Below are 57,671 nucleotides of genomic sequence, written 5' to 3' on the forward strand. Positions count from 1 at the left end.
TTACGGGGTCTATAGATTATGAGCAGACGGCCCGTGATTTACAGTCTACGGTAAAGACAAAGAAAACAGAGCTGCTATTCTTGGCGCTGTTTTTGCGGTTGCTTAAGCCAGGCGGCCGGGCGGCAGCGATTGTGCCGGATGGTGTACTGTTTGGCTCATCAACGGCGCATAAGAAGCTGCGGAAGATGCTGGTTGAGGATCAGAAGCTGGATGCGGTGGTGAGTCTTCCGTCGGGCGTATTTAAGCCGTATGCGGGTGTCTCTACGGCGATTTTGTTTTTCACAAAAACGAATTCGGGCGGCACGGATGATGTGTGGTTTTATGATGTGCAGGCTGACGGGTTTAGCCTGGATGATAAACGTGCACCAGTAAAAGCAAATGACCTTCCTGATGTCTTGAAGCGGTGGACTGCACTACGTGGGGACGATGAGCAGGCAGCTAAGGCTGAGCATGAGCGTGCACGCACCGAGCAGTCATTCTGCGTGCCGAAGAGTGAAATCGCGGAGCAAGGTTATGACCTGTCGCTGAACCGGTACAAGGAGATACAGTACGAAGAGGTGGAGTACCGCTCCCCCACCGAAATCATTGCCGAACTGGAGAACCTGGACGAGCAGATTCGTGTTTCTATGGCGGAGCTAAAGGAGTTGCTTAAGTAATGCGTCTAGGGGATCTTGTAAAGCTCTACAAAGGGCGTAAACCTCTTGAAATTGTTAATGAACCAATCGAAGGTTACCGTCGCTCTCTGCAGATTAGTGATTTACGTCCTGGGGCCAAACCTCGTTATTGCCCAGCTGATAAAAAAGAATTATTAGCTGTTCCTAATGACGTTATCATCGCCTGGGACGGAGCAAATGCTGGTACTACATCGCATGGTTTAAAAGGTTCTGTTGGTAGTACCCTTATGGTGTTACGAATACAGCAGGAAGAACTCATTGATACAGCATATCTAGGTCACTTTATAGCCTCCAAGCAAAGTTATCTCCGTGCTAAAACTAAAGGGGCAACAATTCCTCACCTAGACCGTGTAATTCTAGAGTCACTAGATGTTCCTCTTCCCCCGCTAGAAGAGCAAAAGCGCATTGTTTCTACTCTAGATAAGGCAAAATCGCTCCAAGAGGCATGTGAACGCCAGCTCGCCGCCCTTGACAAACTTCTAATATCAATTTTTAAAGACAGTTTCCACGCAGAAGATTATCCACATAAACCATTAAAAGAAATAGCTACAGTTTTATCGGGTGGTACCCCTAGCAGCTCTGTTCAAGAGTATTGGAACGGAAATATTGAATGGGTAACCCCCGCTGATCTCGGTCAACATGAAGGTATTTATTTTAGCTCTTCGTCACGTAAAATAACTGATGCTGGGTTAAAAAATAGTTCGGCAGTCCTTCTGCCGACCGGATCTGTTATGATGAGTTCTCGCGCGCCAATTGGCCATTTGGCAATAAATACAGTCCCCATGGCGACTAACCAGGGTTTCAAGAGTATTGTTCCAGGAGAAGAAATAACAAACCTCTATCTTCTCTTCTGGCTCAAATCCCACATGAGATACATACAAAGCTTAGGAGTTGGTGCAACTTTCAAAGAGATATCCAAAAGGGGTGTTGAAAAAATAAAAGTTCCCGTCCCTCCAATCACGGAACAGAACAGGTTTTCTCAGAAGGTTTCAAAAATAATTTCCCAACAAGCTCTCATCCATAAATCTTTAGAAAATGATAAATCTCTATTTTTATCTATCCAATCCAGGTTCTTTAACTATTAAGGAAATATGCCTACAGCAGGAACCCCAATCCAGAATTAGCATGGCGAGATGCTCAAGCAACCATTGAGAGGATGTTTGTTAAAACAGTTTCAAAAGATAAAAACGGGCAATGGAGCAAAGCTCTGGGTAATTTTAAAAACGCGGTTTCCACTGGGAAGTGGAAGTCAGGCTTTCCAACCGATCATCGTGAAGACTCATCTCAGGAATATGCAGCCAATCAATTCGTAAAGTTTTTAGATCTAATTTATTACAGCCCGCAGAGACATCTTAACGACCATGATCCAGCAGATATATTGGAAGCCAAAGCAATGGTAAGCCTAGTAATAGCATTGTGTCAGATGCTTCACGATGGAGTTATCTATAAAGTTGATTCAGATGAGAAATAGTTTTTAAATATATTTCTCATGGAAGTAAGTATAGTTATTGACCAGAAAGTTTAATAAATAAGAAAAATATCTATATTGAATTCATACTTCACTCAGAGCAGGTGTATACTACCGTTGATCATTCGCTCAACTTTTGGAGTTTACTTTGGGCTTTCTGCGTGCTCTTTTCAACCTCATCAAGAATATTCAAAGATCCTTGACGGGCTCTCACCCTGTATCACAGCTAAATCTTTCTCACGGGTCAACTAGTTTTGCGACTGAGCCTGAAACCATCATAGAAAACACCTGGGTAATACCCACGTATCAAGGACGGGCTATTTGCGATTACACAGAAGATATAGCCCGTTACAAACGTGAAGGTAACCTCAACGAAGCTCTGACTCTAGCTCTAGGGTGTTTAAACTCTATGCGAGGTGCCGCACTTTCCAATCATGACTATGTTATGGAATACTACGTTGTGCAGGCTGCCATTTTGCAGCATAAGATGAAAAAATATGCCGATGAAGTCGCTCTCATCAAAGGTTGGCTAGATGAAGGTATCCCTCCCGCTCGGGAGGACCATCGCCTCGACCTGCTCAAACGGCTCGCTAAAGCTCAAGAGCTTCTTGCCAAGCAACAGAGTCAAGACCCCACACCGTACAACAGAGAGTGGAAAGAACTGCGCGCACAAGAAGTAGAGCTTAAAGAACGCATCAAGGCAGGTTATTCCCCCTACACAACAGCTCGTCACGCAGAGCTAAAACTAAACAGCGGATCTTCATATTCATCAGGAATCAAATGGACGAAACCCACTAAGATTCGAAAACGTACTAGCTCTTCGTACATTCCCACGCCAGAATTATTAGCAGCTTCTACCTACATTGCAGTAGATTTCGAAACCGCTAATAGCATCAGTGGCGCTTCGGCATGCCAGATTGCACTTATCAAAGTTCAGAATGGTCTTGTAGTAGACCGTCTGGTGAGCTACCTTAAACCACCCGCCGAATTACGAAGATTCGAATTCACACACCTGCATGGAATTTCTGCTCGCACTGTGCGAGTAGCACCCACATGGGTCGAAGTCCTGCCAGCTATCACTGCGTTTATAGGGTCGTTCCCCGTATATGCCCACAACGCTAGCTTTGACTCAAAGGTATGGCAAGAACTCGATGATTATTACAACGTACATACCGTGCCCACGCATTTCTTCTGTACGTACCGTATGGCGAAGAAAGCACTTCCTCACTTGGAAAACCATAAGCTTCCGACCGTCATTAAAGCCTGTGCGCCTAAATTCAAGCTGAAACATCACAAAGCCGACTCTGACGCTGAAGCCTGTGCTTATATTGTGCTGTTCTTCCAGACCTACGGGTTCGAAGCCTAGTCTCAAGTCAGGTACTAGAAACATCCTCACTTCTACTGATCTGTATAACAGTTAGACGCGCATACTCAGTCATCGCGGGGTACACTTGAAATATATCGTCAACTCACCGCACACGAGGTACGCACGCCGATGAGCAACTTCGACTTCCTGAGACAGAGCATCCCAGAGGTGCATCAGAATGCTCTCAAAACTGAGAGTGCCCTGCGTATAGATGCTTCTATGGTCGCTATCTACGCTCGAATTACCCTCGAACAGCTTGTCGATTATCTCTATCGCGCGCGCAACCTCCAGAACCCTTACGGCAAGAGCACGCCCACCCTAGTAGACCGCCTGCGCAACCCCGAGTTTCAGAACATCGTTCGTCATCCTGCCCTCCACGACAAAATGCGCCTGATTAGGCTCGCCGGAAACAAAGCCGCACACGGCAACCGTATTAGCGGTGACGTCGCTATGCAAACCGTGCGAGACCTACACCATCTGCTCGTCTGGGCAGCACGCTACCACTCCCCCTACGGCTCAGCAATAGACCCACGTGTCGCCTTCGAAGTATCCAAAGTACCGCAATTACCCGGAACGGCTCCACAGCAAAAAGTACCGCAAAAAGAACTTATCAAGCTCGCCGAAGAACTCGAACAGGCAAGAGAAATTCATCAAGCGCAGCTTGCCGCCAAAGAAGCCGAAAATAAAGCTCTCCAAGAGCGACTAGCCGAGCTCGAAGCTCAGCTCAAGAACACCTTCACCGAGACTACGTCCCAGGATATTCGCGACTACAACGAGGCTGAAACTCGCACCGCTCTTATTGATGTCGAGCTTGAACTCGCAGGTTGGGATACCTCGGCTGAAAACCTGCGAGAGGTTTCCATACCGAATATCCCCATTCGTAAAGACGGTTCACTTGGCACCGGAAAAGCCGATTATGTCCTCTGGGGTATCGACGGCAAGCCGCTCGCCGTTATCGAAGCAAAACGTGCCAGTCGAGACTCTCATGAAGGGGAACGACAGGCTGAGCTCTATGCGCAGGGGCTCTACCGAATGTACGGGGTTTATCCGGTTATCATCACAACCAACGGAACCCAGCATAAGCTCTGGGATCAGTGGAAGGACAGCCCTACAGGAAAACCTGGCTATCAGGTACGTAGTATTCTGGCGTTCCCCACCCGTGACGACCTTGAACGTCTGCATGCCCGCAGACGTGCGCAGCCTCTCAATAATGCGCCCATTAGCCAAGACCTAGTCGACCGCAAGTATCAAATCAATGCTGTGCGTTCCGTCGGTACTGCATTCGACGCTGAAAATCGCCGCCGCGCTCTTCTTGTCATGGCCACAGGGGCCGGTAAAACACGTATCTCTATGGCAATCGTCAAGATGCTCTCTGACGCTGGCTGGGTAAAAAATACGCTCTTTCTGGCTGATCGTGTCTCTCTGGTTAACCAGGCGGTGAATGCGTTTCGCTCCCACTTTAAAACCGAAATGAGCATCGTCAATTTGCTCACCGATAAAGACACTAGCGGTCGTGTTTACGGCTGTACCTATCCCACCATCATGAACCTGGTTGAACAACGCAAGTTTTCGCCCGGGTTCTTCGATCTAATCGTAATTGATGAGGCACACCGATCTGTTTACGCCAAGTATAAACAGATTTTTGAGTATTTCGATGCCCTTCTTGTTGGGCTGACCGCCACCCCGAAAGACGATGTAGACCACGATACTTATGAGCTCTTCGGGCTTAATCAAGGCGAGCCAACCGACTACTATTCGCTTGAACAGGCAGTTGATGATGGATATTTGGTACCACCACGGGGAATATCTCTGAGCACTGATTTTCTGAGCGATGGCATTCACTATGACGAGCTCTCTGACGACGATAAGGCGAAATGGGACTTAATTGAGTGGGATGAAGAAACTCACGAGAAGCCCAACCACATTCCTTCACATCTACTCAACGATTACCTTTTTAACAAGCAAACTGTAGACCATGTACTCAGCGAGCTAATGACCCAGGGTTATCGTGTGGAAAACGGCAACAAACTGGGAAAAACTATTATCTTCGCTCATAATCAGAACCACGCCAACTACATAAGACAGCGGTTCGATGCCCTGTACCCTCATTATGGCGGCACATTTGCTCGCGTGATTACCCATAGTACTGAACGAGCTCAATCGTTAATCGACGATTTTTCCGACCCCGAAAAAATGCCACAAATCGCGGTCAGCGTCGATATGCTCGATACCGGTATAGACGTACCCGAAGTTCTCAATTTGGTTTTCTTCAAACCCGTGCGTTCCTACGCTAAATACTGGCAGATGCTTGGGCGTGGAACTCGCCTATGCTCTGATGTCTTTGGTCCCGGCACAGAAAAGACCGACTTTAAAGTTTTCGATTGCTGCGGAAATCTTGAGTTCTTCAGGAGCGATTTCAAAGCACCTAACGGAACTCCACAGAAACCGCAAGCAACACGCACTTTCGAGACCACCTTAGCTTTGCTGGTGGAACTGGATTCTCACGCTGGTGAGCTTAGCTCTGCCGACTACGAGTCTCTGCGCCCTGCGCTTGTTGGGCAGCTGCGTACATTTATTAACTCGCTCAACACCGACAGCCCATTCGTACGTAAACACCTACATGCGGTACAGCGCATGCAGGATGAAAGTATCTGGTCTTCCGCGCTCAATGCTGAAGCCCAAGAACAATTACTCTCACTTGCTGAGCTAGGCGGCAATATTGGTGAAGGCGCTCCCGTTGCGCTTTCCTTCGACCTCACGATACGTAAGCTACAATTAGATCTGCTGGACGGCAATATTGCGGCGGCAAAACCGCGGTTGGAACGCATCCGGAAAATCGCTCTGGGTCTTAACAAACTTGTTGATACTATCCCTGATGTCGAACGGCAGAAAGCGCATTTTGATTATGTACTTTCGGAAGCCTGGGGACCGCAAGTTTCTCTCGCATACCTTGAGTCTATTCGCCAAGATGTACGCGGTCTTCTATCTTTACTCTCAAAGAGCGAGCGCAAGCCTTTCTATACCGATTTCGCCGATCATGCGCACGAGAGCGTTGAAACAGAGATTCTGCTCAATACAACCGGTACCGTGAGTCCGCAGGAGTTTGAGGCTAAAATCCAGTACCGTATGCGTGAGCTGCTGGATAACCCTGCCGTGCAGAAAGCTCGTAAAGGCTACGCGCTCAATGACGCTGATATGCAGGAACTCGATGCCGCTTTTGTAGCATCCGGCGAATTCACGGTTGATGATATTCTGACTGTTCGGCAGGACCACCCGAACCTAGGGCTTTATGTGCGTTCTATGGTGGGCATGGATCGTAAGGCTGTGCAGAAACATCTCAAAGAGTTTATTCGAGAGGACACCACGCAAGCTCAGCTTGACCTTCTGAAGATGCTCACTGATGCGCTTGTTGACGATGGTACGGTAGAGCCGAAAGCCCTCTACGGCATCCCATATTCTGATGAATACACAATCGACTACGTATGGACGAGTCGAGTTGCTCAAACCGTGAAGAATATTAATGATGGACTACCCCAGAGCGTGCAGGGTTCTTAATTCTTATTATCTGCCCATGTAAAAAAGGCTCTTTATCCAAATCAAGCGGTGAAAAATACGCTTTATATGGATAAAGAGCCTTTTTTACTTTTTCGCGTGGGGTCCGGATGGTGTGAGATTACCGCAACGCTCTATGAGCCTGGTCGAAGAAGTCACGTTCATATAGGCATGCGCTCATATATGCCTGAGCGGCGGCAACACGCTGACTGGGGGAAGCCTGCTCAAATGCTTCCTCAACAACCGCCACGCAGCGGCGCACATCTGCAGCAAACTCTTCGCCGCCATACACCGAAATCCAGGAATTATACGGATGTTCCTCGTGGGTTTTCTCCAAAAGCCGGTAACCGATCTCAAGGTACAGCCAGTAGCATGGAAGCGCCGCAGCTGCGCCCACCACATAATCCTCACCAGCAGCAGTAGCACGTAAAAAGTTCGTGTACCCCATTGTCACTGCCGAAGGCGCACCACGCCGAATACCACCCTGCTCCGCAGGAATAGCGGGATGCGCCGCCAACCATTCATCGTGCAAAAGCGATTCCTCAACAATTGCCGCCTGGGCACCCGCAGCCCAATGCACCTGACCTTGCGATGAGGTGGCACGTGCCGCAAGAGTAGCTAAGGCGCGAGAATACTGGGCAAGGTACTGCGCATCTTGGTCAAGGTAGAAGCCGAATAAATCTTCGTCAAGCGTGCCGTCGCCCAGCCCGCGAATAAAGGGCAAATCGAGAATGTCACGCCAGATATCACCGGTAGCTTGCCACAGGGCGGCAGTCCACGGACCCGCCGGGGCTACCTTCGGCTCTGGGGATTTCCGCTGCGCAGGTTTCACCAAATTCTTGGGACTCTCGCCCGTAAGATTTTTATCAGCGTATAAGTGCTCCCACGGCTTCGTATCGGCTGCATGCTCCAAACGGCGAGCACGTGCCTGATGATCAACCGGTCCGTGACCCTGCCCGCTGCCCACGTGCAGTTCCTCACCAGCGATAATAGCTTCGTTGAGCCACCGGGTGCTCCATGCCAGCGCGTTCGTGAGTACTCGTACACTCAGCTCATTATTGCCATTCACAAGAGCAAGTCCAAGGCGGGTAGCAAGACTTGATGAGAGTGAGCACCCGGTACCGTGGGTATTCTTCGTTTGGACGCGAGCAGTAGCCACATGTGTATGAGTTCCATCAGGAAAAACAGCCGAGTTTCCGGCGTCCTCCCCCGTCAGGTGACCGCCCTTAACAATCACGATCGTGCCAGTGCTCCCCGCGAGCTGAGCCGCCTGGTTATGCGCCTCCTTCAAAGTCTGGGCAGGGTTGCTCTCACAGAGCACCGCGAGTTCGGCGATATTCGGAGTGATAACATCTGCCTGCGCCACCAATTCGCGCAGTGCCTGCTCGGCGTCTTGACTAATCAGGCGATCGCCACTGGAGGCAACCATCACCGGATCAAGTACCACCACTGGTACCGGATGTTCTGCAAGCCAGGTCTTGACGGTAGTGATAGTTTCAACATCGCCGAGCATACCAATTTTAACGGCATCCACAGTCACATCGTCGAAAACTGCCGCAAGCTGTTCTTGTAAAAACTCGGTGGGTGGAGCAAAAATGCTGCGAACCCCTTGTGTATTCTGTGCGACAAGCACGGTTGTGGCGCACATACCGTAACCACCGCTTGCGGCAATAGACTTGAGATCGGCCTGGATTCCAGCACCGCCTGTAGGGTCGGTTCCGGCAATGGAAAGCACACGAGGCGTAGATGTGTTTAATAGCGTCATAGCTATAAGTCTCCTTGGGATGGGCGTGGCATCGCTGCAAACGCACCACGCTATCTAGATAATGATGAATCGGGTGTTTCAGAAAGAAGGTTAAGGCTGCTCTGCCACGGTTCGATATCCCTTCGCTAGTTCTAACTAGAGCAGGTTCAATGGGTATATCTCAGCTCCAGATCACAGCGCCGTGCTGTGTATCCGTTACAAAATGGAGCACCCCATATCGCGTTTTCACTGTAGCATATACCGTTGGGCCCAATAGGTTCACGGACTTTATGTGTCATTGCCGTGCACATATCTCTAAGTTTTGGTAATTTTCAAACTCTTATAAAGTAATATTTCTTATTCTTTACATGTAACAGTACTGTTGAAAAGGGTCGCGCTCCCCTGCGGCCTGCTGTATATTCACCCAACCACGAAAGTTCACTGATGAGCATTCCTGCCCTTAGGCACAACAGTGTGCCTCAAAAAGTCCTCAACCGTCGTGCCCTGATAGCCTTCGCATCGGGGATCTGCGTTACTGAGTTCCTGACCGCTTGCGGAGAGCAAGCACATGAGACGGCACCTGCTCGTGCCGAAACATCCAACACCACAGACGGTAGCTCCAGCCCACATGGTACCGAATCTGCCTCACCTGAGGCCCAGGCGCATCCGACCTTCACTAAGGGTTATTCTGGTGGCTCTGAAGCGCCCAAAGGTGAGTACCGTCCTGCAGACGAAAAAGGACCCGCGCAGAATGTCCCCAAGCCCAAAAAGCCCGAAGACATTGGGATTGAGACACCGGAGGCGCTTTTTCACTTTATTCAGTATTGGAACGACCTGCGGAATTACGCTATACAGACTGGAGACGTACAACCATATGCTGACTATACGTCTGAAGGTTATAAAGAAGAGGAAGAGATTGCCAACTATGTCTATAGGCTCTACCAAAAGGGAGGATGGGCAGTTGGTGGTACTAGAAAACTCACCTTTGACCCGTCCACTCTGATATCGCCAAGCGATCACGTTTACCTCATCATCGGAAATATTATCGCTAACGACGTCGTCTACTTAGATAACGAAGACTATAAGACCCATACCTATCCCTTGTCCGAACAAAATAAGAACACTATCGAGTTCGGTATCGTTTTCAAATCAACTGGTCACTGGGCATTTGCTGGGATGGAAAAAGTTGAGCTCAAATAAGAAACGCGTTTTTTGCGCTATAACAGTAATTTTCTTCTGTACAGTGTCATACTCTTCTTCTGCTGCAAACGACTATTCAGGCAATATCCACGGAGGTAAACTCACGGTTAAGGGAACCTCGTCTTCCAGCAATTCACAACAGCCTAACGAACCTCATACGGTACCTCAACAAAGTAATGGATATCGAGATACTGACGCGAAGCAAGGTATCGCCGATACAGGCTCTAACGCTCCCGCAACCGTGAGTAGTGTAGGAAATACCTTCGATGTCTACAATGGCAATGCTTCTAAAGATGCGCCCTGTCTCTACCAAGGGAAACCCGGTAAAGTAGCCCGTGTTCCCCTACCCATTGACGATTCAGGCAACTATAAACAATACGGTGTCGTTCAGTCAGGAAACGGCGGTATAACGTGCGTTCCCAACGATCCTGCAGACCAAAACACACCTGAAAACGAACCTACTGCCGATAACGCCCAAGTTCGCACCCAAAAGATAGAGCACCAGGTTCGGGAGCAACTCGCCGAACTTACCACCACAAAACCCGCACTACATTTCGACGGGCATGAGCCCCACGTCAATACCGGGATCAACACAAACTTCTATGTGACCGGTGTTAAAACCGAAGCACGTGATACTACTATCCTCGATGAAGAAGTCACGATAGAAGCTGTTCCCGTTGCCTATACCTATGAGTACGGTGCCGGCGACCCTGTGTACACAACGCGGGATTCAGGAACCGCGCAAGGCTCTGTCTGGGACAAGAGCAAACGTAACTTTAAACCCACCGACACCAGCTATGCTTTCAAAGAATCCGGCAACTATCATGCTTACGTTACTGTCACCTATCAGGGTCGGTACCGTCTCAAAGGTGGAGATTGGAATATTGTTGGCTCGCTTACGGTTCGCAGTGATCCCACTCTAGTACGCGTGTGGGATACCGAGGTGCATTCTGTAGGTAAAACCTGCCACGAAGACCCTGGTGCTCGAGGATGCCCAGCACATCCGGATGAGCCCGATCGTAATAACCCGAATCCAAAGTTAACGCAGCCTGACCCGGTGACAGGGCAGCATTGGCATCGCGATGACTCGGGAGCAGGCGATACCGAATGGCGGCTCCATAAGAAAAAATAAATCCCAACTAACTCTATAACCTGTCCGAGCGTCGTACACTTTTCTTCTCTATCGTGCCGTTGTGCCCATCTACGAGAGGGGCAGAGAGTGTACGGCTTTTGACTATCATCTTCTAGGTCAGAGCGAAAATCTCAGCGGGCGTGCCCTCAGCAGTAATCATGCCTTCCTGAAGCAAAACGGCGCGGTCTGCCAGAGAGGCGATACGCGCATCGTGCGAAATAATCAACACAGCACGATTCGCGAGCACGGCCTGTAATGATTCGGTCGCGTTCACAAGCTCAAGCTGGGTGGTTGATTCATCAAGAATCACCGCGTGAGGGTTTGCCGCGACGATGCGCGCTAAAGCAAGCTGCTGAATCTGGTCACGGGTGAGTTCGTGCTCTCCCGTACCGATGCGCGTCTTCAACCCTTGGGGAAGCTCACGCCACCAACGAGCGCTAACAGCATCCAGAGCTTCACCGATCTGTTTCTCGGTGGCTTCTGGTACTACAGCGGTGAAATTATCAATAACGGTACCAAAGAAAATATGCGCTTCTTGGGTACAAACCAGTAGTCGCGGCCTACCATCTTCGTACTTGTCGGTTGGAAATTCCCCATTGCCAACTGGTTTTCCCAGCACACGGATTGTACCGTCAAGCGCGCTCAAGGAACCACCAATGAGCCTTGCAAGCGTGGTTTTTCCAGAGCCAGAACGCCCAACTAACGCTAAGCACTCCCCAGGCGCAATCTTTAGATTAATATCAGTCAGTACAAGCGCATCTGAAGAATAACCGTACGACACATGGGAGCATTCGATTACATGTGTGGTATTCCCCAAAGTTTCATGATGTTGTGCTCTACGAATATCTTTGCGCCGAGCACGCTGCGCTTGCGCCAGATTAATAATCCCGAACACGCGCCCCATATTAACCAGCATTATGCGTATATTGCCCACGTGATGCCCCAAAATATCCGCCATAGTTCTCAGGCTGAAAACCATAATGGATGCAGTCGCCAAGGCACCCCAGGTTGCCCACCCTTGCATGACGCAGAAGGACCCCCAGAGCAAGCAGATAACGGTAGGGAACCACGCATTCAGAGCATCAAGCGTGTAATAATTCTGGCGTATACGCACCATCTTGAGTGTAGCCCGATAACGCCGATCGTTATCAGCCTCGAATGTTTCGTTGCGGGCATCATGCACCCCAAGTTCACGAATGGTGGATGCGCCCCGGACGTTCTCGGTCAGCACGCTATTAAGCTCGCTCGTAATCTCCTGCACGCTCTGATTTTCACGGGCAAGACGCGGCAGAAAATATCCCATCAGCAAGCCCAAGCCGATAATCATAGGCAGGAAGATAACGCTCAGAGGTATGCTGAGTGCGGCAAGTGAAACCATAGAAACTACGAAATACAGAATCACAAAAAGAATTTCGAGCAGGTCAAAGCTGACGGCGTTCGAGGCTGAAGACAGGTCATCAGTTACTCGTGTGAGCAGGTCGCCGCTGCCGGATTCCTCGACGGTTCGCGCATCAAGATTTAGAGTTGCATCGATGGTATCTATACTTGCTTGGCGTGTTACGAGGGCGCCAAGACGGGCGGCGCTGTACATAGCCAAAAGCATCACGATGGCTTGAGCAACAGTAGCGGCAAGAATGATCAATACAGGTTTCCACGGAAATTGCGCATACTTACCAGCCACAACGTCGTCAACAGTTGCACCAATCTGCAGAGGCACTACCGCGCCCATGACGCTGCTCAACACATAAACCATAAAAGTGAAGAATGCACGCCCTCTATAACGCACAATATAAGAACCCATTTTCTGCACAACCACACGGGGCGGTTCGGTTGGTAACTTAGACATGATTTACCCTCTGGGTTTCGATATTGTTATCTCGCGCAATACGCCGAGATACTTCTGCAGTTGTCGAAATAATGTAAATAGTCTCAAAGCCCGCAAGCAGCCCAGGATAGAGCTCTGGTGCTGCAGGCGTGCCCACACATTCCTCAAGTCTGTCGTAAATATATTTCTGGCTTGGCTCATCCACAGAATTAAGGGGCTCAGTCAAAATGAGTATTTGGGTGTCCTGAGCGAGAGCACGCGCAAGAGCTAAACGTTGGCGTTGTCCGCCCGAAAGGTTAGCCCCTTCGCTAGTGATCAGCGCTTCAAAATATTCATCTGGATTTCGCCCACCCAAACGGTAAGCAATTTCGCTAGAGTCGGTTATCTGAAGGAGAGCTTCATCTTTCGCTTGCGCAGCTATAGTATCTTCGGGCGGTACGGTGCCCAGACGTAGGTGATTCCGCAAAGTTCCGGCGAAAATCATAGGGTTAGGCTCACTTAGTAGGATTCGCTGTTTATCCGGCAGTTTTTCGGCAGCGAGCGCACGCACATGTTCGACAAGCGATTCTGCATACTCTTGAGCAGTCAGCTGCCAATGTCGAGGATTGATGTATACAATGCGCGCGTTGCGTGCCTTTGCGGGAACCTGCGGGATATCGACGACCGGCATATCGTGTTCTTTCTCATGGCTCACATATGCTTCAAGTTCGGTATCTGTTCGCGGTTCTTTAAGCACACCTTTACGTACCCCGGCGTACCCTTCAAGCCGAGCGACTTTAGCCAGCCCCACCTTGGCGTAACGCCATTCGGTGAGAAAGTTTTGTGAAATCCAGACGGGCCCACCCATCATGGCGATAATAGAAGCAACCGTTACTAGGGAAGCAGCTGGAACATCAGGTACCCAGCGTCCGTTCTCAACGTGTCCCGTCAGCGCGAAACCAATACCAAGCAGGGTGACTGTTCCGCTGAGGAATACGCGGATAAGGAACATCCAGCGATGAGTTTTCTCATACTCCATGAGAGCATCGAAAACATCATCTGCTCCCTGGTGATAGCGCTCGCGCATTTGCTGTTCAGCGCCCAGTCCTGTGATGGTGCGTAGTCCTGTTGCTATATCTGAGGCACGCGAAGAATTTTCACCATCTTTCGCGCGGTAGACGCCCACTTTACTTTCCATGAAGGTGGAGTATTTCGCCAGAACCCATATCACTAAGGCTGTTCCGGTAAGAGTCACCGCCGCAGTGAGCGGACTAATGAGCCACAACTGTATAGCGCCTAAAGTTGCGATAATCATGGCGTTAGTGAAGAGAGGGATTGAGAAGAATACTGCGCTGATACGGCGCACGTCTTTGCTCATAACGGTAACCATCTCACCCGCATTGTTCTTATGCGCTGCGCGGTTGAGCAGGGCGTTAATATAGGTGCGCCAGTCGCGGTCTAGCTCGGCACCAAATTTCATGGATGCGCCCCACCCAAAATATTCGTTGAGCGCGATAAACCCGATGGAGACGACAACGACCCAAAACAGCAGCCAAGCATCAGCCGTGTGTCCTGCGATTTGGTGATTGATAAAAGTGCCCACGACAACAGGAATGCCGATAGCGCCGACACCCGCAGTAGTTTCTCCAAGCATGGGGATAACCCAACGGTACCAGGGATATTTATACCCGGGGGCACTCACGCGTAAAGATACCCGATTTTTCAGGTCATCGTCAGAAATACCTACCTTGGGGGTTTGTGAGGACTGTGTATGATTTTTCTGCTGGTTCTGCGTCGTCTTTGTACTAGTGGGAGCTTCTTCTGTACTTCTTTGGTGATACTGCTCGTCCGCATTCGCCATATGTGCCTCGCTTATACCCTCTATTTCATTAAATATTGAGGCTAACACATTTACCTTATATATGTGACATGTTGCATTGCAGATTTTATAGTTTTCTGCTGTAGCGCTTATTTTCACGAGGGCCTAAGAAAACTAGCTACGATAGTTTTGTAGACAATCTAGATGAAACATACTCAGCAGGGGATGTCACGCAGTAATTTTTGGTGCGAAGATTCAAGATGCTGATTCAATACGTTCATGTGCCGCGGTAGAGTACATTCTCCACTCCACGGTTCGATAGTTCTTGCGCGAGCGCCACAATTTTCTCCGGGGTGACATCGTGAATATCCGATGAGGTTTCAAGAAGTATTCCCTGATGCAGGGGTTTTCCTAAGTCGCTGATTAGTTCGCATACTGCTGGTTCGCTGAAATAGGTTTTCCATCCTAGAGATGGTGTATACGCTTCTCTCTTCGGTACAGCACGTAACCAAGTGGTTGTTGTCCATGTCGCTAAGTGCGGTGACCAACAACGAATAATTGTTTCAAGCAGTTGGTGACTGGCTTCAAGAGTGAGTTCTCCCTGTGAAGATTCTGGCACTTCGGGGTCTCGCCAAAATTTGATCAGGACAAAGTTTTTAAAATTCTTATTGTCGGTTTGTATTCCCACGCATCCTTGGACAATTATTGGGAGCGGCCCCAGATATTCAAGGTTAAAGTAGTACCCAAATGAGGCATCTGCATCTGGAGTTTTTGCGCCCTCTAACTGGCCCAATAGCAGATCAGTCAGTCCGGGAGTAGAATTTTCAACATTGGCCCCTAGCCGCTGAGGAGCTTCACGCATGATACGCTAGTGTCCACCCGGGTACAATGACTCAAACGAGGTCATAAAATGGTGAAGTTCTGACACACAATCATCAAGAGTATTTTTCCTTGCGGTCGCCCAGTATCCCGCTATTTGTGTGTCCTTTAAGGATATTCTCATGCTATATTGCGTACTCCTTATCAGAAGGGAAACTAACCGCACTTCGCTATACGCAAGTCTAACAGTCAGAGGGGTTTCTGCTAGCGTAAAAAATGACCATAACCTAAGTTTCCTGCGGCGTGTATATCTTGCGCAACGCAATAGTCACCCAATATTGTGCGCATCGCTGATTTTGACGGATTCTGCTAATTCTCTGCCTCTAGACTCGGTAAAATTGAAGCACCATGAGCATTCTTGAATACCTTTCCCCCAAACTCGCGGAGAATCCCGGAGATTACAACCGGCGCGACTACACCGGCAATCCACTCACCCCGGATGAAATCTATGAGGCGTTCACCGGGTGGATCTCCAGCCGAGGCATGACGCTTTACCCGGCTCAAGATGAAGCTGTCTTGGAAATTGCGGCGGGGCATAATGTGGTGCTGGCTACCCCCACCGGTTCTGGTAAATCTACAGTGGCGGTGGCGGCGCATTTTACCGGTTTGGCAACTGGGCAGCGTTCCTACTACACCGCACCCATTAAAGCGCTTGTTTCCGAGAAGTTCTTTGATCTTATCGAGATTTTTGGTGCCGAAAATGTCGGTATGATTACCGGGGATTCGGCTATTAACGCGGATGCCCCCATTATCTGTTGTACCGCCGAAATCCTGGCGAATATTACTCTGCGCGAGGGTAAGACTGCGGATGTCTGCCAGGTTATTATGGATGAGTTCCATTTCTACTCCGATCCGCAACGCGGCTGGGCATGGCAGCTGCCGCTTTTAGAGCTTCCGCAGGCGCAATTCTTGCTCATGAGCGCGACCCTAGGCGACACCACGCGCTTCCAGGAAGAGATGACGACGCTCACCGGCCGCGAAAGCGTGCTGGTTGCCAGTAGTGAACGTCCAATTCCGCTTCATTTCTACTACTCAACCGACCCCATTCAGGAAACGGTTCAGGAGCTTGTGCAGACTAAGCAAGCCCCTGTCTATATTGTTCATTTCTCACAGAAGGCCGCCCTGGAACAGGCAAACGCGCTGCTGCCAGTAGCTATTGCTTCGAAGGAAGAGAAAGAGCGGATCGCGCAGCTTATTGCGAAGTTCAGGTTCGGTCCGGGTTTCGGCAAGGCGCTGAATAAACTGGTGCGGGCTGGTATCGGTATTCACCATGCGGGAATGCTCCCTAAATATCGTCGCCTTGTGGAGAGGCTTGCGCAGGCTGGGTTGTTAAAGGTGATTTGCGGTACCGATACCTTGGGCGTAGGCATTAACGTGCCTATTCGCACCGTACTTATCACGGCCCTGTCGAAGTTTGATGGGTCGAAGAATCGCCGTCTGCGCGCACGTGAATTTCACCAAATCGCGGGACGTGCCGGTCGAGCTGGTTTTGATACCGCTGGTACCGTAGTGGTGCAGGCGCCCGAACACGATATAGAAAATGCGCGCCTATTGGCCAAAGCACAGGCGAAGTTCGGTGACGATACAAAGAAGATTAATCAGTCACTGTCGTCTAAACGCAAGAAAGCGCCGGAAGGTTTTGTGGGTTGGTCAGAGAAGACCTTCGATCAACTGGTCGCGGCAGAGCCTGAGCCGCTGACCTCTTCGTTCGATATTACCCACTCAATGCTTTTGAACCTGATGCAACGCCCGCAGAACCCGGTGGTCGCAGCCTATCGCATTCTTCAGGTGAATCATGAGCCGCCGCAACGTCGCCGGGAACTTTTGCGTAAAGCAGTCAGTATCTATAAGGAACTACTGACCGGCGGGGTTATTGAGCGCACAGATACCCCGGATGAGCACGGCTCATACCTGCGGCTTACCGAGGATTTACAGGATAACTTTGCTTTAAATCAGCCGCTTTCGGCGTTCGCGGTGGCAGCCATTGAACTCTTGGATCCTGATTCTCCCAACTATGCTTTAGATGTTCTTTCGCTGATTGAGGCAACTTTGGAGCCGCCTCACCTGGTGCTATATGCACAGGAGCGTAAGGCTAAGAACGAGCTTTCAGCGCAGCTGAAGGCAGACGGTGTGGAGTATAACGAGCGTATGTATGAGCTCGATCAGGTAACCTACCCTCAGCCTCTCACTGAGTTAATCGAGCAGGCATACACTACGTATCAGCAGTCGGCACCCTGGGTGGCACGCTTTGAGCCGCATCCAAAATCTGTGGTGCGTGATATGTACGAGCGCGCTATGGGCTTCAATGACTTTGTGCAGTACTATGCGTTAGAACGTGGTGAGGGCGTACTGTTGCGTTACCTTTCGGATGCGTATAAGGCGCTGCGGCAAACGGTACCCGAGTCGGCCGTCAACGATGATCTTGCGGAGGTTATCGAGTGGCTGGGTGAACTAGTGCGCCAAACTGACTCATCGCTGGTGGACGAGTGGGAGAAACTTGCTGCTGGCGAGGATGCTGCATCTTTGGCAGCTGATCGTGCCGCCGCCGAGATTGAGGATGATACTCCCCCAGCCGTCACGAAGAATGTACGCGCGTTCCGGGTGATGGTACGCAATGCTCTCTTCCGCCGTGTGGAGCTTTTCGCCGATGAGCGAGAGAACATACTTGGGGAACTAGATGAGGTTTCAGGATGGGATGCTGACGCTTGGGCAGATGCGATGGATGACTATTTTGATGCCTACGACGATATCTATACGGATGCTGAGGCTCGCTCCCCTAAGCTCGTTCAGATTGACGATGATGTGCGGGAACATCCTGGCGTATGGAAAGTACAGCAGACCTTTGCTGATCCTGAGGACAACTTCGACTGGGGTATTCGGGCGGAGGTAAATCTTGCTGCCTCCGATGATGCTGGTTACCCAGTTCTGAAGATCCTAAGTGTGGGTGAATTCTAAAATATGTGCGATCAGCTGCGTACTTTCAATGCATTGTTTAAACATTTCATAGTCCACATACCGCGTTTATCGAACACGCTCATTTTCCAAATATTAAGAATAGTTTCTTTATTTAGAATAAGTATGTTACAAATCACAAACTTCCGCCAAAATTCCTAGATTTTTAGAATATTTAGTATCTTACATCACAAAAACTTCTATAAATCCTAAATTTTTTGTGATCTGAAACAAATTTTATGGAAGTGCACTACCAAAATCTCTCTACACTTCCGACCACTACAACCTTCAACCACGTAAACTATAGATACAGTTACGATTCAAAACACACAGATAACAAGAATCTAACCTTAATATCAGCATATATTCTGTCAAGTATATACTTGTACCTGAAATATACTGTTGATTACATATTAAGGCTCGCCTATGTAATTCTTTGTGTCTGTTGTGCTCAGTAACGCATCCCGGAATTTGCTCTGATAGGCAAACAGGGAAAGACAGTTATCACTACATCTCAGACATTTAGGATTATCATACGTGGCAAGCTCAATTTCTAGACGTCGTGTTATTCAGGGCACCACATGGGCAACCCCCATTGTTATCGCCAGCTCCGCTGTCCCTGTGTACGCATCCTCCCGCGAAAAATGCGTTCCCGACATTTCTGTCCCGGTTAACCAGAACCTCACTAATGATGGGTCATCTACCCTAGAAGCTTTCACCATTCCTGCTGGTGTTGAAACCGTTACTTTCCGCATTACTGGCGGTGTGGGCGGCTCTTACCGTGGTCTTGCAATGCATGGTTCCGGCGGCCGAGGCGCACTCATTACTGGGACTCTTGCGGTCAAGGAGAATGACGTTCTCAAGTTTGTTCTTGCTGGGGGCGGCGCCTATAACCGCGATAAGCCAACGGAACCAGGTAAAGGCTGGGCTAATGGCGGTTCACACGGGCCATCCTACAAAACGACCGACGCACGCACCGTCAAATTCTTTGAAGGCCCCAACACTGCCGAGGAATACTACGGCCCTACAGGCGGTGGCGCATCTGCGGTATTCCTCAATGACAAACTCATTGCTGTCGCCGGTGGAGGTGGCGGAGCGGGAACTAGGTTCTACTCCTACACCGTATGGAACGATATGCAGTCCGGCCCCCAACCCAAAGAGTTTCTCCCTCTCGTTCTTGAAACAACCGAAGCTGCCCAAGGCGGCAGCGGCGGTGCTGGAAACGGCGCAAATGGCAGCTCATTCTCTGAGATCTACAAGTTCTTCCCCGGTCCCAGCATAAGAGCAAACGGTGGTTTTGCGGGAGAAAATGGCAAAGGCGGCGCTGGCGCAACGACAGGTGGTCTGCGCAATATGGATTCCAATGCTTCCATTATTTTTGCCACTAACGATGAAAACGACGTATTTTATGAGGATGTAGCTGGCAAATCGGGTGAAGACGCTACCCTTGACGGAAATAGCCTCGGCAATAACGGCGGCACAGGCGGTGGCAGCGTAGTTGGTCGAGCCTTTGTCGATAACCGTCAGTTTACCCACAAATATCTGCACCAGGGCGCGATTGTGCATTCCTCAACCGGTGGCGGGGGTTACGGCGGGGGCGGTTCTGGCTCCGTAACAACCGCAAGTGCTTATGCTTCTGATCAGCGCTGGGTTAAATACGACCGAGGCGGCTGGGCTCCTGTTGGTGCTGCCGCTGTGTCTGGCGGCGCGGGTGCGGGCGGTTCATACCTAACCCATGACGATGCTCTCCTTGAAGGGCAGATCCTACCGGATCTGGCCACCCGTCCGGCTACTGCTTTGAGCCGTATTAACGCAGTAGCAGAACTTTCTTGGTGCCGCCTCCCCAACAACGAGGACCCCAAGAAAGAAAACTCGGATAATAAAGACAATAAAGGTGAGTAAGTAAATACAACGCCGAGTAGCACATGATGATGCTTACGCGTTACGGTGCTCTCTAGAGATAAGGCTTTGCATGGGTAGATATTCGACCATGCAAAGCCTTATCCCATATACCTCAAGTAAGTAAAAAGTTGACATCAATACTATTTCGAATCCAACTTCATACGTGTATCGCAACCCTTAAATTTTATCAAAAATAACTTTACCAATAAATTATTTCTAGCTACCCCTACACCCAAAATCTCCTCTTATGTATTTCATCATATTCCCTCAATCATTACATGACACATTTTAATGTTTTTACTCGAAATCACTCCGTGAGAGGTTGAGGGATTTATAAATATCACATCAATATTGACGTAAAATAGTGAATTTTATAATATTCCCAACTTCGGAAATACATTTCACGGAGAAAATACTCTATAATTCTTAAATAATCTATGCGCTTCAAGTAATCGCACTATATCCATCCCCGAAAGGCACCGTCACATAAAAATGATTTAGAATTTTCTTGTCTCCGTAGAGTCGCTTCATATCAGAGGTTTAACGTTCTGACTGATAAATCTACAGAGATACCAAGGAAATGACACCTATCGCCTACTAATAACATTGGCGATAATGCCATCATTCGATAGTGCGTCAAAAATAGCGCTAAGATTTTCATATCACTCATACATCAAACATTGGAAGGATGCAATGAAGAACTCCGTATCTCGCCGCAATGTTGTGAAAGGTGCTGCGTGGGCTACTCCTATAGTCGTAGCAAGCGCTTCAGTACCAGCTTTCGCATCATCACTGTGCACCCCGGATATTACTCTGGATGTACCCACTAACACTACGACAAACGGTGATTCTGTAACCCACACCTTCACCGCTGGCAATATTGAAGTCATGACCTTCACCCTTTTGGGTGGAGCTGGTGGTACTTATCAAGGCAATGCCCGCGATGGCCACGGTGGTTCTGGTGCTCTTGTTACCGGAACCCTCGATCTTAACCCAACCGATGAGGTAACCTTCATCATTGCTGGCGGCGGAGGCCCATATAATAATACCCCGTCTACACCGGGTAAAGGCTGGGCTGACGGTGGCTCTCATAGTGAAGCGATCATGGATGAAAATGAGTACACAAAGCGCTACAAGGAGCATTCTAGCAAGAGCCTAATAAACGAGCTATATGGTCCTACTGGCGGCGGTGCATCAGCAATTCTCTTGAATGGTACTCCTATTGCTATTGCTGGCGGCGGCGGCGGTGCAGGGGCTCGCCAGATTTCGCGTACTTCTTGGAATAAGGAGTTTTACGGTCCGCAGCCTGAAAGCTTTAAAGGTCTCAAATTCAATACAGGCGATATGGCAAGCGGCGGTTCTGGCGGACGTGTGGGTGAACGCGGCGGCAGCTACCAAGAAACCTACTTGTTCTTCCCAGGACCTGCCCTCAACATGAACGGTGGTCTTGGCGGCGGTAATGGGCAGGGCGGAGCAGGTGCACCTGCAGGTTCTTTGTCTGATCCGAAGAGCAACAGCGCTATTTCCTTTGAGGGTTCACAAGAGCGCTACTTATTCAGCCAAAACGTTGCCGGTAACGCAGGTGCCGATGCTACCCTCACAAAAAATTCCCAAGGAAATAATGGAGGTCAAGGCGGTGCAGGCGTGGTTGGTATCGGTATGGCTATTACCTGGTACCGCACAAGTGATCTGAACCAGTGTTCCATTCTCCACGGCTCAACCGGCGGCGGTGGATACGGCGGCGGCGGTAGCGCGTCAGTGACTACTGCTGCCGGTTATGGCGCGGATCAATCCTACGCCTCTGTCACAGGTTGGGTTGATGGGAACTACATCGAGGGGGGATACTGGTCACCAGTTGGCTCAGCGGCGTTCTCCGGCGCAGGTGGCGGTGGAGGGTCCTACGTCGATACCTCTCGCGTCTATGACTCCAATATAACTATTGGTAGCAACATTGGTAAGCCCGGTATGCGTGTGAATGGCGCGGCAACCGCTGTTGTATGCCGTAATTTCACAGCAGACAAGAAGACCAAGTAAATAAAGTACGGTGCGAAATACTTGTACGTATTTCGCACCGTATTTCTTTCCCTATAATACGTGTAACTAGGAATCTACACCTTATACGTTGATTGTTCCGTCCTCCTTACTGCACTTTGCAAATCTTTATATCAGCTTCTTAATGCCTTACCTTAATCCTATGAAAGCAAAATCCCCTTCTTATCTCGTCGAACTTCTTGTACAGGGGTCGGCATGGCATGTCCGCCTCGTGACAGCAAGCACTACCATTCCCAGCTCACGCATCATCAGTGGAATGTGAATATGGCGGCTAAGAACAAGTCTTTGCAAATACCTCATTCGATGGTACGTCACGTACATGTACAGTGACGGTAGATAAGAAGGATATGACATTTTCTATTACCAGTAGCTGTAGAAGGTCGTATCAGGTCTCTGCTCAAGGCGGCGGCGCAGGCGGTTCATATGTAGATAGCTCGCAAGTCTATAACTCTAATATTTCTTCAGGCACGACCCCGGGTTCCCCAGGTCGTCGTGTTAATGGAACCGCTGAGTCTTCGCTGTGCAAGCTTTCCTAACGCATTAAGTACGCACATGTAAGCGAATCTGACTTCTTGCTTTACGATAAAATTATCGCGCTCTGCCTTGAGAGGTGGGGCGCGATAGACTATATACAAATGAGTTTATAGGTATGAAAGAAGGTTCACTGTTGACCATTTCTGCACTTCCTCAAGTTGAATACCGCCAAGGCGCTATCGTCAAGCATGATGGATACGAAATTATCGACCATTGGTTTCAGGTTCCGCTCACTCACGGCCTGATTTTTTCCAAAGGGCGTGATGCCGCGCTATCTTCACGTTTTGCAGATCAAAGCATCAAAATTTTTGCTCGTGAAGTCATCAATACAAGCGAGACTCTGACTCTTCCCGTCGAGAAGCGTCCCTATATCGTCTATCTACAGGGCGGTCCTGGGTTTGGTTCCCCTAAGACCGGTTCCATCGGTGGGTGGATAGCCGAGCTGGCTAAAACTCACCGCGTTATCCTGCTGGATCAGCGTGGTACCGGTATGTCTTCTCCCCTATCCGCACGCAACATTACAGCGGTAGGTGACCCCCAGATTCAGGCCGAATATGTTGAGCTTTTCCGAGCAGACTCTATCATCGCAGATGCGGAAGCTATACGCGAGGTCTTACTCGCCAGCCGTAAGGACAAGCGGTGGTCAACCATCGGTCAGTCCTTCGGCGGATTCTTGACTCTGTCTTACCTGTCCTTCGCCCCACAATCACTGCGTGATTCGAGGATTACTGCGGGTTTGGCACCAATTCGCACCACAGTAGACAACGTGTACCAGCATACCTTCGATCGTATGGCTGAGCGCAACAAGGAATACTATGAGTGGTTCCCCGAGGATGCAGCTCTCGCTACTCGCATCGCAGAACATCTGCGCACCCACGAAGAGTACCTTCCCACGGGTGAGCGCCTGACCGACCACCGTTTTCAGATGGCTGGTCACTATTTAGGTGGGCGCTGGCGCGAGCGCGGTCTGCACTACTTCTTAGAAACTGCTTTCGCTGAAGGAGACGATCGCCTCTCAGATCAGTTCCTCTCATCTATGAGCAGCGAAGTTTCTTTCCTGGCAAATCCTCTCTATGCCCTTATGCATGAGACTATCTATGCAGATGGTCCCGCTGACGGTACCTTGCCGGGCATTGCGGGTTATGAGCTCTCACCTTCGCCCGCCCCCACTAATTGGGCAGCGGCACGGGTAGCTGCACAGCGCCCCGAGTTTTCTCCTGAAGCCGATACTCTATTCTTCACGGGCGAGCATATTTTCCCGTGGTACTACGAAGAAGATCCTGCGCTGCGCCCTCTGGCAGATGTTGCGCAGATTCTTGCGGAGAAGAAAGACTGGGGCCGACTCTACGATCATGAACAGTTGCATCGGAATGAGGTTCCGGTAGTTGCTGCAGCTTACAACCCAGATATTTATGTGGATTTTGAGAACTCAATGGAGACAGCCCGCTGGGTGGGTAATACTCAGGTGTGGACCTCAAAAACTCATCATCATGATGGTTTTGGTTCCGATCCACTCACTATTTTGGGCCATTTGAAGAATATGCTAGCCGAGGTCCATAATCAGTAAATTCTTTGTGAATACTAAAATCCGGTACAGCTTCTTAAGAAGCTGTACCGGATTTTAGTATTTCCAACCCTACATTTTAGTGAGCAACGGTAAAACGAACACCAGGATGTTTCGGGGTTTCCGCTTCGTCAAGCAGAGCAACAGCAAAATCCTCAGCACTAATCTCAGTACCAGCAGGAGTATCAAGCGATACATTGTATTTTCCGGTGCGCTCACCGGGACGGATAAGAGGTGCGGGGGAAAGCAACGTCCAAGCTAGCCCGTCGGATGCTCGGTATTCTTCAAGGATCTGACAGAAAGCTTTGGCTTCATTTTTGTACGCCTCGGGGAACCCAGCGGTATCAACGAGACGCACACCATTTTCGTCCATGAGGGAACCGGCACCACCTACAATCAGTAGACGGCCAGCAGGCTTGGCTGCAATTAGCGCTTTATGGGCGTTGATAACCGGATCTGCAGAAGTACCGCGACCGGCAGAAACAGCAATAATGGTAACGTCGTGACCGTTAACGATTGAGACAAGTTCGTCGGTGTTAGCTAGATCAACAGTTTTGCTTTCTGCACCGGGTACAGCATTGCCAGAACGGCTGTATGCATCGACCTGATGCCCGCGCGCAACTGCCTCTGCCACAGTGCGCTCCCCGACCATGCCGGTTGCCCCAATAACCGCGATGTTCATCTGTATATCCTTTCCTGTTTCCAAGCACGCCAATAGCTCGGATTTTTGTCTTGTACTCCCCCAGCTTGCCGGGCTTCCGAGACAATAGTATCCTTTAGTAACCAGATACCTCAAGGTAATTATAGAAACTTTCTCAATTTTTGGACTGGAAAGTAGTTATGGCTGCAACTCTGACATCACATAATGGAGCCCCCGCCAATATTCTGGCTAGCGCGTGTCCTTCACGTACTGTATTGCGACATCTTACGGACCGCTGGACTCCTATGATTGTTGCTGTTCTTGCCGATCAGCCAAGTGCTCGTTTTGGGGAGATTAAGGATCATATCGAAGGGTTATCCCCCAAAGTTCTTACCCAGACTTTGCGCTCCATGGAGCGCGATGGCCTGCTCACCCGCGCGGTCACGGCTTCCATGCCACCACGTGTAGATTATTCATTAACTCCGCTTGGTAATACACTTATTGCCCCGATGAATGCTTTACGCCAGTGGGCAGAAACTAATATGGATGCAGTTCTCGCCGCCCGCGAACGTTACGATCGGAACGTTGTTGCCTCATAGTTTTTCCTAGGCAGGAAGCATCTACCCCGCAAATTCAAAGCAGGGTGAAGTAATTCCGATTGCTCGGGCTACGACTTTATCGCGCCGTTTTTCTTCTGCGGCAACAGTAATAACAGTTTCGAGACGGTAAAGCCCTTCCTGAGCAGTTACATAAACCTCATGCGCAGACACCTGCCCGCCAAGAGGAACAGAGGTTGATTTGTTTGTTAGTGTTCTGTCTCGGCTTTGTCGTATAGGTATGCCCACTATTACGCACCTGGACCCCATCAGGGTCATAGAGGTAAACATCCAACTTGACGTCACCTTTGCCTTTGCGCCTACCATGGTCTGCGTCATGTGCCGCTACAGAGTATTTAAAAGAATACCGACATCCTGGTCGTAGCTGAGCTTCTGAATCGTAGCCAGCACGGTACGCCGTGCGCAAAACAATACTCGCTTTTTCATTGCCTACTGCGGTGCTTTCCGACATCCAGTATTCCTGCCCACCAATAATTTTTATCCCATTCGAGGCAGGCGATATCAGCTCCCCGGATGCAGGATTGGAGATAGACCACCGCTCCAACTGGGCAAAACTGGGTCCAGGTACATCTTCACAGCCGGAAGCTGCAAAAGCTGGTACTGTCACTGCTGACAGCACTGCAGGTACAGCCCAGGCTATACCTTTAGTAACAGTGCGGCGATTTGCCCTGTAATCGCAGCTCTGCGACGCACCGGTTCGCACAGGTATTGTTCCTTCTTTCAAGTTTTGATGACCACCTAAACCCTTATGGAACAAGAACACATCCAGAGTGTAGGTATACGTGTAAATCTATGCATATGCGCTACGACATTATTATCTTTCTGTGCATGTACAAGGTTATGCAAAATAATCTACTTTACATTGGCTCAAAAATTGGCACAGTAAAGCCAAGACCACGATTCTGGACTCGACGAGACTCCAGGCCCTCGGCAGGAACGTCAAAGACAGCCTCAAACCTATAGACTCCAGGAATTGCTTTGAGAGTCCATTCTTGTGCCTGTATATCTTCACCTAAGGGAACTGGAATAAACCCCCCAGGTTGTCCAGCGGGGTCAGTGGTATATCGAAGAGTTTTTCCGTTAATAAGTTTTCCCCGAGGATCTCTCAGGGTAATAGTTACTTTAGGATTACCACGGTATTCTCCGGAAGCTGCTCGTGTTTCCATAGCCGTCATATAGATACGTACACGATACATACCACATTCAGTATTTAAAATACTGCTGTCATCAGATCCTGATTCAAACCCCGCAGTAATCCTAATAGTAGCGGGTTCTTCACCTAAAGCAGTTGTATTTGAAATCCAATATTCTTTTCCATGAAACGTGCTCGGACGATTAGATCCAGCGGACTTGAGTTTTCCTCTGTCTGGATTCTTAATGGCCCACGAACCCGCCTGGCGAAATCCAGGGGCGCTCTTAGGGTCACATCGGGATGCAGCAACTGCTGGAACCGCTGTAGAAGCGACCACTATCGGGGTAGCCCATGCGACGCCCTTAGCCACAGCACGTCGATTAATAGGTATTGACTTATTTCTGGGCAAAAGCTTCTCCTTGAATGCCTATGCATATCTTGTGAGTGAGTGTAATTGCTTCTCTGCTAACAAGTAATTATAACGCGCAAATTCCTATACATCTGTGAAGTGAAAATAACGCATATCTTCATCGAAGCAATATTCTAAATTTTAGGACAAAACACAATATCTCAACAAGTATAAGGTTGAACCTTTATATTTTCATTCTTAATAAGACATTACGCATGCCCAGCTTCTCGCATCTGCCGAAATTCTTTTTTGAGATCGGTAAGTTCATCACGTAAACGTGCCGCTAACTCAAACTGCAGGTTTTCTGCAGCCAGACGCATCTGCTCACTCAATTGTTCGATAAGTTCCAACAGATCCTCAGCAGGCTCAGCTGCGAGACCATCGGCGCGAACACGGTCTTGAGCTTTGGCAAGAAGAGCATCCGACTCTGGGGTACTTGCTGCGATCTTCGAAGAAGTACTTGACCCTGTCTTCGCTCCGGCTTCAACTGTTCGAGAACCTTTCTTACCGCTCTTGCGTAATTGCAAAAGCTCATGTGTGTCTTCCTCTTCGCGAGCGAGAACATCTGTAATATCCGCAATTTTCTTCCTCAGAGGCTGCGGATCTATGCCGTGCTCCCGGTTATACGCCTGCTGAATCTCTCGACGACGGTTCGTCTCGTCAATAGCAGTACGCATTGAATCGGTAACAGTATCTGCATACATATGTACCTGCCCCGAGACGTTACGCGCTGCACGACCAATCGTCTGGATGAGCGAGGTCGTCGAACGTAAGAATCCTTCTTTATCAGCGTCCAAAATAGCCACCAGTGAAACCTCAGGAAGGTCCAGTCCCTCACGAAGCAGATTAATACCTACCAGAACATCAAAAGTGCCCATGCGAAGCTCACGTAACAGCTCTACGCGTTTGAGAGTATCTACATCGGAGTGCAAATATTGCACACGTACTCCATGCTGCACCAAATACTCGGTCAAGTCTTCTGCCATACGTTTGGTTAGAGTCGTCACCAAAACACGCTCGTCGCGTTCAGTACGCTCTTGAATTTGTTCAAGAAGGTCGTCAATCTGCCCCTTCGTAGGCTTTACAATAATCTCTGGGTCCACCAGTCCTGTTGGACGAATAATCTGCTCAACATAACCATCAGCCTGCGAAAGCTCATACTTGCCGGGAGTAGCCGAAAGATAAATAGTTTGCCCTATGCGCTCTAAGAATTCATCCCATTTTAGAGGGCGGTTGTCCATGGCAGAAGGCAGACGGAACCCATGTTCCACGAGCGTACGTTTACGAGACATATCGCCCTCGTACATGGCACCGATTTGAGGTACCGTCACGTGTGACTCGTCGATAATAAGCAGGAAATCATCGGGGAAATAGTCTAACAGACAATGCGGAGCCGAACCTGCTGAACGACCGTCGATATGGCGTGAATAGTTCTCAATACCGCTGGTGAACCCCATCTGTTCCATCATCTCAAGGTCATAGGTGGTACGCATACGTAGTCGCTGTGCCTCCAGCAGCTTCCCCTGAGATTCTAGCGTTTGTAAACGTTCCTGGAGTTCGTCTTCGATAGAGGCAATAGCGCGAGCCATGCGCTCAGGACCGGCAACATAGTGGCTCGCTGGGAAGACATACATCTCGTCTTCCTCTCGAATAACCTCACCCGTGAGCGGGTGCAGAGTATAAATAGCCTCAATCTCATCGCCGAAGAATTCAATACGAATAGCATGCTCTTCGTACATAGGGATGATTTCGACAGTATCGCCCCTCACCCGAAAGGTTCCACGGTGAAAATCCATGTCGTTACGGGCGTACTGCATATTCACGAATTGGCGCAGCAGGTCATCACGATCTATCTCATCCCCGCGCTCAAGAGTGACCATCTGCTCCACATATTCTTCGGGCGTACCCAAACCGTAAATACACGATACAGTCGAGACCACAACAACATCGCGGCGAGTCAAAAGGGAATTCGTAGCAGAGTGCCGCAGGCGTTCTACTTCTTCATTGATCGAGGAGTCTTTCTCAATAAAAGTATCCGTCTGCGGAACATATGCCTCAGGCTGATAGTAGTCATAGTATGAGACGAAATACTCGACTGCGTTATTGGGCAAGAGCTCACGCAGTTCATTGGCTAACTGGGCAGCAAGAGTCTTATTCTGCACCATAACAAGCGTAGGACGCTGCACAGATTCGACCAGCCATGCCGCCGTAGCAGATTTACCGGTGCCGGTGGCACCCATCAGAACGATGTCTTTTTCACCGTTCTCCACGCGCTCAGTAAGCTCAACAATAGCCTTAGGCTGATCACCAGCTGGCTGATATGGACTGACAACTTCAAAAGGGGCTACGACTCGTTTAATCTCCGGAGCAAGACTCATACATCTATTCTAGTTGATGTATTCGAGAAATCAGAGGGTTTCACTCTAGGAAGATGCATGCCACCATCTAAGAAATTGATGGGTCCAATATCCCACACGATCCAAACTTGATACTTATTTAACTATAGCTCCCGATAGTTGCATGAAATCTCGTACTGTCATGGGCAGGTAGCCATTTAGCGCTCCCATGAGAGCGGCGAGCGTATCGTCTTCGTCAGCTTTCATTGGAATGCCGACCGCAGGCATAGTAATCCGTTGCTTATAAAGATCGAGTACAGCACAGATCGTGCGCCCTGGAACATCCAGAACGTGAAAATTGCCGCGATGCGCAACCGCGCGAATATTTTTATCCGGGGTAATAATCAAAGATCGCAGATCTGGCGCAACCCGAGAATCAAACCGTGGAGCGCCATTTTGCGACGGTGCATTACAGGTATCATCCTCATCAGTGCTCTGAGGAAAGCACTCACCTACAAGAGCCGTCACCACAATATACCGCGCTCCCATTTTCATGGCGCGGTGCACGTTAATTTCAGCGTATTCTTCAATACGGTATCCCAGCTCAAGCCCACATCGAATATCGTTCTCTGAATCTTCTACTTCTTCATCCCAGAAACATGAGAAACATGTATCTGGTGCACCCCGCTCTATGGTATGCACGCGTTGGTAGTCATCGTCGAGGAGCATAACAGATAGTTCATACCCGTCAGGAATTTCGCGTATACCTGTAGCACTCAGCGCCACAGCTTCATTGGAGTTTCCCAACGGAAAAGTTTCCCACAGACTGGGTATAAAGGGGTTAACTGCACCATCGAGCGCTGGATTACATGAGACCGGCTGGGGTTCGGCTTCCATAGGCTGGTAAAAATCTTGAGGCGGCATGGTCACAATTAGTCCACGCATCTTAGGTGCCAAACAGAGCTCTAGGGCTAGGAGTAGACGGGCAGCATGAGCACGAGTTATCACAGGGGCCTGGATGATATGCAGCATACGAGAATTATCTTGAGAGATTTTCTCCCCCACGCCGCGAGCTGCGTTGGAATACTGATTATAGAGGCGAACTAGGGTTCCTTGAGGAAGATTTTCGCCTACTTCTTGAAGAGTGACTGCAATACGTTCAATTTCAGAAGGAAAAGCACGGCAAATACGGTTAAGCTGTTGCGCAAAATCATGCGGCCGCTGCGTCAACACGTTCAGGAGCGTATCTAGGTTACCCTGCGCATAAGCATTGAGAATCTGCTCAACAGTCGCAGGTTCAACATCGGGTTTAGGCGTATGTGTGACGGAGCTATGCTGTTCAGAGTTAAAATGCACGGGAAAATTCTCGGCTTTCACTTGCGGTGTATGTGGCAGACAATGCTGCACCGTATTCAACGTACCACAATCAACACCAAGATACTATGCCTATCCTAGTTTAAAATTTAGGGTATGCTCTAAATCTAATATGGCTAGGCTAAAAACAGGGAATATCTACCCACCGGGTATCGCCCCATACGATATTTTTCCGACCAGAAGTTATTGCTATAACACGTTCCTGTGCCTCGCGCTTCTTCTGCTCCCGGTCGAAAACACCTAGAGAGATCTGGGCGCCGTCTACAAGATAATCCGTACCTAATACTTCAATTCCTGATGCCCGAATCTCATTCTCCACTCGCCCAACCTCAGCCAGAGAAACTAAAACGGTGCCTACCCGCATCCGTTCCCGAGAATCAAAATGGGCGTTATCGAGAGTCTGCACCACCGCATCGGTATAGGCGCGCACCAATCCGCCAGCGCCCAGTTTGATACCCCCAAAATAACGAACAACAACGGCCACAAGATCAGAAAGGTCAGTACCGCCCTCATCAATGCGTGTCTGGCGTGCTAAAAGAGCTTGAAGCATTGGAATTCCTGCAGTACCAGCAGGTTCGCCATCGTCCGATGAACGTTGAATTTCACGGTCCGCTCCAAGAACAAAGGCCGAACACACATGGCGGGCATCGTGATAGCTCTTCCGAAGCGAATCTATGTAAGTGCGTGCCTCATCTGTTGTGTATACGCGTTTAACATGACCAATAAATTCGCTACGCTTAATCTCAAGAAGACTCTCATAGGGCTCTATTCCATGCAATACTGTGTATCGTTGTGCACGGGATTCTTGGAACATTTGAGTACTCACAACTACTATTCTAGGGGTTTCATGGGCGTTACACAGTACCGTCGCTACGCGCTGACAGGCGGCATTGGAAGCGGTAAAAGCACAGTCGCGCGGATGTTCAGGGATCTAGGCGCCGTTATTATTGATGCAGATGCGATCTCGCGTGAACTCATGGAGCCTGGGCAGGAAGTCCTTGCTCGCACAGTCAACCTCTTCGGAGAGTCCGTCCTCAATGCAGACGGAACCCTTAATCGTGCTCGTTTAGCGGAACGTATCTTTGCCCATGACGCAGAGCGAAAGAAACTCAATGCTATTGTGCATCCCAAAGTTCGTGCTCGCGCCTCTGAGATTGTTGACGATGCGGTAAACTCCCCCAGCTTTTCGGGCATTATCATTGATGATATTCCGCTCCTGGTTGAGACTCAACGCGCTGCAGAATTTGATGCTGTCATTGCGGTACAGACAGATCTCCCCATTCGTCTAGAGCGACTTAGCAAATATCGGAATATGTCTTATGCAGAAGCCCAAGCACGCATTTCTGCTCAAGCCACCGATCAACAGCGCTCCGCCATTGCTCGGTGGGTTATTACCAATAGTGGATCTCGTGATGATACTCAAGCACAGGTTCAAAAGGTTTGGGACGAACTACGTGCTGAGGTCTAAAACTGTACGCGAGAAAAGACGCACAATACTACACGAGGGTTCCCCAGGTTTGGGGAACCCTCGTGCGTGATATTTATGCTCTAGAACTAGAGGCTACTCTATAAACGAATAAACCTTAGTTACCAGTCAGCTTCTTACGCAGTTCTGCTAGAGCCTCGTCAGATGCGAGAGTACCAGCGGAAGACTTCTCATCGGAAGAGTAAGATGATGCGGGTGCTGGCTCAGCTGCGGCAACGGGAGCAGCAGCGGCTGCCTCTGCGTCAGCTTCAAGTGCTTTAGCAACCTGAACCTTGTGTGCCTCGAAACGAGCCTGTGCTTCTGCATATTGTGCTTCCCAAGCCTCGCGCTGTGCGTCAAAGCCTTCAAGCCATTCGTTAGCTTCGGGATCGAAGCCTTCGGGGTACTTGTAGTTGCCAGCTTCATCGTATTCAGCTGCCATACCGTACAGTGCGGGATCGAACTCAGTAGCGTTGGGATCAACGCCTTCGTTAGCCTGTTTGAGGGACAGGGAGATACGACGACGATCCATATCAATATCAATGATCTTGACGAAGAGCTCTTCGCCCACTGAAACAACCTGCTCTGCCAAATCAACATGGCGCACAGCAAGCTCAGAGATATGAACCAGACCCTCAATACCGTCTTCAACACGAACAAACGCACCGAAGGGAACGAGCTTAGTAACCTTACCGGGTACGATCTGACCCAGAGCGTGGGTGCGAGCAAATGCCTGCCACGGATCTTCCTGGGTGGCCTTCAAAGACAGTGAGACACGCTCACGATCCAGATCAACCTCAAGAACTTCAACGGTTACAGGCTGACCAACTTCGACAACCTCGGAGGGGTGGTCGATGTGCTTCCAGGAGAGTTCGGAAACGTGAACCAGACCGTCCACGCCACCCAAATCGACGAAGGCACCGAAGTTGACGATAGACGATACAACACCTTCGCGTACCTGGCCCTTTTCGAGCTGGTTGAGGAAAGTGGAGCGAACCTCGGACTGAGTCTGCTCAAGCCATGCACGGCGAGAGAGAACAACATTGTTGCGGTTCTTGTCAAGCTCGATGATCTTAGCTTCGAGCTGCTGACCGATGTAGGGTGCAAGATCGCGAACACGACGCATCTCAACGAGGGATGCGGGCAGGAAGCCTCGCAGACCAATGTCAAGGATAAGACCGCCCTTGACAACCTCAATAACGGTACCGGTGACGACGCCGTCGTTTTCCTTGATCTTTTCGATGTCGCCCCATGCACGCTCGTATTGTGCGCGCTTCTTGGAGAGGATCAGGCGACCTTCCTTGTCTTCCTTAGTCAGGACGAGAGCCTCGATTTCATCGCCAACTGCGACTACTTCACCGGGATCTACATCGTGCTTGATAGAAAGCTCGCGAGAGGGAATGACGCCTTCGGTCTTGTAACCGATGTCGAGCAGAACCTCGTCGTGATCAACCTTAACAACCTGACCGGAGACGAGATCGCCATCGTTGAAGTACTTGATGGTCTCGTCAACTGCCTTGAGGAATTCTTCCTCGTTGCCGATGTCGTTGATTGCGACCTGAGGGATGTTGGTGCTCATGTAGTTAGGGCTCCAATTGGATTAATAATAGGTCGACGTCTCCGGCAAGTTTGCGAGCGCCCACTTGCTGTTTCCTACTCAAAACATGGGAGGTGACGTCGATTCTGACGGATACTTACCGCGCGTATCATCCGGAAGATGCGTAGGTACATACCTCTGGTGCATAGGGATGCTGATACACGCGATTACTAGTGTACGTGTTTTTCGGGCGTGTCGTCAATGAATGACGCGCATCGGTGCGGGTATTTTTTGCATTATATTCTGTGTGCAATATATTCCGAATAAGTCCGACGGCATCGTTCATCTCTATTCACGGCTTCTGACTAGTGGCCGGCTTCTTCCCAGGACTTGCCCCAGCCAACTTGCACGTCGAGAGGAACCTTCAGCTCAATAGCTTCACTCATTTCTTCTACTAGGATGCGCTGCGCTGCTTCGCGTTCACCGGCGGCAACTTCGAGGATAATCTCGTCATGAACCTGCAAGAGCATGCGGGTCTTAAGGTTCTCTTCTTGAAGTCGGCGGTGAATGTTAATCATCGCGATTTTAATAATGTCTGCAGCTGTCCCCTGAATTGGAGCGTTGAGGGCAGCTCGTTCGGCTGCCTCACGTCGAGTTCGGTTTGGAGAGTCAAGATCTGGCAGTGAACGGCGGCGCCCATAAATAGTTTCGGTATAACCGTCATTATGAGCCTGTTTGACGACCCCGCGCAGGAAACGCCCCACACGACCAAATCGTTTGAAGTAGTTGGTGCGTAACTCCCCTGCCTCATCGGAGCTAATGTTGAGCTGCTTCGCGAGACCAAATCGAGAAAGACCGTATGCCAGTCCATAAGACATTGCTTTAACTTTCGCACGCATCTGGGGTGTCACCTCTTCGGGGGCAACCCCGAACACCTCAGAGCCAACGTACCGATGTAGGTCTTCACCATCCGCATAAGCCTGGATTAATTTCTCATCGGCGGCAAGATGCACCATAATACGCATCTCAATCTGCGAGTAGTCGGCGGTGAGCAAGCCTTCATACTCTACGCCGTCTAAAATTTTTGGAGCCACGATAAAGGCGCCGCGGATACGCCGCCCTTCATCAGTGCGGATTGGAATATTCTGCAGGTTCGGCGCCGTTGAGGACAGACGCCCCGTTGATGCGGCATTTTGCTGGAAAGTAGTGTGTACACGACCATCTGCGACTGCCGCTTTTTGTAAACCTTCGACAGTCTGTTTGAGCTTGATGTTATCTCGGTATGCCTGGAGCGCAATCAAGAATTGAGCACCATCTGACTCCGGCGATACTTTGGTCAACAAGTCAGCCACAGATTCTGAATCCGTTGAATATCCGGACTTAATTTTGCGGGTCTTCGGAAGACCGAGCCTCTCAAAGAGTACAGTTTGGAGCTGTTTCACAGATGCCAAATTGAGGGGCTCACCATTGACGTCACCACCAATAAGTACTTTCGCCTGTTCCTCGGCCATGGATGCGCGTGAGCTGAACGTATCATTAAGCTCGTTTAGTAAGGCATCTGAGACAGCGATACCCGCCTGTTCCATATCGGCCAGAACGTACAGAAGCGGAAGCTCAATATCTTCATAAATCTTAAGCTGACCCTGTTCCTGCATCTCGAAGTGCAGAATACGCGCCAGTTCGTGAATAACCCGTGAAACCTGGGTAAAGTAACGTAGGTTCTCTTCACCGGGCATCTCAAAAAGTGAGGGTGCTTCCTCTGGGAAGACAAGTTCGCTGAATTCCTGTTGGGGAATCCAAAGATATTTCTCGGCTAAATCCTCAATACGTTCAGCAAAGAGCCTACGATTCGCAGCTGCTATGTATCCGCACATATATGAGGATAATGACGGATCTTCGATGGCTCCATCGAGTTTATACCCGTACTCACGTAAGAGTTTCCGCTGATTTTTGAGATCCATCACGATCTTACGCATTTGAGGGTCAGAAACCCACTCCGCGAATGCTGAGGCGAGATCTTCGGAAATATTCGTCAGGTTGATCCACAGCGACGATTCTTTCGAGGTCAGAATAATTCCTCGCAGTACCGGATTCTCTTCAGCAGCGCGAATCTTAGTCTTGGTAACTTTCACACCTTCACGGGCTACAGGCACATCAATCACAGGGAAAAGCGTAACCGCACCTTTAAGCCTTTCAGGAACCTCAATGGCATTACCCGATGCGTCACGCCCATACCCAACGTGGGCTGCATGCTCGCACCATACACGAAAATCTGCGGCCGATTTCACGGTGATCGCATCATCGGTACGAATCGGCTCAAAGGTGGGACCACTCGGAACACCATTATCTGTCATGGGTTCTTCACCTGCGGTACGAACTTGCGCACCCAAAGCACGTATGACAGGCCCTAATATATCCTGGGCCCGCTTACGAATAGTGCGGAATTCCACTTCATCGAAGAACGCTTCAAGCTCTTGAAGGTCCGGAATAAACCGCATTTGATCGAACTCAACATCCAAATTGAGCGTGTCAACAAGCTGGTTGAGGCGACGATTCCTGCGCACATTCTCAATGTTTTCGCGCAGAGCCTCACCTTTTTTACCTTTGATGTTCTCGCTATTAGCAAGTACACCTTCAAGATCACCGTACTCGTGAAGCCATTTAGCAGCAAAGCCTGGTCCAACTCCGGGGACTCCAGGCAGATTATCGGCTTGCTCACCGGTGAGCGCAGCGAGATCCGGATACAGCCGAGGTGGTACTTTTGTTTTTTTCTCAACCGCTGCAGGATCCATACGCTGAATACCTTTGGAGGGACCAGTCGTTACGGGATACAGCAATGTAACATCGTCCGTAACAAGCTGGAAAATATCGCGGTCTCCTGAAAGAATGAGCACTTTGTATTGAGCTTCTGATCCCTGCCGTGTCAGGGTCGCGACGATATCATCTGCCTCATAATTCTCCTGGGTGAGCGCCGGGATTTTCAGAGCTCCGAGCATCTTCTTGATGAGATCAAGCTGCCCGTCGAAGGCTTCAGGGATAACGTTACGGCCGCTCTTATATTCGCTGTATTCCTCCGTGCGAAAAGTACCACCGGGCAGATCGAATGCCACCGCAATATGGCTAGGGTTATGGTCTTTAATAATGTTCAGCAAGGTAGACAGGAAGGCATGAACTGCTTCCGTATGCTGCCCGTCGCTTCGCACAAAAACATGGCTTCCCGTTTTCTCTGCCATTGTATAAATGCCAAAGAAAGAGCGAAGGGCCAGTGAATGTCCATCAATAAGGAGCAGGGTATTTTCTGAGTTACTCACAATCCCATTCTAGAGGTTTTCGACGGCGTGAGTGATAGTGAACGCAACACGCCTGAAAACTTCTAAAAGGCCTAGTACCGGCTAGGCGTTTTCATGTCATGAACGTCTGTCCTGTCGCTGGATAAACATATTCATTCACGCTAGGATATAACTCTATACTTGAGTGTTCCCTGAGAATACCGGGGATGAGCGGCATGGATCTTATCGGTCCCAACACACATAGGAAATTATGAAACTACTCAAAAAGATCCCTCTCCTTGCCTGGATTGTGATTGCAATTCTTGCAGGTGTTCTTATCGGTGCTACAACTCCTGGGATGATCGGTGGCATAAATAGCGGGCTGGGTACCTCTATCCCTACCGATGTTGTAGTTCAGATCTTTGTCTCGTTCTCTACTGTTTTCAGTGCGTTCCTGAGCTTCTCTATCCCGCTTATTATTATCGGTTTTATCGTTCCAGGAATTGGTTCGCTAGCCCAAGGTGCAGGTAAGATGCTGGGCATTACCGTAGCTCTATCATATCTTTCCAGTATTGTTGCTGGATTTTTAGCTTTAACGGCGGCACTATTCCTGTACCCTATTTTGTTGAAGGGGCAACGGTTAGAATCTTTTGATAACCCTGAAAATGCACTCTCGACAGGATACATCAAGTTTGAGCTTGACCCCATTATGGGAGTGATGAGCGCACTTATTCTGTCCTTTATCCTAGGTCTGGGAATAACAGCCCTCAAGACTCGTAGCATGCTCAATCTCTTCGAGGATTTTCAAGTTATCATTGAGAAGCTTCTCAGCTACGTTATTATTCCGCTTCTACCCATCCATATCGTGGGTGTCTTTGCGAATATGACCCTTGCGGGCCAGGTTGCTAAGATTCTTTCGGTCTTTGGCATGGTATTCATTATGGTCATTATCTTGCACTGGGTAACGCTAACGCTACAGTACACAGTTGCCGGAAGCGTTTCAAAGCGCAACCCGTTTAGGATGCTCAAGACCATGATGCCCGCCTATTTCACGGCCATCGGAACCCAGTCCTCAGCAGCTACCATCCCGGTAACGGTTCGATCCGCGAAGAAGGCTGGTATTTCTCCTCGCGTGGTTGATTTCGCTATTCCGCTATGCGCTACCATCCACCTTTCGGGTTCTATGATCACGATTACTTCATGTGCAGTCGCAGTCCTGTATATGACTGGGCAAAACCCCAATTTTGCCTCGGTAACTCCAGTAGTGCTTATGCTAGGCATTATGATGGTCGCGGCCCCGGGCGTACCCGGCGGAGGCGTGATGACCGCCATTGGGCTGCTGGAGTCGATGCTTGGTTTCAATGAATCCATGATCGCCCTCATGATTGCTCTGTACCTTGCGCAAGACTCTTTCGGTACCGCAACTAATGTCACCGGAGATGCCACCATTGCAACGTTTACCGAACGTATCTCTAAGATATTGGGAGTTGATCCAACTGCCGGGATTAGCGATGAAGACATCGAAAAAGCAGAAGCAATTTCGGCATAGCCTTGATCTAAACGACGGGGTGCGCGTCCAGAAACCTTGGATGCGCACCCCGTTATTCATATGGAGCTTTACTTACACCTTACTTATTCCGTACGAGGGCTTCGCTAATATGCTGACATCCTTTCCAACCCCAATAGATGCGATGGTTCACAATAAGCCCATCAGATATTTCCATGAGCTCTAAGATATCTATTTGTTCTCCTTCAGGAGTTTCTCGCGGATATTCCCACACCAAAGTTTTCCCATTAGTCAGATACTCCCCCGTGCGGTACCAACGTACAAGTTCATTCGGACGACGGTGGGTGCCCTCTTCCAGAAAATGCTTAATCGCTTCTCGTCCCCGCAAAACTCCGCCGCCAGCTCCGGGAATTATTGCTGGCACGAGGGGGCTTTCAAAAACTGCGTCCTCAGCATAAAGGCTGAGCAGTCCTTCAGTATCACGGTTTTTAGCGTACCGATGCCATTCTTCATAGATACGTGCATGATCATCCATATTCTTACACCTTCCAAAGCAGGAATCTCGTTTCTTCTCAATCCCGACAAACACATACTTGATAAGAGCTCTTTTTCTACTCCACCCTATCACTGGGAGTACACTTGAAGGCATGACTGAATCTACCCCTAAACTATCTGCTGACCTTGTAGCGCAGCTCAACGAGCACGGTGTGCCCGCAGAGACTCATAAATTCTTTCCGAAGGGCTTGGGAGAGCTAATCCCCCGTATGGGAATTATCTTTAGTGAGCTAACTGCTGAGCGAGCTGTGGCATCCATGCCTGTGCAGGGGAATACCCAGCCTGTCGGTTTGCTCCACGGAGGGGCCTCGGCTGTTCTTGCAGAAACTCTTGGTTCATTAGCAGCAGGTATCCATGGAGGAGTTGACTCCATAGCCGTTGGGGTAGATCTCAATGCAACTCACGTGCGCCCCGCCATTAGTGGCCACGTTACGGGAATCTGTACGGCAGTTAAGCTGGGACGTACCGTTTGTGTACACACTATAGAGATTATGGATGAGTCCGATCGAACTATTTGTGCAGCTCGTATAACTAATATGATCATTCCACGACCCTAAAGCAGACATATAGAGGATTGATATGGCGCGCCAACCGTATTCCAAACGCTATCCAAAAATCGTCCGTGCAAAACGTATTACATTGCCCTTAGCCATAGCTGCTCTACTGGTATGTTGGGTTGCCGCTATGGGAAATCCAGGAAGTTTCTGGTGGCTAGGACTTTTCATAGCAGCCGGCGTTTTACTCTGGGCTGGATCCCCAACAGCACGCCCGATTAAAGGTCCTCATGGTAGTGATGACGATGACGACATAACCCGTATAATGCGACGCTAATACATTCATTTCAATGCTGTCGTGAGCAAATGAAAGCGTAAAACAGGAGTGTGGATTTTCAGGACAACAAGAGTCTTGTTGTCCTGAAAATCCACACTCCTGAATTTTATATTCTAGAGCAGCAGCTAATCATCGTTTGGGACTTGACACTAAGGTCCCAAGAATATTACTCAGACAGCTGCTTGATAATAGTATCGGATACCTCTCGCATAGAGAGGCGACGGTCCATTGAGGTCTTCTGAATCCACCGGAATGCCTCAGGCTCGGTGAGGTTCATTTTGGTGATAAGCAATGACTTGGCACGATCTACGAGCTTTCGAGTCTCAAACTGATCACGAATAGTTGTAACCTCTTTCTCTAGCGTACGCAGCTGTTCATATCGAGAAAGCGCCACCTCGATAGCGGGGAAAAGGTCATTAGGAGTAAAGGGCTTGACCACATATGCCATGGCCCCAGCTTCAACAGCACGATCCACCAGCTCTTTCTGGCTGAAAGCGGTCAGGAGCACCACAGGCGCTATTTTTTCCTTTCCGATTTCCTCGGCGGCTGTAATACCGTCCATAATCGGCATTTTGACATCCATGAGCACCAAATCGGGATGGTGTTTTTTGGCAAGCTCGATAGCGGTTTTACCATTATCGGTCTCTGCCACGACCTCGAACCCTTGGTCCTTCAGGATTTCGACGATGTCCAGGCGAATCAATGCTTCGTCTTCGGCAACCACAACGGTGCGCGCCGAGACCTGATCTCCCTCGTGTTCGTGAGCGGTCTTCTCTGACATAACTCTCTCCTTGGTCTATTTTCAGTCGCCTTTATTCTACAGTAGTTAATAAAACTTCATCTACTGTATAAGGTTGAAATTTGTATGTTTCTCGTCTAGGTGCAAAACTATCGTCGAGGATTCAAAGAATACTGTGGATATTTCTTGCTCTTTGTAATTCGATTTTCTGCCAATCGATAGGGTAGAATCTTATGCGTACCTTTGAGTGCAAGCCCGAGTGGCGGAATTGGCAGACGCGCCTGACTCAAAATCAGGTTCTTCGGAGTGTGGGTTCGAGTCCCACCTCGGGCACATTTACTAAACTCGTCTTGACCATAGTTATGGTTTTGAGACGAGTTTTTATTTTCTTGGAGCTCCAGTTCAATAGATTGGGTACCCGCAACTCATATGGTGGGTCTTTCCGCATATAAAAAGTCCCGCCTCCTGCATCAAAGAGGCGGGACTTCTCATAGATTCAGTTCGAAAAATGTTTACACGATAAAGAAGAACCTTACTTATGTTCGTCTTCCCCGTAGGGGCGCAGGTGCTCACGCTCTTCCGGTTCATGTTCGCCGGAACCCTGTTCCTTAATACGGTGTACCTTAACCATATTGGTTGATCCCGCCACCCCGGGAGGCGAACCTGCAGCAATCACAATAAGATCACCCGGTTCTGCGAGCTTATGCTCGACCAGGTAGTCATTTACGATGTCGGTCGTACCGTCAATGTTGGTCGCCACCGGCGCATGCGCAGCTTCAACACCCCACAACAGTGAGATAAAAGCACGCACCTTTGGGTTGGGGGTGAAAGCAAGTACCGGCTGCGCAGGGCGTAGACGTGCTAAACGGCGTGCTGAGTCACCCGTCTGGGTAAAAGTACTAATGTAATCTACATCCAATTGTTCCGCAATGTTTACAGCTGCACGCGTGATGGCACCACCACGGGTACGGGGCTTACGGTCCAGCTGTGGTACGCGGTATAGACCTTTTTCCTCAGTATCACGAATAATGGAGGCCATTGCCGCAATGGTAATAATGGGGTAATTGCCTACCGAAGTCTCGCCGGAGAGCATCACCGCATCGGCGCCATCCAAGATTGCGTTTGCACAGTCAGAGACTTCCGCGCGCGTAGGAGTCGGGCTAGAGATCATGGACTCAAGTACCTGAGTTGCCACGATAACGGGCTTAGCCCAGCGACGAGCCATCTCAATAGCTTTCTTCTGAACCAGTGGCACCTCAGAGAACGGCAGTTCCACGCCAAGGTCGCCACGGGCGACCATGATGCCATCAAACTTGTCGATAATATCTTGCAGATTATCAACGGCTTGAGGCTTTTCGATCTTGGCAATCACCGGAATACGGATACCCTCTTCGGCCATGATCTCATGAACGCGGTTTACGTCTTTCCCGCTACGTACAAAGGAAAGAGCAATAATATCTACGCCCAAATTCAGGGCAAAACGAAGGTCAGCCTCATCCTTCTCGGTCAGTGCGGGAAGAGAAACGGCCGCCCCAGGAAGGTTGATGCCTTTATTGTTTGAAATAGGTCCGCCTACAATCACACGAGTGCGAACACGAGTTGGAGTTACTTCAACGGCTTCCAGTTGGATCTTACCGTCATCCAGCAAAAGTTTATCGCCAGGCTTCACATCGCCAGGAAGACCTTTATAAGTCGTACCACAGATATCCTTGGTACCCTCAACGTCCTCAGAAGTAATCGTAAAATCAGCGCCAGGCTTTAGATATTCTTCCCCGTTTACAAAGCGCTCCAAACGGATCTTAGGACCTTGCAGATCAGCAAGAATAGCTACTTCTTTCCCCAACGCCGCGGATTGTTCACGGATAGTTGTGTAAGAGTTAGTGTGAACGTCATGGTCACCGTGACTCATATTCAGACGGGAAACGTTCATACCCGCCTTGATCGCTTCCGCAATTTTTTCGGGAGAAGAAATAGCCGGACCAATGGTTGCAACGATTTTTGCGCGCCTCATGTACCTAACCTTCGTGTGTTGGGGTGGAACCTTCTAAGAAAGATACCCACAATATAGATGGAACCTTCTCATCAGGAATCCCAATTATTCCCACACAACACCATGTATACACAACATGGCATGTGCGGCATTCATCCCTTCTAGTATATTCCTTCTCAAGCGTTTTCGGGAGGAAAATTCTCGGTATTTTCAGGAAATCCTTGTTTTAACCTCGAACCATGTTGCCCACTCAAGACTCACGTGCTCTCTACCTGCCCCTCAGAACAATAATTAGGTTTTAGTTGTTTTCTGACATCTCATTTGAAACTATGGCCAAGCGCTCCTGTCCGAGAAACAAATATGCCCACATCATGTATGACACACCTTGATGTTCATCGCTCACTCCCCTCTTCCATGTGATAAAAACGACACGCCAGTATTGGCTAAGCAATTTCACATTTATCACCACCTGCCATAGACTGGAATCAATAATTAGTATCTTGTATGCAAATTTGCTTTGGGAGGCTTCAGTGACCATTCGTGTGCTGATTATCTTCGGTTCAACCTATGGGTACACCGAGCGTTATGCGAACTGGATAGCAGAAGATCTGCGAGCATTACCACAGGCTCCTGAAGTCGATACTTTACGGGCTACAGAAGTAACCCCTGAACTTGTGGAAGCAGCGGACTCCGTTATTATTGGCGGTAGCGATTACGGCGGGTTCCTTACAGGCGCTCCCAGCCTCAAGAAGAAGATTGTTCCCTTTATTCTCCCTAAAAAGGAACGTACTGCATTCTTCACGGTTTCCTTCACAGGCGAGTACTCCAAGAAACTGCTCGACAAGGCTGTCGCTAAAAGTTATACTGCAGAACTCACCGATGGACGCCCGACTTTCCATTTACGTGGTGGGATTGACTTTTCAGAGCTTTCACTTGCTCATAAGACCGCTCTTAAAGGTCCGGTTCGCGCTTGGTTGATGGCTAATCCAAACCCCAACGAAGGTATTCAGCAAATGCTTGAGTGCTATAAAACCGGTCATGCGGATTACACTAACCGAGAGTCTCTAAAACCACTTGTTGAAGCAATATCCAAATTCCTCTGATATTGCATAGCAGGTTACCAAAATAAACTTGGCCGGAGGTTTTCTCTCCTCCTCCGGTCTATTGATTCCGGATGCGGGTGCGAGGCCGCGCCGATAACGTATTCGGTTGCAGGGGGTGGGTCTTGTGTGTGCGGCCCGCCCCCTCCTTTTATCTTTCATCAAGGAAAAAGTCAGGTCCTCTCCACCATTGAAATAGTGAAGAGGACCCAAGATTAGTTGTCCAAGAATTTACGATTTAGATTTTTTCCACGGGATCTCAGGGGTTTTATCCTGCTTATCACCGGCTTGAACCCTATCTGCAGGCTCTTCCTGGGTGCCTGGTTCTTTGTCTTTTGTAGCTTTCTTCTCTTCCGTTACCTTCTTCTCGGATATCCGAGATTCTTCCAAGGTCTCTTTACCCTGGTTAGAAACCTCATCCGGATCTTGGGCGGCAGTTTTCTCTGAGTTGGGGGTCTGCTGAACAGATGATCCCTGCACTGGAGCTTCAGCAATGCCCGCCGCAGCTTTCGACCTAGCGCGCATACCAGCGGCAACAAAGCCGATCAACCCTAGTACAACCAGGGCACCCGATGTCCACACGTGAACCCGCAGCCCTAGAAGTGTTTCAGAGGTATCAATACGCAGGAACACTTCAATGAAGAACCGCCCAATACCGTAGTACAGCACATAGAGCCAAAAAGTTTGTCCGCGCTTCAGGAACCTATTCCCCAGGAAAATTAGAAGGAATGCGCCCACAAGGTTCCATAATGATTCGTAAAGGAACGTGGGATGAAAGAGAGTTCCTGCGGGATATTGAGCAGGAAAATTCCCACTCGATTGACTAATCTCCAAACCCCACGGAAGGGTAGTAGGCTTACCGAAAAGCTCCTGATTAAACCAGTTGCCCCAACGACCAAAAGCCTGCGCCAAAATAATACCTGGTGCAACTGCATCCGCAAATGCTGCATAGTTAATCTGGTATCGGCGACAAGCAATCCAGGCCCCCAGGGCTCCTACGGACACCGCTCCCATAATGCCGATGCCGCCTTCCCAAATCTTCAGGAAAGCCCAAGGGTCAGAGACATTGGGACCAAAATAGCTGCCAGGGTCTGTAATGAGCACATGGTAAGCACGCGCCCCAATAATTCCAGCGGGAATAGCCCACATTGCCACGTCATATACGCGCTCACGTGTGCCGCCAACTTGTGCCCAGCGCCGAGCGCTAAGCCATAGACACACGATTATTCCGGCTAAAATGCAAAGTGCGTAAAAATGGATACGAAACGGCCCAAGCTGAAGATAAGATACACTCGGCGACGGGATTGACGCCAGAGGAAGGGATACTGCTGAGGTAAAGGATTCCGATAATATAACATTCATACTATGCACGTCCTGCAAGTTCACGAGTTAATGCTCCCACCGCAATAGGACCTCCATCAGCTAGAGCTTTTACAAGTGCCGTTCCTACAATCACACCATCTGCATAAGTTCCGATCTCTTCAACATGGGCACGAGTTGAAACGCCTAAACCAACACACGCGTATTCAGCGCCTGCAGCATGAAGGTTTTCGACAAGTCCTTGGGCAGCTTCTGAGACTGAGGTGCGAGCCCCTGTAACGCCCATGACAGAAACGGCATAAACGAACCCGCTCGAAGCCTTAGCGATAGTCCCTAAACGTTGAGGCGATGATGATAGCGCCGCCAAGAAAATACGATCTAACCCGTATTTTTCAGAGGCTTCGAACCAAGCCGATGCTTCATCGGGTACTAAATCTGGAGTGATCATTCCAGCTCCTCCAGCAGCCGCAAGATCACGTGCAAAATTATCAACACCGTAGGCAAGTACGGGGTTCCAATACGTCATCACGACAACGACAGCTTGGGTTGCCTCAGTAATGCGCCGTACAGCATCAAAAACCCGAGAAAGTTTGAAGCCGCCTTCTAACGCGGCACCTGTTGCGTGCTGGATAACGGGGCCGTCCATGACCGGATCCGAGTACGGTACGCCCAGCTCAATAATGTCGGCACCGTTATTGCCTAATTCGATAGCTGCTGCCACAGAATCTTCAAAGTTGGGAAAACCTGCGGGGAGGTACCCGATAAGTGCTGCACGCCCATCTTCTTTGCATTCGCGTAACCGCTGCACGAGAAGCGAGTTCGGGTTTTGGGGCGGGAAGGTACCGTCAAGGACTTCGTACTTTGCCGCATGCCGCTGTGCGTCTTGATAGCTCATGCGTGCGCCTCGCTTTCTGCCTGCACTGCCTTCTCAGCAACTGCCTCTTTATTGCCTGTCATGAGAGAAGATGACGGGGTTGCTTTCCCTAGATCGAACCATTTCAAGGCAGTCTCCATGTCTTTATCGCCACGACCAGATAGGCACACCACCATTATTTTTTCACGGGCAGACTCAGAATCTTGATGCGCCCACTCCTGACAGACCCGTAACGCACCGGCAAGTGCATGCGCCGATTCGATGGCAGGAATAATACCTTCAGTACGGCAAAGCAGTTGAAAAGCATCCATAGCTTCAGTATCGGTCACCGGCTGGTAGCTGACACGGCCTAAGTCTGAAAGGTATGAGTGTTCGGGTCCAACGCCGGGATAGTCCAGGCCAGCAGAAATCGAATGCGACTCTATAGTTTGCCCATCTTCGTCTTGCATCAGGTAGGTTACGGCACCGTGAAGCATTCCTGGGCGGCCTAGATTAATAGTTGCGGCGTGACGTCCGGTTTCTACACCGTCTCCCCCCGCCTCAAAACCGTAAAGTTTTACATCGTGGTCATCAAGGAATGCATGGAAGATTCCAATGGCGTTTGAACCCCCACCAACACAGGCAGAAACTCCGTGGGGAAGACGCCCAGTCATCTGTTGAATTTGTTCGCGTGCTTCAGAACCAATAGCATCATGAAAGAAACGCACCATTGTAGGAAAAGGATGTGCTCCCGCCGCTGTACCCAGCAGATAGTGGGTATTCTCGACATTAGCGACCCAGTCTCGAAGAGCCTCATTAATAGCGTCTTTCAGAGTACGGGAGCCATTCTGAACGGCAATAACTTTCGCGCCCAAAAGCTGCATACGCGCCACGTTCAAAGCCTGCCGCTCAGTATCTTCTTCACCCATGTAAATCACACAGTCCATGCCGAAAAGCGCAGCAGCCGTTGCCGTTGCTACGCCGTGCTGACCAGCACCGGTCTCCGCGATCAGACGTGTCTTACCCATGCGCTTTGCGAGAAGTGCTTGTCCTAAAACATTGTTAATCTTGTGGCTACCGGTATGGTTAAGATCTTCACGTTTCAGAAAGATCCGAGCCCCAGCGTGCTCTGAGAACCGCGGAACTTCCGTTAGCAATGAAGGACGATTCGAGTATTCAGCAGAGAGTCGCTGAAATTCCGCAATAAACTCTGGATCCTGCTTAGCATTCTGGAAGGTAGACTCAAGCTCATCCATGGCGGCAATTAACGATTCAGGCATCCATCGCCCACCGTATTGCCCGAAGTAGGGACCGGGTGCATTTTTGAGGGATTTCCCCTCAAGAAATGCGTCTGCCAGGTTTTCGCTCATTGTTGTCCTTCCCGGGTACTTTTATTTTCATCCATGAGTTAGGTTTGTACACTTAACTCATGGTACGGCTTGTTCGTATTCTTACTATTCTACGCGGAATGACATAGCGTCAGCGTATATAAAGAAAAGCCCTATGATTATTCACATGTGAAAAACTGTCATCTACGTAAGATAGCTCTAATCTGCATTAGAGATGAGGTACAGCCGAAAATTCACGTACAGTTTTCTCCGGGTCTCCAGATTTGACCAGAGTCTCACCAATAAGCACGACATCAGCACCAGCCTGCGCGTAGTTCTGTACATCGCTCAGCTCAGATACACCAGATTCTGCAACTTTAATAACGCTTTCCGGCAGATCGGCCGCAAGCTCTGCATAATGCGCGTTCTTGACTTCAAGAGTTTTTAGGTTGCGAACGTTAATACCTATAATTTTGGCTCCGACACGCTGAGCGATAGATATTTCTTCTGAAGTATGTGCTTCTACGAGAGCATTCATACCAAGCGATTCGGCAAGCTCTAAGAAAGCGCTCAAGGTATCTTCTTCCAAGGCAGCAACAATAAGAAGCACCAGATCTGCGCCGTGTGCACGTGCTTCCCAAATCTGGTACTCATCAACAATAAAATCTTTACGCAATATGGGAATACTGACGTGAGCACGCACCGCGTCCAGATCCTCCAGGCTTCCGCCGAAACGGCGTTCTTCAGTAAGCACCGAAATAGCTGCTGCTCCTCCACGCTGATACTTCACTGCTAGTTCCGCTGGATCCGCTATTTCCCCCAGGACACCTTTCGAAGGAGACGAACGTTTCACCTCTGAAATGATGCGCACAGTTTGGCCATCACCACGTAAAGCACATACAGCGTCAAGAGCTGGTGCCGTAGAGAGCGCTAGCTCCTGCACCTTTTCCAGAGGATGTTTTGCACGACGATCCTCTAAATCCTCACGTACTCCACCAATAATTTCATCTAGTACGGTACTCAACAGTGTTCCTTCTCATAGTCATCAAATATCCAAAAGTTTGAGATAGCACAAGAGAGAGCGCCTCGTCATGGGCGAGGCGCTCGTAGCGTATTTACTAGTGACGCTCAGTATTTTTGGTTTTAGACCCACCTTGACCGTAGCCAGCACTCTTGAGAAGCAATCCAGCCACTAGACCCAGCGCGATAATGCCAGCACCAACAAAGACGATAACGGGCTGAGCCAGATCATACGCAACGGCACCAACAAGTACCCCGGTCGTCATGATGGCGATCATAACCCACGATGCTACGGTGCTACCGTGATTTGCATACGGGCGTTCAGGAACAATAACAACTTTCTCTTCCGTCACGAAAACTCCTCATGTGTGTGCACAGATACGCGAATAATGCGTACAGACGTCCTTTCTTCGATTTTAGGTCATGACCTCGTCTTCTGTGAATTTGCTGGTGAGAATCGTACAAATATTTAGACGAGCAATGTTGTACAACTCGCAGCGTCTGAAAACCTTTTTACCATTAAAACTATTTCTCTGCGGTAGGGTCTTCTCCCCTGCTCAGCAGGTCCCATGCATCCATATTGTCGACCTCACCAGGAGCTTCTTGCAGGTTACGCACTGTGCGGTCATATTTACGCCCACCTTGCCAGTGTCGAGCCGCTACAAGAGTCCAAAGTCCCACGCACATAATAAGAAAACCTGATATGCATGAAATCCACGGCCAAACAGTCACAGCATATGTACCTGTAGACGCCACGGTTCCCGTTACCTTGCTGGTCTCAGTTACAACCGCACCTGCGGGATTCATCACCACCGACAGCGCAGAAAAAATAATACCCACCCCGGATCCTAAACTTACCAATGCGATAACATACCGCAAAAGCTGAGGGGCTATGCGCGCCGCTAAAGGAGCTGCTAAAGCTACCATCGCCAGTGCGCTTACTGCGGGCGCCGCTCGAGACCCAGTAACGTCAAGATTTTGTTCCCCCAAGACCCCGTTCACATGCGCTTGGACCCAAGGAAAAAGCGTCGTGCTAAAGGCAAGGGCAGCCACAGCAAGCCCTGTTAAAAGCACCAGTCCAGGTGCTTGTAGTCTCACAGGTTTCGAGTGTAAGTTTTCATCCGCCGCACTAAACGCCGTAGCAGTACTCGTTGTCTCATGGTTATTTGATTGATTCAAAGACGAAGACTTATGCCGCTGTGTATTCATGGGATTATGCCCTCCCGCAGGTTCTTAATCTGCTGTGGTAACGCGTTTTGTCTGCAGAGGTTTCAGACCCGATGCTGTCAATACAGCACGGAGCGGAGCAGCTGACTTATTTACGGTCTCTTCAGTCTCGCACTCCGGGTTGGAGTCCATCACAATACCGGCTCCAGCCTGTACATAAGCTTTTGTTCCCTTGAGAACAGCAGTACGAATTGCAATAGCCATATCCATGTTTCCAGCAAAATCAAAATATCCGCAGACACCCCCATAAACCCCACGACGGGTCGGCTCATACTCGTCGATAAGCTGCATAGCCCGCGGTTTGGGAGCCCCCGAGAGAGTCCCCGCCGGAAAAGCAACGCGAAGTACATCGTAAGCACTGAATTGAGGGTCAAGTTCAGCACTCACTGAGGAAGAAATATGCATGATATGGCTAAACCGCTCAATCACCATGAACTCATCAACAGAGACCGTTCCAGGCTTTGCAATTCGAGACAGATCATTACGCGCCAAATCAACCAGCATCAAATGCTCAGAGCGCTCTTTTTGATCGGCAAGAAGCTCTTCAGCAAGAGCTATATCCTGTTCACGAGTTGCACCGCGAGGCCGGGAACCAGCGATAGGATGCGAAGTCGCACGACCCTCCTTGAGGGTCACCAAGGCTTCTGGGGAAGAACCAACAATTTGGAAAGGAATACCCTCAGCATCCTCAAAGTTAAAGAGGTACATGTAGGGTGAAGGGTTAGATTGACGAAGGACGCGATAGACATCAAGCGCATCCGCGCCAGTTTCAACTTCAAAACGACGTGAGATCACGATCTGAAAGACGTCGCCGTCAATAATATTTTTCTTACAACGATCAATTGCGTCTTGATAGCCTTGCACCGACCAGGTTTGAGTAACTTCACGACGAATTCGGTCATCTATGTCAGAAACGCCGGTTAAAACCGATGCCGTTTCAGAGGCGCCCTGTTCTAGTTGCTGCAGCATACGGTGCAGACGTTCGACCGCATCGACGTATGCATCATCCACATTTTCATCGGTACCGTTGAAGTTAATGGCATTTGCGATCAAGAGCACTGTGCCGTCAGTATTATCATGGATTGCCATGTCAGAAACCATGTTCAAGGCAAATTCTGGGAGATTCACGTCATCAGCTGGCGGATACGGCAGGTTCTCCCAGCGGCGTACTACGTCCCAGCCCAAGTAACCTACCAACCCCGATGTTAACGGTGGAAGGCCAGGAACCGGTTCAGTATGAAGCATGCGAAGGGTTTGATCGATAGCTTCAACGGGGTCGCCTTCTGTTGGGGCTCCCGCCGGAGTTTGCCCTTGCCAATATATCTTGCCGTCTCGTGTGGTCAGGGTTGAACGAGAAGAAGCGCCGATAAAAGAATACCGGTCCCAAGCTGCCGATTCCCCCTCGGTCGCGATCTTAGCCGATTCAAGCAAAAAAGTTCCAGAATCAGCGGCACCATCGTGTAGAACCAGCGAACGATAAATACCAATGGGTGTAAGCGAGTCTGCAAGAATTTTGATGCACACCGGAATAACTCGGTGAGTCACCGCGCGTTCCCGGAATTCTTCAAGAGAGGGTGAGATAATGCCCAAATCCTGCATAGGACTAATCCTTCGTGCTCGATTGCTGATGCCCAAACTGTTGCCTGGGGCTCTCGTATTAGTGTACAAGTTCCACCACATCTAACAGTGGTTTGAACAAACAGCGCGAAGTATCAAAATTGACACTTCGCGCTGTTAATTAGCTCAGTCGTTTGAGAGTCGCTGCGGTTTGCAAAGCTGCCGCCGTTGCCTCATAGCCTTTGTCTTCAGAGGAACCAGGAAGTCCGGCACGGTCTAGAGCTTGTTGTTCATTATCGCAAGTGAGTACCCCGAAACCGACCGGGCGACCAGTCAGCACGGAAACATCGGTCAGACCACTCGTAGCGCCCTGACATACGTAGTCAAAGTGAGGAGTTCCACCGCGAATAACAACGCCGAGGGCAACAATCGCATCGTATTTTTCGGCAAGACGGGTTGCCGCAACAGGTAGTTCAAAAGTCCCCGGAACACGCACAATAGTCGGCTCCAGCCCCGCATCAGCGGCGGCGCGCTGCGCCCCATTGAGTAACCCTTCCATGACCTGAGTGTGCCAGCTTGCCGCAACAATAGCTAGTTTGAATCCAGTGTAGTCCTCAGGATTGAGAGTGGTATCTGCTGCTCCTGCGCCGCTCATATTTCTTAACTCCTTGGTGTCGTTGGTTTATATCGCAAAGTCGTCCTCTGACCACACAGCAAGCTGTTATCAGCCAGAAGAACTATATACTAGGCCCATGGAGCCTATGTCCCATACGCCGACGTTTTGTTTCAAGGTACTTGGCGTTCTCAGCACGCGCCGGAATTTCGTCAGGAATTACCTCATGTACTTCAAGCCCCAGCTCGGTCAGTGCGTCAACCTTTGCCGGATTATTTGTGATAAGTCGCAGATTATGAACCCCGAGTTCTTGCAGAATAAGTGCCGCCTGCGTGTAATCACGCATATCTTCGTCTAAGCCAAGCGCTAAATTTGCGTCTAGGGTATCAAGGCCAACATCTTGAAGTGCATAGGCTCGCAACTTATTTACAAGCCCAATACCCCGCCCTTCATGATTGCGAATATAGAGAATCCAACCACCATAACGCGAGAGAATTTTTAACCCATTCTCAAGCTGCTGACCACAGTCGCATCGGAAGGAGCCCAGAATATCTCCAGTAGCGCATTCGGAGTGGATTCGCACTGCGGGAATCTGAGCTTCTCCCGAAAATGCAATAGGGTTCCCTTGGTCGTCTAAAGCACGAATGCTCATATGCTCAGCACCATCGGCAAACCGCCAAGCACGTACCCCAAAGTTTCCATGGGGTGTAGGAACAATAACCTCAACGGTCGATTCCACCAGTTGCGGGCTGGGATGAGGCACTAAGTCTAAAGGAGAAGCTGTGTATTGGTGGGCAAATCTCTCAGCAAGATCGCGTTTCTCAAATTCGAGCTCTGAGGGTATGTGCTTGTGCTGAGTGCTCTGCTTTTCTGGGGTATCACTCATGCTCGTTCCTTCACATACTGAATAAGGTCTTCGATCGAAATCATGGGGAGGCTGTGTGCAGCTGCAAAAGAGCGCAAAGCCTCAAAGCGCATCATACTTCCATCATCATGGACAAGCTCGGCAATAACGCCTACGCCCGAAAGACCTGCCGCACGGGTAAGTTCTACGGCCGCTTCTGTATGCCCAGCACGTTCCAAAACCCCACCAGCTACGGCGCGCAAGGGAAATATATGCCCCGGACGGCTCAAATCTTCAGGGCCCGCTGAGGCGTCTGCAAGAACTCTGACTGTACGGGCACGATCGGCGGCGCTAATACCTGTTGTGGTTCCTACACGCGCATCGCAAGAAACCGTATATGCAGTACCTTTAGGATCTTCATTGTGCGCGGTCATTGGCGGCAAGTTCATGCTGTCTGCACGTTCGTGACTCATTGGAGCACATATCACTCCGGAGGTATAGCGGATAGTAAATCCCATGAGTTCTTCTGTAGCATATTCAGCCGCAAAAATTATATCTCCCTCATTTTCACGGTTTTCATCATCCACTACAACGACAGCTCGACCGGCGGAGATAGCCTCAATGGCCTCCTGAATAGGATCCAGCTCTTGTGCAACTACGGAAGTTTCATGGAAATCTACATTTCTCATTTCCATCAACCGGGCTACATATTTAGCGAGCGCGTCTGTTTCAAGATTGACAGTGTCTCCTACGGTAAGCTGCCCTAGATTAGTTGTGCTAAGAGTTTCAGGAATCAAACCGACTTCAAACCAGGGAGCGCTCTCAGCAGAGGCAGAAACCGCGGTTACTGTCAGCGATACGCCGGAGACGGCGATAGAACCTTTCTCAACCAGATACGGAGCAAGTTCTTGAGGAATGGAAAAACGAATAGTGCACCACGCATCATGTTCAGTTATTGATGTAACCGTCGCGATACCATCTACGTGTCCCTGGACTACGTGTCCATCAAACCTTCCGTTGGCAGGCATGCACCGTTCAAGGTTAACGATCGATCCTTGAGTTAGTGTGCCTAAATTAGTCCGAGTGAGCGTCTCCCCCATGGCATAAGCGCGAAATTGCTGCGGTTCAATGCTATCCTCATCGACGGCAGTTAGACATACACCGTTGACAGCTAGGGATCCTCCATGATCCAAGTCAGAGACAATATCACCAGCGTTAATAGTGATATATGCAGCTCCGGTCGAAGTCCCTTGAGCGTCATAGACTGGTTGAACGGACTCAACGGTACCTAGCGCACCGATAATTCCTGTAAACATGTGTGTCTTCTCCTCTGTGGCAGCTGCAACGGGATGGAATTCAGATGCCGCTACGATAACTTGCACTATAACTATAAAGATGAGTCTTTTATTCCCCGAAATATCGTGCAGGTGCATACCGGAACGATCTCAAAGACGATGTTCCCTTTCCTACACTTTGTTTCCAGGAATTATGCATAACTTTTGTAGTTTTTATTCTCGTGGTTCTGGAAAATATTTGTGCGTGAAACGTGGAAGTACGCGACGAATACCCGGTGTATTTTTTGCAGTGCTACGGGGGCTTGGTATCAGGTGCGTTGCGGTGTCTTCGCCTAAGACCCGAACTGATGGAAACATCCCAAGATCATCAAGCTGCAGACGAGGGGCATTTTCCAACGTGTTGGTAATAAGTCGGTACATTGCACTTTTACCGTGCCCCATAAGTATAGGAGCGCGGTACCAAACAAGTTCGTCAAGAAGATCTTCCCCGGTAAATAGGCCAACCATTCCCGGTCCTCCCTCAATCATGAGGTGTCGCACCCCACGACTGTAAAGTTCGTCAAGAAGGACTCGGGGCTCGTGAGTGTAAACCTGCATGTAATTTTCTGGGTCTCTTGTACCTAGACCACACACTTTATAGGTGCTTGGTATATCTGTTTCTCCCATGACAACCCGTAAAGGCTGTTTCTTGTAGCGTTGCCCTGAGATATCACGGGCATCTAGTGAGGGATTATCAAGGAGTGTAGTGCGGGTTCCGATCATCACGGCGTCTGCGCGTTTTCGGATGAGATGCCCATCAGCACGTGCTTGTGAACCAGTTATCCATTTACTGGTGCCGTCTGCTGCCGCGATAAAACCGTCAAGAGTTGAAGCAGATTTAACGGTAATAAATGGTCGTTTTTCTGCGACCGAAATAAACCATCGTTCATTTAGCGCGTACGAGTCCTCAGCAAATTCTCGCATATACGTTGTTACGACTCCGTGAGAGCGTAAATATTCTGCTCCGCCAGAAGCCTGAGCGCTCCTATCTGGATATGCATAAAAGACCTGAGAAATTCCAGCTTCTTTGATAGCATACGAGCACGGACCAGTTTTGCCTGTATGATTGCAGGGTTCTAGCGACACATACATTTTTGCATCGCTCATATCCGTGCCAGCCGCGCGGGCTTGAGCTAGGACATCAGCTTCAGCATGAGGTGTTCCTGCCCCGCGATGCCATCCAATATGCAGTACTTGACCGGCAGAGTTTGTAATAACCGCTCCAACAAGTGGGTTAGCCCCTCGTATACCCTGACGAGCGGCTTCTATAGCCAAACTCATAGCACGATCATCGGTCAATGCCCCTTCAGGGACCTTTACAGTTACCGAAGCGGGTATTCCTTGAAGATGACCGTACTCCGCAGCAGAATAGTCAAGATCATTTACGGGCGTATACATCTCAGGACCTAGATACGTTGTCATGATTTGCTCGATTCCACGTCAACAGTAATATCCGGAAATTGCGTTTGGACTCGGGTTTTTTCTTCACGATTCCGAGTACTCCACCATACGAAGAAGCCTACAAGAGTAAAGCATCCGTAGAAAACATACATCAGAGAGGTGGCATAGTAGCCTGCGCTCCAAAGCAGCGGAACACCAACAATATCAACAGCAACCCAAATTAGCCAGAACTCTACCCATCCTCGTGCCATACCATAGGTCGCTATAAGCGAACCGGTAAATATCCAAGCATCTGACCATACGGGCTCGTATGACCCTAGAGAACGAAATATTGGAGTTAAAGCTATCGTGCCAAGAATAAGTATAGAGATAATGCTAAGACGTTCCAGCCTGGATGCCCATCGTGGAATTACAGCTGCCCCCTCGGCACGCGTTCCTTGAGCTCTGCAGGACTGCCGCCAACGATACCAGCCCCATACAGAAACAGTTATGAACATAATCTGGCGCCCAGCCTGACCAAGCATATTAATGGGGTTGGGGCTGCCGAAGAAGGCACCCATAAAAACGGTAAAAAGCAGCAGATTTCCGGCTATACCGATCGGCCATGCCCAGACTTTACGGCGCATTCCGCCCAAAGCTGAGGCTAAACCGAAAAGGTTACCTAAAACTTCGCGCACAAGAAGAATCTGGTCTCCAAATTGTATTTGTGCGTCGAAGAGCCACCGCAGAACGTTCACTGTTACTCCTTTTCATCGTCATTGCGGCGACTCCGGGGAGAACAAAATGCATTGATTCCAGTAATTGCTGGAACATTAGATAACGGTTTCGAATATATACCGTGACCGCATCCCGTGCTTTCTGCTCGTGCTGCCTACCATCCAGACTGTACTGTCGGTACCGGAGTTGCACCGGTTCGGCCGTAAGCATCACAATAACTGATACGCACGGTTCGCGGACTGTCACCGCCGGTTCGGAATTTCACCGACCCCGGAGCACGATTACGGGTCAATTATGGCACACCACGCAAGATCGCCAAAAGCAGGTCTTGAGGAAGGCACCAGCGCTATCACAGTATGGGCTAAAGATATGTCAATTTCTTTACCCTTAATTTTGTGATTTAGACATTATGCACTCTCAAATAGAATGTAATTTTCTCCTTGCCTGTTTATATTGAAAAATATAAACTTTTCCACCACATATGAGGTTTAACATACAATTTAACGATATTACTCCTGGGGTATCAGATATTTTAATACTTGACACTTAAAAAATACTCATACTTCCGCAAAAACGCACTACAAAGGGTTGAATACTTGAAATTTATAGGAAATTATCTTTAGAATACTCTTCGTTCACGCTTCCTTTGAGAAGCATGATCTGCAGTGCATTTTTAAGAATCGAAAAATATTCTTCGCATTTTTAAATCATGCACAACATATATCACTCTCACATACACAACTAAATAAAATTGCAGGTAAACATGAAACTTTTTAACCGGCAAAAGTCTGTTTCAAAGACCCTAGCAGCCGTTGGCGCTATAGTGCTGGCTTTAGGGACTATAAGCCCGGCAGTAGCTCATGAAAATACTTCTGATGCTTCTGCTACAGCTCAAATTCCCGCTCACGAGGAAATGAATACTCCAATGGGTGCAGGTGAGCGAGCTCGCCTTGCAGAGTCGCAATCCTCAACTCTTGGCAAGATCTCCCCTAATGCCACTTCCATGTGGACTCCCACAGGTGGGACCCTCGGTATGGACGTTTCTTCATACCAAGGAAATGTAGACTGGAACCGTGCATATAATATGGGCTCCCGTTTTGCATACACAAAAGCAACAGAGGGTAACTATTACACTAACCCTTACTTTGCTCAACAATACAACGGTTCCGCACAGTCGGGCATGATTCGTGGTGCCTATCATTTTGCCAACCCACGCTCCACCTCTGGAGCTGAACAGGCACGCTATTTCGTCAGACATGGCGGTGGATGGAGTAACGACGGAATTACAATGCCCGGCCTACTCGATATTGAATA

General features: G+C 49.4%; 44 protein-coding genes, 1 tRNA gene and 2 riboswitches (2 of these 47 running past the window's edge). Of the genes, 18 read left to right on the forward strand and 27 right to left on the reverse strand.

The genetic code is table 11. The features are described 5' to 3' along the window. From HMPREF2554_RS07070 to HMPREF2554_RS07090, 5 genes are all read left to right on the forward strand, one after another. Positions 1-656: the final stretch of a type I restriction-modification system subunit M gene (locus HMPREF2554_RS07070; RefSeq protein WP_013399008.1), read on the forward strand. It extends 853 nt beyond the left edge of the window; 656 of the gene's 1,509 nt are visible here — the last part of the coding sequence; its start codon lies beyond the left edge, outside the window; it ends in the stop codon at positions 654-656. Beyond that, complete coding sequence (locus tag HMPREF2554_RS07075; RefSeq protein ID WP_070554450.1) at positions 656-1,759, forward strand: restriction endonuclease subunit S; 1,104 nt, start codon at positions 656-658, stop codon at positions 1,757-1,759. Before HMPREF2554_RS07070 ends, HMPREF2554_RS07075 begins: the two co-directional genes overlap by 1 nt. A gap of 71 nt (positions 1,760-1,830) precedes the next feature. Further along, the gene (locus HMPREF2554_RS07080) at positions 1,831-2,145 is read left to right on the forward strand and encodes a hypothetical protein (protein WP_070554452.1); all 315 of its coding nucleotides are present in this window, start codon (positions 1,831-1,833) and stop codon (positions 2,143-2,145) included. A gap of 145 nt (positions 2,146-2,290) precedes the next feature. Continuing rightward, on the forward strand, positions 2,291-3,508 hold the full coding sequence (locus HMPREF2554_RS07085; protein ID WP_210396022.1) for a 3'-5' exonuclease: 1,218 nt from the start codon (positions 2,291-2,293) through the stop codon (positions 3,506-3,508). A gap of 129 nt (positions 3,509-3,637) precedes the next feature. Beyond that, positions 3,638-7,063 carry a DEAD/DEAH box helicase family protein gene (locus HMPREF2554_RS07090; RefSeq protein WP_070554455.1) on the forward strand — a complete coding sequence of 1,142 codons (3,426 nt, stop codon included), beginning with the start codon at positions 3,638-3,640 and terminating at the stop codon, positions 7,061-7,063. A 118-nt stretch (positions 7,064-7,181) separates the two neighbouring features. On the opposite strand, the gene HMPREF2554_RS07095 is transcribed toward HMPREF2554_RS07090, so the two are convergent. Beyond that, positions 7,182-8,825 (reverse strand): bifunctional hydroxymethylpyrimidine kinase/phosphomethylpyrimidine kinase, encoded by a 1,644-nt coding sequence (locus HMPREF2554_RS07095; protein WP_013399003.1) that lies wholly within the window; start codon positions 8,823-8,825, stop codon positions 7,182-7,184. Positions 8,826-8,925: 100 nt separating this feature from the next. Next, positions 8,926-9,050: riboswitch (TPP riboswitch) on the reverse strand. A gap of 198 nt (positions 9,051-9,248) precedes the next feature. On the opposite strand from HMPREF2554_RS07095, the gene HMPREF2554_RS07100 reads away from it, so the two are divergent. Then, positions 9,249-10,004 (forward strand): DUF6318 family protein, encoded by a 756-nt coding sequence (locus tag HMPREF2554_RS07100; protein WP_013399002.1) that lies wholly within the window; start codon positions 9,249-9,251, stop codon positions 10,002-10,004. A gap of 43 nt (positions 10,005-10,047) precedes the next feature. Continuing rightward, complete coding sequence (locus HMPREF2554_RS07105) at positions 10,048-11,136, forward strand: hypothetical protein (protein WP_244864715.1); 1,089 nt, start codon at positions 10,048-10,050, stop codon at positions 11,134-11,136. 112 nt (positions 11,137-11,248) lie between these two features. Here the strand turns inward: HMPREF2554_RS07105 and HMPREF2554_RS07110 are convergent, their stop codons facing one another. The 3 genes from HMPREF2554_RS07110 to HMPREF2554_RS07120 form a co-directional block, all read right to left on the reverse strand. Next, positions 11,249-12,982 (reverse strand): ABC transporter ATP-binding protein, encoded by a 1,734-nt coding sequence (locus HMPREF2554_RS07110; protein ID WP_013399000.1) that lies wholly within the window; start codon positions 12,980-12,982, stop codon positions 11,249-11,251. Then, positions 12,975-14,801, reverse strand: coding sequence for an ABC transporter transmembrane domain-containing protein (locus tag HMPREF2554_RS07115; protein WP_013398999.1), 1,827 nt, complete (start codon positions 14,799-14,801; stop codon positions 12,975-12,977). Before HMPREF2554_RS07115 ends, HMPREF2554_RS07110 begins: the two co-directional genes overlap by 8 nt. 235 nt (positions 14,802-15,036) lie before the next feature. Continuing rightward, the gene (locus tag HMPREF2554_RS07120) at positions 15,037-15,621 is read right to left on the reverse strand and encodes a hypothetical protein (protein ID WP_013398998.1); all 585 of its coding nucleotides are present in this window, start codon (positions 15,619-15,621) and stop codon (positions 15,037-15,039) included. A gap of 365 nt (positions 15,622-15,986) precedes the next feature. Here HMPREF2554_RS07120 and HMPREF2554_RS07125 point away from each other — a divergent pair, with 365 nt between their 5' ends. From HMPREF2554_RS07125 to HMPREF2554_RS07140, 4 genes are all read left to right on the forward strand, one after another. Beyond that, positions 15,987-18,593, forward strand: a complete 2,607-nt coding sequence (locus HMPREF2554_RS07125) for a DEAD/DEAH box helicase (RefSeq protein ID WP_013398997.1) — start codon at positions 15,987-15,989, stop codon at positions 18,591-18,593. Between the two features lie 534 nt (positions 18,594-19,127). Beyond that, a complete protein-coding gene (locus HMPREF2554_RS07130) occupies positions 19,128-20,492 on the forward strand; it encodes a hypothetical protein (protein WP_041321768.1) in 1,365 nt (454 codons plus the stop codon). A gap of 693 nt (positions 20,493-21,185) precedes the next feature. Beyond that, complete coding sequence (locus HMPREF2554_RS07135) at positions 21,186-22,526, forward strand: hypothetical protein (RefSeq protein ID WP_041321766.1); 1,341 nt, start codon at positions 21,186-21,188, stop codon at positions 22,524-22,526. A 667-nt stretch (positions 22,527-23,193) separates the two neighbouring features. After that, on the forward strand, positions 23,194-24,645 hold the full coding sequence (locus HMPREF2554_RS07140) for an alpha/beta fold hydrolase (protein WP_013398992.1): 1,452 nt from the start codon (positions 23,194-23,196) through the stop codon (positions 24,643-24,645). 76 nt (positions 24,646-24,721) lie between these two features. On the opposite strand, the gene HMPREF2554_RS07145 is transcribed toward HMPREF2554_RS07140, so the two are convergent. Next, positions 24,722-25,324 (reverse strand): NAD(P)-dependent oxidoreductase, encoded by a 603-nt coding sequence (locus HMPREF2554_RS07145; RefSeq protein ID WP_013398991.1) that lies wholly within the window; start codon positions 25,322-25,324, stop codon positions 24,722-24,724. Positions 25,325-25,482: 158 nt separating this feature from the next. Here HMPREF2554_RS07145 and HMPREF2554_RS07150 point away from each other — a divergent pair, with 158 nt between their 5' ends. After that, a complete protein-coding gene (locus HMPREF2554_RS07150) occupies positions 25,483-25,881 on the forward strand; it encodes a winged helix-turn-helix transcriptional regulator (RefSeq protein ID WP_041321764.1) in 399 nt (132 codons plus the stop codon). Between the two features lie 21 nt (positions 25,882-25,902). Here the strand turns inward: HMPREF2554_RS07150 and HMPREF2554_RS11430 are convergent, their stop codons facing one another. The 5 genes from HMPREF2554_RS11430 to HMPREF2554_RS11785 form a co-directional block, all read right to left on the reverse strand. Next, on the reverse strand, positions 25,903-26,217 hold the full coding sequence (locus HMPREF2554_RS11430) for a hypothetical protein (RefSeq protein WP_141744372.1): 315 nt from the start codon (positions 26,215-26,217) through the stop codon (positions 25,903-25,905). A gap of 539 nt (positions 26,218-26,756) precedes the next feature. Continuing rightward, positions 26,757-27,440, reverse strand: a complete 684-nt coding sequence (locus HMPREF2554_RS11265) for a transcriptional initiation protein Tat (RefSeq protein ID WP_080556877.1) — start codon at positions 27,438-27,440, stop codon at positions 26,757-26,759. A gap of 209 nt (positions 27,441-27,649) precedes the next feature. After that, a complete protein-coding gene (gene uvrB / locus HMPREF2554_RS07155; protein WP_013398987.1) occupies positions 27,650-29,818 on the reverse strand; it encodes an excinuclease ABC subunit UvrB in 2,169 nt (722 codons plus the stop codon). 114 nt (positions 29,819-29,932) lie between these two features. After that, positions 29,933-31,132, reverse strand: coding sequence for a hypothetical protein (locus HMPREF2554_RS07160; RefSeq protein ID WP_244864706.1), 1,200 nt, complete (start codon positions 31,130-31,132; stop codon positions 29,933-29,935). A gap of 139 nt (positions 31,133-31,271) precedes the next feature. Continuing rightward, a complete protein-coding gene (locus tag HMPREF2554_RS11785) occupies positions 31,272-31,964 on the reverse strand; it encodes an IMPACT family protein (protein WP_115333568.1) in 693 nt (230 codons plus the stop codon). 33 nt (positions 31,965-31,997) lie between these two features. On the opposite strand from HMPREF2554_RS11785, the gene coaE reads away from it, so the two are divergent. After that, positions 31,998-32,618, forward strand: a complete 621-nt coding sequence (gene coaE / locus HMPREF2554_RS07170) for a dephospho-CoA kinase (RefSeq protein WP_244864704.1) — start codon at positions 31,998-32,000, stop codon at positions 32,616-32,618. Positions 32,619-32,733: 115 nt separating this feature from the next. On the opposite strand, the gene rpsA is transcribed toward coaE, so the two are convergent. Both rpsA and polA read right to left on the reverse strand, forming a co-directional pair. Continuing rightward, positions 32,734-34,194, reverse strand: a complete 1,461-nt coding sequence (gene rpsA, locus HMPREF2554_RS07175) for a 30S ribosomal protein S1 (RefSeq protein ID WP_004004572.1) — start codon at positions 34,192-34,194, stop codon at positions 32,734-32,736. Positions 34,195-34,517: 323 nt separating this feature from the next. Continuing rightward, positions 34,518-37,463: a DNA polymerase I gene (gene polA, locus HMPREF2554_RS07180; RefSeq protein WP_080556875.1), complete on the reverse strand. Its 2,946-nt coding sequence runs from the start codon at positions 37,461-37,463 to the stop codon at positions 34,518-34,520. Positions 37,464-37,692: 229 nt separating this feature from the next. Here polA and HMPREF2554_RS07185 point away from each other — a divergent pair, with 229 nt between their 5' ends. Next, positions 37,693-38,970, forward strand: a complete 1,278-nt coding sequence (locus HMPREF2554_RS07185) for a dicarboxylate/amino acid:cation symporter (protein ID WP_013398982.1) — start codon at positions 37,693-37,695, stop codon at positions 38,968-38,970. A gap of 79 nt (positions 38,971-39,049) precedes the next feature. Here HMPREF2554_RS07185 and HMPREF2554_RS07190 read toward each other — a convergent pair whose 3' ends face one another. Then, positions 39,050-39,463 (reverse strand): nuclear transport factor 2 family protein, encoded by a 414-nt coding sequence (locus HMPREF2554_RS07190; protein ID WP_037230878.1) that lies wholly within the window; start codon positions 39,461-39,463, stop codon positions 39,050-39,052. A gap of 112 nt (positions 39,464-39,575) precedes the next feature. Between HMPREF2554_RS07190 and HMPREF2554_RS07195 the strand changes: the two genes are divergently transcribed. Then, the gene (locus tag HMPREF2554_RS07195) at positions 39,576-40,040 is read left to right on the forward strand and encodes a PaaI family thioesterase (protein ID WP_013398980.1); all 465 of its coding nucleotides are present in this window, start codon (positions 39,576-39,578) and stop codon (positions 40,038-40,040) included. A gap of 440 nt (positions 40,041-40,480) precedes the next feature. On the opposite strand, the gene HMPREF2554_RS07200 is transcribed toward HMPREF2554_RS07195, so the two are convergent. Next, on the reverse strand, positions 40,481-41,095 hold the full coding sequence (locus HMPREF2554_RS07200; RefSeq protein ID WP_004004567.1) for an ANTAR domain-containing response regulator: 615 nt from the start codon (positions 41,093-41,095) through the stop codon (positions 40,481-40,483). 211 nt (positions 41,096-41,306) lie between these two features. Here HMPREF2554_RS07200 and HMPREF2554_RS07205 point away from each other — a divergent pair. Further along, positions 41,307-41,386 (forward strand) — tRNA-Leu (locus HMPREF2554_RS07205). Positions 41,387-41,585: 199 nt separating this feature from the next. Here the strand turns inward: HMPREF2554_RS07205 and pyk are convergent. Next, positions 41,586-43,064, reverse strand: coding sequence for a pyruvate kinase (gene pyk, locus HMPREF2554_RS07210; protein ID WP_013398979.1), 1,479 nt, complete (start codon positions 43,062-43,064; stop codon positions 41,586-41,588). 509 nt (positions 43,065-43,573) lie between these two features. On the opposite strand from pyk, the gene HMPREF2554_RS07215 reads away from it, so the two are divergent. Continuing rightward, positions 43,574-44,146: a flavodoxin domain-containing protein gene (locus HMPREF2554_RS07215; RefSeq protein ID WP_013398977.1), complete on the forward strand. Its 573-nt coding sequence runs from the start codon at positions 43,574-43,576 to the stop codon at positions 44,144-44,146. A gap of 228 nt (positions 44,147-44,374) precedes the next feature. On the opposite strand, the gene lgt is transcribed toward HMPREF2554_RS07215, so the two are convergent. From lgt to pnuC, 12 genes are all read right to left on the reverse strand, one after another. Next, on the reverse strand, positions 44,375-45,505 hold the full coding sequence (gene lgt / locus HMPREF2554_RS07220) for a prolipoprotein diacylglyceryl transferase (protein ID WP_080556873.1): 1,131 nt from the start codon (positions 45,503-45,505) through the stop codon (positions 44,375-44,377). Position 45,506: 1 nt separating this feature from the next. After that, positions 45,507-46,358, reverse strand: coding sequence for a tryptophan synthase subunit alpha (trpA, locus tag HMPREF2554_RS07225; RefSeq protein ID WP_013398975.1), 852 nt, complete (start codon positions 46,356-46,358; stop codon positions 45,507-45,509). Next, positions 46,355-47,686, reverse strand: coding sequence for a tryptophan synthase subunit beta (trpB, locus tag HMPREF2554_RS07230; RefSeq protein ID WP_013398974.1), 1,332 nt, complete (start codon positions 47,684-47,686; stop codon positions 46,355-46,357). Before trpB ends, trpA begins: the two co-directional genes overlap by 4 nt. Before the next feature lie 187 nt (positions 47,687-47,873). Then, complete coding sequence (gene trpC / locus HMPREF2554_RS07235) at positions 47,874-48,668, reverse strand: indole-3-glycerol phosphate synthase TrpC (protein ID WP_013398973.1); 795 nt, start codon at positions 48,666-48,668, stop codon at positions 47,874-47,876. 94 nt (positions 48,669-48,762) lie between these two features. Then, a complete protein-coding gene (locus HMPREF2554_RS07240; protein WP_004004555.1) occupies positions 48,763-49,017 on the reverse strand; it encodes an HGxxPAAW family protein in 255 nt (84 codons plus the stop codon). A gap of 172 nt (positions 49,018-49,189) precedes the next feature. Further along, a complete protein-coding gene (locus HMPREF2554_RS07245; protein ID WP_013398972.1) occupies positions 49,190-49,873 on the reverse strand; it encodes a Trp biosynthesis-associated membrane protein in 684 nt (227 codons plus the stop codon). Between the two features lie 24 nt (positions 49,874-49,897). Further along, positions 49,898-51,490 (reverse strand): anthranilate synthase component I, encoded by a 1,593-nt coding sequence (locus HMPREF2554_RS07250; protein ID WP_013398971.1) that lies wholly within the window; start codon positions 51,488-51,490, stop codon positions 49,898-49,900. Positions 51,491-51,629: 139 nt separating this feature from the next. Then, complete coding sequence (ribH, locus tag HMPREF2554_RS07255; RefSeq protein ID WP_013398970.1) at positions 51,630-52,103, reverse strand: 6,7-dimethyl-8-ribityllumazine synthase; 474 nt, start codon at positions 52,101-52,103, stop codon at positions 51,630-51,632. An 82-nt stretch (positions 52,104-52,185) separates the two neighbouring features. After that, positions 52,186-52,947 (reverse strand): GTP cyclohydrolase II, encoded by a 762-nt coding sequence (locus HMPREF2554_RS07260; protein ID WP_013398969.1) that lies wholly within the window; start codon positions 52,945-52,947, stop codon positions 52,186-52,188. Further along, complete coding sequence (ribB, locus tag HMPREF2554_RS07265; protein WP_041322074.1) at positions 52,944-54,221, reverse strand: 3,4-dihydroxy-2-butanone-4-phosphate synthase; 1,278 nt, start codon at positions 54,219-54,221, stop codon at positions 52,944-52,946. The genes HMPREF2554_RS07260 and ribB overlap by 4 nt, the downstream gene beginning before the upstream one ends. Before the next feature lie 192 nt (positions 54,222-54,413). Continuing rightward, positions 54,414-55,661: a bifunctional diaminohydroxyphosphoribosylaminopyrimidine deaminase/5-amino-6-(5-phosphoribosylamino)uracil reductase RibD gene (ribD, locus tag HMPREF2554_RS07270; RefSeq protein WP_070554457.1), complete on the reverse strand. Its 1,248-nt coding sequence runs from the start codon at positions 55,659-55,661 to the stop codon at positions 54,414-54,416. Then, on the reverse strand, positions 55,658-56,377 hold the full coding sequence (gene pnuC / locus HMPREF2554_RS07275; RefSeq protein WP_013398966.1) for a nicotinamide riboside transporter PnuC: 720 nt from the start codon (positions 56,375-56,377) through the stop codon (positions 55,658-55,660). Before pnuC ends, ribD begins: the two co-directional genes overlap by 4 nt. A 123-nt stretch (positions 56,378-56,500) precedes the next feature. After that, a riboswitch (FMN riboswitch) is annotated at positions 56,501-56,640 on the reverse strand. A 480-nt stretch (positions 56,641-57,120) separates the two neighbouring features. Between pnuC and HMPREF2554_RS07280 the strand changes: the two genes are divergently transcribed. Continuing rightward, positions 57,121-57,671, forward strand: the 5' end (the start) of a protein-coding gene (locus tag HMPREF2554_RS07280; protein WP_070554460.1) for a GH25 family lysozyme. The gene runs 925 nt beyond the window's last position; 551 of the gene's 1,476 nt are visible here — the first part of the coding sequence; the start codon lies at positions 57,121-57,123; its stop codon lies off the right edge, out of view.

The organism is Rothia sp. HMSC071F11 (assembly GCF_001809115.1).
GTDB classification, from domain to species: Bacteria; Actinomycetota; Actinomycetes; order Actinomycetales; family Micrococcaceae; genus Rothia; species Rothia dentocariosa.

Bases quoted from the DNA above. Each gene is read 5' to 3' on its own strand.
- HMPREF2554_RS07185 (WP_013398982.1), top strand. From the start codon at position 37,693: ATGAAACTACTCAAAAAGATCCCTCTCCTTGCCTGGATTGTGATTGCA.
- HMPREF2554_RS07080 (WP_070554452.1), top strand. From the start codon at position 1,831: ATGTTTGTTAAAACAGTTTCAAAAGATAAAAACGGGCAATGGAGCAAA.
- HMPREF2554_RS07140 (WP_013398992.1), top strand. From the start codon at position 23,194: ATGAAAGAAGGTTCACTGTTGACCATTTCTGCACTTCCTCAAGTTGAA.
- HMPREF2554_RS07195 (WP_013398980.1), top strand. From the start codon at position 39,576: ATGACTGAATCTACCCCTAAACTATCTGCTGACCTTGTAGCGCAGCTC.
- HMPREF2554_RS07125 (WP_013398997.1), top strand. From the start codon at position 15,987: ATGAGCATTCTTGAATACCTTTCCCCCAAACTCGCGGAGAATCCCGGA.
- coaE (WP_244864704.1), top strand. From the start codon at position 31,998: ATGGGCGTTACACAGTACCGTCGCTACGCGCTGACAGGCGGCATTGGA.
- ribH (WP_013398970.1), bottom strand. From the start codon at position 52,103: ATGAGCGGCGCAGGAGCAGCAGATACCACTCTCAATCCTGAGGACTAC.
- ribB (WP_041322074.1), bottom strand. From the start codon at position 54,221: ATGTTTACAGGAATTATCGGTGCGCTAGGTACCGTTGAGTCCGTTCAA.
- lgt (WP_080556873.1), bottom strand. From the start codon at position 45,505: ATGAATGTTATATTATCGGAATCCTTTACCTCAGCAGTATCCCTTCCT.
- ribD (WP_070554457.1), bottom strand. From the start codon at position 55,661: ATGACAACGTATCTAGGTCCTGAGATGTATACGCCCGTAAATGATCTT.
- uvrB (WP_013398987.1), bottom strand. From the start codon at position 29,818: ATGAGTCTTGCTCCGGAGATTAAACGAGTCGTAGCCCCTTTTGAAGTT.
- HMPREF2554_RS07150 (WP_041321764.1), top strand. From the start codon at position 25,483: ATGGCTGCAACTCTGACATCACATAATGGAGCCCCCGCCAATATTCTG.
- HMPREF2554_RS07200 (WP_004004567.1), bottom strand. From the start codon at position 41,095: ATGTCAGAGAAGACCGCTCACGAACACGAGGGAGATCAGGTCTCGGCG.
- trpA (WP_013398975.1), bottom strand. From the start codon at position 46,358: ATGAGCTATCAAGACGCACAGCGGCATGCGGCAAAGTACGAAGTCCTT.
- HMPREF2554_RS07190 (WP_037230878.1), bottom strand. From the start codon at position 39,463: ATGGATGATCATGCACGTATCTATGAAGAATGGCATCGGTACGCTAAA.
- HMPREF2554_RS07145 (WP_013398991.1), bottom strand. From the start codon at position 25,324: ATGAACATCGCGGTTATTGGGGCAACCGGCATGGTCGGGGAGCGCACT.
- HMPREF2554_RS07115 (WP_013398999.1), bottom strand. From the start codon at position 14,801: ATGGCGAATGCGGACGAGCAGTATCACCAAAGAAGTACAGAAGAAGCT.
- HMPREF2554_RS07110 (WP_013399000.1), bottom strand. From the start codon at position 12,982: ATGTCTAAGTTACCAACCGAACCGCCCCGTGTGGTTGTGCAGAAAATG.
- HMPREF2554_RS07075 (WP_070554450.1), top strand. From the start codon at position 656: ATGCGTCTAGGGGATCTTGTAAAGCTCTACAAAGGGCGTAAACCTCTT.
- HMPREF2554_RS07120 (WP_013398998.1), bottom strand. From the start codon at position 15,621: ATGCGTGAAGCTCCTCAGCGGCTAGGGGCCAATGTTGAAAATTCTACT.
- HMPREF2554_RS11430 (WP_141744372.1), bottom strand. From the start codon at position 26,217: ATGACGCAGACCATGGTAGGCGCAAAGGCAAAGGTGACGTCAAGTTGG.
- trpB (WP_013398974.1), bottom strand. From the start codon at position 47,686: ATGAGCGAAAACCTGGCAGACGCATTTCTTGAGGGGAAATCCCTCAAA.
- HMPREF2554_RS07135 (WP_041321766.1), top strand. From the start codon at position 21,186: ATGAAGAACTCCGTATCTCGCCGCAATGTTGTGAAAGGTGCTGCGTGG.
- HMPREF2554_RS07245 (WP_013398972.1), bottom strand. From the start codon at position 49,873: ATGAATACACAGCGGCATAAGTCTTCGTCTTTGAATCAATCAAATAAC.
- HMPREF2554_RS07095 (WP_013399003.1), bottom strand. From the start codon at position 8,825: ATGACGCTATTAAACACATCTACGCCTCGTGTGCTTTCCATTGCCGGA.
- HMPREF2554_RS07260 (WP_013398969.1), bottom strand. From the start codon at position 52,947: ATGAGTGATACCCCAGAAAAGCAGAGCACTCAGCACAAGCACATACCC.
- HMPREF2554_RS07250 (WP_013398971.1), bottom strand. From the start codon at position 51,490: ATGCAGGATTTGGGCATTATCTCACCCTCTCTTGAAGAATTCCGGGAA.
- HMPREF2554_RS07090 (WP_070554455.1), top strand. From the start codon at position 3,638: ATGAGCAACTTCGACTTCCTGAGACAGAGCATCCCAGAGGTGCATCAG.
- HMPREF2554_RS07100 (WP_013399002.1), top strand. From the start codon at position 9,249: ATGAGCATTCCTGCCCTTAGGCACAACAGTGTGCCTCAAAAAGTCCTC.
- rpsA (WP_004004572.1), bottom strand. From the start codon at position 34,194: ATGAGCACCAACATCCCTCAGGTCGCAATCAACGACATCGGCAACGAG.
- HMPREF2554_RS11785 (WP_115333568.1), bottom strand. From the start codon at position 31,964: ATGTTCCAAGAATCCCGTGCACAACGATACACAGTATTGCATGGAATA.
- pyk (WP_013398979.1), bottom strand. From the start codon at position 43,064: ATGAGGCGCGCAAAAATCGTTGCAACCATTGGTCCGGCTATTTCTTCT.